This is a genomic window from Citrobacter amalonaticus (assembly GCF_001559075.2).
Taxonomy (GTDB): Bacteria; Pseudomonadota; Gammaproteobacteria; order Enterobacterales; family Enterobacteriaceae; genus Citrobacter_A; species Citrobacter_A amalonaticus_F.
Genome location: NZ_CP014015.2, coordinates 3,911,506 through 3,969,176, shown reverse-complemented (window position 1 = coordinate 3,969,176; position 57,671 = coordinate 3,911,506). Strand labels below are relative to the sequence as shown.

The 57,671-nt window shown below is 53.0% G+C and carries 60 protein-coding genes and 1 pseudogene (1 of these 61 running past the window's edge); 27 read left to right on the top strand and 34 right to left on the bottom strand.

Annotated elements, in window-relative coordinates; translation table 11 throughout:
* Positions 1–375: 375 nt before the first annotated feature.
* Genes AL479_RS19155 through AL479_RS19145 form a run of 3 tightly spaced genes read right to left on the bottom strand, consistent with a single transcriptional unit; the run spans position 376 to position 1,667 of the window.
* Complete coding sequence (locus tag AL479_RS19155; protein ID WP_061077219.1) at positions 376–879, bottom strand: HNH endonuclease; 504 nt, start codon at positions 877–879, stop codon at positions 376–378.
* 9 nt (positions 880–888) lie between these two features.
* Entirely contained in the window at positions 889–1,431 is a 543-nt protein-coding gene (locus tag AL479_RS19150) for a toxin YdaT domain-containing protein (protein ID WP_061077218.1), read from the bottom strand.
* Positions 1,432–1,433: 2 nt separating this feature from the next.
* Positions 1,434–1,667, bottom strand: a complete 234-nt coding sequence (locus AL479_RS19145) for a transcriptional regulator (protein WP_042999729.1) — start codon at positions 1,665–1,667, stop codon at positions 1,434–1,436.
* 103 nt (positions 1,668–1,770) lie between these two features.
* Between AL479_RS19145 and AL479_RS19140 the strand changes: the two genes are divergently transcribed.
* The 3 genes from AL479_RS19140 (at position 1,771) to AL479_RS19130 (ending at position 3,807) form a co-directional block, all read left to right on the top strand.
* On the top strand, positions 1,771–2,157 hold the full coding sequence (locus tag AL479_RS19140) for a helix-turn-helix domain-containing protein (RefSeq protein ID WP_061077217.1): 387 nt from the start codon (positions 1,771–1,773) through the stop codon (positions 2,155–2,157).
* Between the two features lie 120 nt (positions 2,158–2,277).
* Entirely contained in the window at positions 2,278–2,685 is a 408-nt protein-coding gene (locus AL479_RS19135) for a hypothetical protein (protein WP_061077216.1), read from the top strand.
* A 159-nt stretch (positions 2,686–2,844) separates the two neighbouring features.
* The gene (locus AL479_RS19130) at positions 2,845–3,807 is read left to right on the top strand and encodes a P63C domain-containing protein (protein ID WP_061077215.1); all 963 of its coding nucleotides are present in this window, start codon (positions 2,845–2,847) and stop codon (positions 3,805–3,807) included.
* 32 nt (positions 3,808–3,839) lie between these two features.
* Here AL479_RS19130 and AL479_RS23965 read toward each other — a convergent pair whose 3' ends face one another.
* Positions 3,840–4,001, bottom strand: coding sequence for a hypothetical protein (locus tag AL479_RS23965; protein ID WP_192575239.1), 162 nt, complete (start codon positions 3,999–4,001; stop codon positions 3,840–3,842).
* Between the two features lie 282 nt (positions 4,002–4,283).
* On the opposite strand from AL479_RS23965, the gene AL479_RS19125 reads away from it, so the two are divergent.
* The 13 genes and pseudogenes from AL479_RS19125 to roxA all read left to right on the top strand — a co-directional run bounded on the left by AL479_RS19125 (position 4,284) and on the right by roxA (position 14,565).
* Positions 4,284–4,508, top strand: a complete 225-nt coding sequence (locus AL479_RS19125; RefSeq protein WP_061077214.1) for a hypothetical protein — start codon at positions 4,284–4,286, stop codon at positions 4,506–4,508.
* A 2-nt stretch (positions 4,509–4,510) separates the two neighbouring features.
* Positions 4,511–4,636 carry a hypothetical protein gene (locus AL479_RS24120; RefSeq protein ID WP_257791121.1) on the top strand — a complete coding sequence of 42 codons (126 nt, stop codon included), beginning with the start codon at positions 4,511–4,513 and terminating at the stop codon, positions 4,634–4,636.
* A complete protein-coding gene (locus AL479_RS19120) occupies positions 4,633–4,827 on the top strand; it encodes a DUF1482 family protein (RefSeq protein WP_061077213.1) in 195 nt (64 codons plus the stop codon). The genes AL479_RS24120 and AL479_RS19120 overlap by 4 nt, the downstream gene beginning before the upstream one ends.
* Positions 4,827–4,985, top strand: coding sequence for a YdaE family protein (locus AL479_RS19115; protein WP_061077212.1), 159 nt, complete (start codon positions 4,827–4,829; stop codon positions 4,983–4,985). Before AL479_RS19120 ends, AL479_RS19115 begins: the two co-directional genes overlap by 1 nt.
* 21 nt (positions 4,986–5,006) lie before the next feature.
* Positions 5,007–5,358 (top strand): annotated as a pseudogene (locus tag AL479_RS19110) (DNA breaking-rejoining protein).
* Between the two features lie 127 nt (positions 5,359–5,485).
* On the top strand, positions 5,486–8,170 hold the full coding sequence (locus AL479_RS19105) for a RecE family exodeoxyribonuclease (RefSeq protein ID WP_061077210.1): 2,685 nt from the start codon (positions 5,486–5,488) through the stop codon (positions 8,168–8,170).
* 11 nt (positions 8,171–8,181) lie between these two features.
* Complete coding sequence (locus AL479_RS19100; protein WP_061077209.1) at positions 8,182–9,291, top strand: recombinase RecT; 1,110 nt, start codon at positions 8,182–8,184, stop codon at positions 9,289–9,291.
* A gap of 42 nt (positions 9,292–9,333) precedes the next feature.
* Positions 9,334–9,573 carry a DUF4060 family protein gene (locus AL479_RS19095; RefSeq protein WP_042997814.1) on the top strand — a complete coding sequence of 80 codons (240 nt, stop codon included), beginning with the start codon at positions 9,334–9,336 and terminating at the stop codon, positions 9,571–9,573.
* A 64-nt stretch (positions 9,574–9,637) separates the two neighbouring features.
* Positions 9,638–9,853, top strand: a complete 216-nt coding sequence (gene xisR / locus AL479_RS19090; protein ID WP_044266475.1) for an excisionase family protein — start codon at positions 9,638–9,640, stop codon at positions 9,851–9,853.
* Entirely contained in the window at positions 9,853–11,139 is a 1,287-nt protein-coding gene (locus AL479_RS19085) for a site-specific integrase (protein WP_061077208.1), read from the top strand. The genes xisR and AL479_RS19085 overlap by 1 nt, the downstream gene beginning before the upstream one ends.
* Before the next feature lie 73 nt (positions 11,140–11,212).
* Entirely contained in the window at positions 11,213–11,884 is a 672-nt protein-coding gene (gene phoP, locus AL479_RS19080) for a two-component system response regulator PhoP (RefSeq protein ID WP_061077207.1), read from the top strand.
* Positions 11,884–13,347, top strand: a complete 1,464-nt coding sequence (gene phoQ, locus AL479_RS19075; RefSeq protein WP_061077206.1) for a two-component system sensor histidine kinase PhoQ — start codon at positions 11,884–11,886, stop codon at positions 13,345–13,347. The genes phoP and phoQ overlap by 1 nt, the downstream gene beginning before the upstream one ends.
* Before the next feature lie 96 nt (positions 13,348–13,443).
* Positions 13,444–14,565, top strand: a complete 1,122-nt coding sequence (gene roxA / locus AL479_RS19070) for a [50S ribosomal protein L16]-arginine 3-hydroxylase (RefSeq protein WP_061077205.1) — start codon at positions 13,444–13,446, stop codon at positions 14,563–14,565.
* Between the two features lie 103 nt (positions 14,566–14,668).
* On the opposite strand, the gene pepT is transcribed toward roxA, so the two are convergent.
* Entirely contained in the window at positions 14,669–15,895 is a 1,227-nt protein-coding gene (gene pepT / locus AL479_RS19065) for a peptidase T (protein WP_061077204.1), read from the bottom strand.
* A 372-nt stretch (positions 15,896–16,267) separates the two neighbouring features.
* Here pepT and potA point away from each other — a divergent pair, with 372 nt between their 5' ends.
* The 4 genes from potA to potD are packed head-to-tail and all read left to right on the top strand — an operon-like array spanning position 16,268 to position 20,093.
* Positions 16,268–17,404, top strand: coding sequence for a spermidine/putrescine ABC transporter ATP-binding protein PotA (gene potA, locus AL479_RS19060; RefSeq protein WP_061077203.1), 1,137 nt, complete (start codon positions 16,268–16,270; stop codon positions 17,402–17,404).
* Positions 17,388–18,245 carry a spermidine/putrescine ABC transporter permease PotB gene (potB, locus tag AL479_RS19055; protein WP_061077202.1) on the top strand — a complete coding sequence of 286 codons (858 nt, stop codon included), beginning with the start codon at positions 17,388–17,390 and terminating at the stop codon, positions 18,243–18,245. The genes potA and potB overlap by 17 nt, the downstream gene beginning before the upstream one ends.
* Complete coding sequence (gene potC / locus AL479_RS19050; RefSeq protein WP_061077201.1) at positions 18,242–19,021, top strand: spermidine/putrescine ABC transporter permease PotC; 780 nt, start codon at positions 18,242–18,244, stop codon at positions 19,019–19,021. Before potB ends, potC begins: the two co-directional genes overlap by 4 nt.
* A gap of 25 nt (positions 19,022–19,046) precedes the next feature.
* On the top strand, positions 19,047–20,093 hold the full coding sequence (potD, locus tag AL479_RS19045) for a spermidine/putrescine ABC transporter substrate-binding protein PotD (protein WP_061077200.1): 1,047 nt from the start codon (positions 19,047–19,049) through the stop codon (positions 20,091–20,093).
* 36 nt (positions 20,094–20,129) lie between these two features.
* On the opposite strand, the gene cobB is transcribed toward potD, so the two are convergent.
* The 5 genes from cobB to lolC form a co-directional block, all read right to left on the bottom strand.
* Positions 20,130–20,951 carry a Sir2 family NAD+-dependent deacetylase gene (gene cobB / locus AL479_RS19040; RefSeq protein ID WP_043000959.1) on the bottom strand — a complete coding sequence of 274 codons (822 nt, stop codon included), beginning with the start codon at positions 20,949–20,951 and terminating at the stop codon, positions 20,130–20,132.
* A 15-nt stretch (positions 20,952–20,966) separates the two neighbouring features.
* Positions 20,967–21,878, bottom strand: coding sequence for an N-acetylglucosamine kinase (gene nagK, locus AL479_RS19035; RefSeq protein WP_061077199.1), 912 nt, complete (start codon positions 21,876–21,878; stop codon positions 20,967–20,969).
* 89 nt (positions 21,879–21,967) lie between these two features.
* Positions 21,968–23,212: a lipoprotein-releasing ABC transporter permease subunit LolE gene (lolE, locus tag AL479_RS19030; protein ID WP_061077198.1), complete on the bottom strand. Its 1,245-nt coding sequence runs from the start codon at positions 23,210–23,212 to the stop codon at positions 21,968–21,970.
* Positions 23,212–23,913: a lipoprotein-releasing ABC transporter ATP-binding protein LolD gene (lolD, locus tag AL479_RS19025; protein WP_003832278.1), complete on the bottom strand. Its 702-nt coding sequence runs from the start codon at positions 23,911–23,913 to the stop codon at positions 23,212–23,214. The genes lolE and lolD overlap by 1 nt, the downstream gene beginning before the upstream one ends.
* Positions 23,906–25,105, bottom strand: a complete 1,200-nt coding sequence (gene lolC, locus AL479_RS19020; protein ID WP_061077197.1) for a lipoprotein-releasing ABC transporter permease subunit LolC — start codon at positions 25,103–25,105, stop codon at positions 23,906–23,908. Before lolC ends, lolD begins: the two co-directional genes overlap by 8 nt.
* A 251-nt stretch (positions 25,106–25,356) precedes the next feature.
* Between lolC and AL479_RS19015 the strand changes: the two genes are divergently transcribed.
* The 3 genes from AL479_RS19015 to ldtC all read left to right on the top strand — a co-directional run bounded on the left by AL479_RS19015 (position 25,357) and on the right by ldtC (position 31,151).
* Complete coding sequence (locus AL479_RS19015) at positions 25,357–26,430, top strand: acyltransferase family protein (protein WP_061077196.1); 1,074 nt, start codon at positions 25,357–25,359, stop codon at positions 26,428–26,430.
* Positions 26,431–26,539: 109 nt separating this feature from the next.
* Positions 26,540–29,986, top strand: coding sequence for a transcription-repair coupling factor (gene mfd, locus AL479_RS19010; protein WP_061077195.1), 3,447 nt, complete (start codon positions 26,540–26,542; stop codon positions 29,984–29,986).
* Between the two features lie 199 nt (positions 29,987–30,185).
* The gene (gene ldtC / locus AL479_RS19000; protein ID WP_061078016.1) at positions 30,186–31,151 is read left to right on the top strand and encodes a L,D-transpeptidase LdtC; all 966 of its coding nucleotides are present in this window, start codon (positions 30,186–30,188) and stop codon (positions 31,149–31,151) included.
* Between the two features lie 99 nt (positions 31,152–31,250).
* Here the strand turns inward: ldtC and bhsA are convergent, their stop codons facing one another.
* On the bottom strand, positions 31,251–31,508 hold the full coding sequence (gene bhsA, locus AL479_RS18995) for a multiple stress resistance protein BhsA (protein WP_043001950.1): 258 nt from the start codon (positions 31,506–31,508) through the stop codon (positions 31,251–31,253).
* Between the two features lie 243 nt (positions 31,509–31,751).
* Here bhsA and comR point away from each other — a divergent pair, with 243 nt between their 5' ends.
* Together comR and AL479_RS18985 are read left to right on the top strand one after the other, a co-directional pair.
* Positions 31,752–32,387 (top strand): TetR family copper-responsive transcriptional repressor ComR, encoded by a 636-nt coding sequence (gene comR, locus AL479_RS18990; protein ID WP_061077194.1) that lies wholly within the window; start codon positions 31,752–31,754, stop codon positions 32,385–32,387.
* Positions 32,388–32,618: 231 nt separating this feature from the next.
* Positions 32,619–34,805 (top strand): TonB-dependent siderophore receptor, encoded by a 2,187-nt coding sequence (locus tag AL479_RS18985; RefSeq protein ID WP_061077193.1) that lies wholly within the window; start codon positions 32,619–32,621, stop codon positions 34,803–34,805.
* A 58-nt stretch (positions 34,806–34,863) separates the two neighbouring features.
* On the opposite strand, the gene AL479_RS18980 is transcribed toward AL479_RS18985, so the two are convergent.
* From AL479_RS18980 to hinT, 8 genes are all read right to left on the bottom strand, one after another.
* Positions 34,864–35,403, bottom strand: a complete 540-nt coding sequence (locus AL479_RS18980) for a glycine zipper 2TM domain-containing protein (protein ID WP_061077192.1) — start codon at positions 35,401–35,403, stop codon at positions 34,864–34,866.
* Positions 35,404–35,588: 185 nt separating this feature from the next.
* Positions 35,589–36,893: an NADH-quinone dehydrogenase gene (ndh, locus tag AL479_RS18975; protein ID WP_061077191.1), complete on the bottom strand. Its 1,305-nt coding sequence runs from the start codon at positions 36,891–36,893 to the stop codon at positions 35,589–35,591.
* Between the two features lie 246 nt (positions 36,894–37,139).
* Positions 37,140–37,682, bottom strand: coding sequence for an alpha/beta hydrolase YcfP (gene ycfP / locus AL479_RS18965; RefSeq protein ID WP_042319601.1), 543 nt, complete (start codon positions 37,680–37,682; stop codon positions 37,140–37,142).
* A 21-nt stretch (positions 37,683–37,703) separates the two neighbouring features.
* Positions 37,704–38,729, bottom strand: a complete 1,026-nt coding sequence (nagZ, locus tag AL479_RS18960; RefSeq protein WP_061077190.1) for a beta-N-acetylhexosaminidase — start codon at positions 38,727–38,729, stop codon at positions 37,704–37,706.
* A 10-nt stretch (positions 38,730–38,739) separates the two neighbouring features.
* Positions 38,740–39,564, bottom strand: coding sequence for a thiamine kinase (gene thiK / locus AL479_RS18955; protein ID WP_102602014.1), 825 nt, complete (start codon positions 39,562–39,564; stop codon positions 38,740–38,742).
* Entirely contained in the window at positions 39,545–40,177 is a 633-nt protein-coding gene (gene lpoB / locus AL479_RS18950; protein WP_061077189.1) for a penicillin-binding protein activator LpoB, read from the bottom strand. The genes thiK and lpoB overlap by 20 nt, the downstream gene beginning before the upstream one ends.
* Positions 40,178–40,199: 22 nt before the next feature.
* On the bottom strand, positions 40,200–40,574 hold the full coding sequence (locus AL479_RS18945) for a YcfL family protein (RefSeq protein ID WP_046479573.1): 375 nt from the start codon (positions 40,572–40,574) through the stop codon (positions 40,200–40,202).
* Entirely contained in the window at positions 40,574–40,936 is a 363-nt protein-coding gene (gene hinT, locus AL479_RS18940; protein WP_043000975.1) for a purine nucleoside phosphoramidase, read from the bottom strand. The genes AL479_RS18945 and hinT overlap by 1 nt, the downstream gene beginning before the upstream one ends.
* A 351-nt stretch (positions 40,937–41,287) precedes the next feature.
* Between hinT and fhuE the strand changes: the two genes are divergently transcribed.
* A complete protein-coding gene (gene fhuE, locus AL479_RS18935; protein ID WP_061077188.1) occupies positions 41,288–43,483 on the top strand; it encodes a ferric-rhodotorulic acid/ferric-coprogen receptor FhuE in 2,196 nt (731 codons plus the stop codon).
* Between the two features lie 60 nt (positions 43,484–43,543).
* Here the strand turns inward: fhuE and ptsG are convergent, their stop codons facing one another.
* From ptsG to yceD, 14 genes are all read right to left on the bottom strand, one after another.
* Positions 43,544–44,977: a PTS glucose transporter subunit IIBC gene (gene ptsG / locus AL479_RS18930; RefSeq protein ID WP_061077187.1), complete on the bottom strand. Its 1,434-nt coding sequence runs from the start codon at positions 44,975–44,977 to the stop codon at positions 43,544–43,546.
* A 292-nt stretch (positions 44,978–45,269) separates the two neighbouring features.
* Positions 45,270–46,067, bottom strand: a complete 798-nt coding sequence (locus AL479_RS18925) for a metal-dependent hydrolase (RefSeq protein WP_061077186.1) — start codon at positions 46,065–46,067, stop codon at positions 45,270–45,272.
* A 10-nt stretch (positions 46,068–46,077) separates the two neighbouring features.
* Positions 46,078–47,082 (bottom strand): DNA polymerase III subunit delta', encoded by a 1,005-nt coding sequence (gene holB, locus AL479_RS18920; protein WP_061077185.1) that lies wholly within the window; start codon positions 47,080–47,082, stop codon positions 46,078–46,080.
* On the bottom strand, positions 47,079–47,720 hold the full coding sequence (tmk, locus tag AL479_RS18915; protein ID WP_061077184.1) for a dTMP kinase: 642 nt from the start codon (positions 47,718–47,720) through the stop codon (positions 47,079–47,081). The genes holB and tmk overlap by 4 nt, the downstream gene beginning before the upstream one ends.
* Entirely contained in the window at positions 47,710–48,732 is a 1,023-nt protein-coding gene (gene yceG / locus AL479_RS18910) for a cell division protein YceG (protein ID WP_061077183.1), read from the bottom strand. Before yceG ends, tmk begins: the two co-directional genes overlap by 11 nt.
* A gap of 2 nt (positions 48,733–48,734) precedes the next feature.
* Positions 48,735–49,544 carry an aminodeoxychorismate lyase gene (gene pabC / locus AL479_RS18905; protein ID WP_061077182.1) on the bottom strand — a complete coding sequence of 270 codons (810 nt, stop codon included), beginning with the start codon at positions 49,542–49,544 and terminating at the stop codon, positions 48,735–48,737.
* Positions 49,545–49,663: 119 nt separating this feature from the next.
* Positions 49,664–50,905: a beta-ketoacyl-ACP synthase II gene (fabF, locus tag AL479_RS18900; RefSeq protein WP_061077181.1), complete on the bottom strand. Its 1,242-nt coding sequence runs from the start codon at positions 50,903–50,905 to the stop codon at positions 49,664–49,666.
* An 86-nt stretch (positions 50,906–50,991) separates the two neighbouring features.
* Entirely contained in the window at positions 50,992–51,228 is a 237-nt protein-coding gene (gene acpP / locus AL479_RS18895; RefSeq protein ID WP_000103754.1) for an acyl carrier protein, read from the bottom strand.
* A 278-nt stretch (positions 51,229–51,506) separates the two neighbouring features.
* Positions 51,507–52,241 (bottom strand): 3-oxoacyl-ACP reductase FabG, encoded by a 735-nt coding sequence (gene fabG / locus AL479_RS18890; protein WP_061077180.1) that lies wholly within the window; start codon positions 52,239–52,241, stop codon positions 51,507–51,509.
* Positions 52,242–52,253: 12 nt separating this feature from the next.
* Positions 52,254–53,183, bottom strand: coding sequence for an ACP S-malonyltransferase (gene fabD, locus AL479_RS18885; RefSeq protein WP_061077179.1), 930 nt, complete (start codon positions 53,181–53,183; stop codon positions 52,254–52,256).
* Positions 53,184–53,198: 15 nt separating this feature from the next.
* Positions 53,199–54,152: a beta-ketoacyl-ACP synthase III gene (gene fabH / locus AL479_RS18880; protein WP_061077178.1), complete on the bottom strand. Its 954-nt coding sequence runs from the start codon at positions 54,150–54,152 to the stop codon at positions 53,199–53,201.
* A gap of 77 nt (positions 54,153–54,229) precedes the next feature.
* Positions 54,230–55,306, bottom strand: a complete 1,077-nt coding sequence (gene plsX / locus AL479_RS18875) for a phosphate acyltransferase PlsX (RefSeq protein ID WP_071887718.1) — start codon at positions 55,304–55,306, stop codon at positions 54,230–54,232.
* Between the two features lie 146 nt (positions 55,307–55,452).
* Positions 55,453–55,626 carry a 50S ribosomal protein L32 gene (gene rpmF, locus AL479_RS18870; protein ID WP_000290727.1) on the bottom strand — a complete coding sequence of 58 codons (174 nt, stop codon included), beginning with the start codon at positions 55,624–55,626 and terminating at the stop codon, positions 55,453–55,455.
* 16 nt (positions 55,627–55,642) lie between these two features.
* Entirely contained in the window at positions 55,643–56,164 is a 522-nt protein-coding gene (gene yceD / locus AL479_RS18865; protein ID WP_043000987.1) for a 23S rRNA accumulation protein YceD, read from the bottom strand.
* Between the two features lie 197 nt (positions 56,165–56,361).
* On the opposite strand from yceD, the gene AL479_RS18860 reads away from it, so the two are divergent.
* Positions 56,362–56,946, top strand: a complete 585-nt coding sequence (locus AL479_RS18860; protein ID WP_061077176.1) for a Maf family protein — start codon at positions 56,362–56,364, stop codon at positions 56,944–56,946.
* A gap of 115 nt (positions 56,947–57,061) precedes the next feature.
* Here the strand turns inward: AL479_RS18860 and rluC are convergent, their stop codons facing one another.
* A protein-coding gene (gene rluC, locus AL479_RS18855) for a 23S rRNA pseudouridine(955/2504/2580) synthase RluC (protein WP_061077175.1) crosses the window boundary here: on the bottom strand, positions 57,062–57,671 show its 3' portion. Its footprint extends 344 nt past the window's final position; 610 of the gene's 954 nt are visible here — the last part of the coding sequence; its start codon lies beyond the right edge, outside the window — the gene reads right to left on this strand; it ends in the stop codon at positions 57,062–57,064.

The window sequence follows — 57,671 nt, the reverse complement described above, 5'->3', positions numbered from 1 at the left end:
AATCGCTAAAGTGGTGGCCCATCTATCTTTCTGACGACTGATTTTTCTGTCATAATTTCCTCGTAATTTCTGCCTGGAATTACACCGAAGGCCGTCTGTGTTGGCGCACAGCGGTCTTCCCCCTTTCAGCACAAGCCCTGTTGCCTGCCCCGTTTAGCCCGTTTTGAATCAAACCGATCCGCTGGCAAAGTTTGTTTCTCAGCCCATAATTTCGCGTGGCGTAGAACATCATCAAAAATCCTCCCTTTCCTGCTCGCCTGGCTCATGCGCTTGTACATGTCGACAGCCTGAAATGCCCCCCCTGCGCTACTGCCGCAGTGAAGCCCTGCCGGATTAGCTCTTCCCGGACGTGCTTTTCAATAAAACTTTCCCAGCTCATAACGCCTCCAGATTGGGGCAAAATGCGCCGTACTCTTTCCGCCGAAATTCAACAGCAACTTTCGCTGCATCAGATTTTTTATCGAAGTAACCAAGGCTGATAAGTCGGCCATCTTTAAAGCCGCTTGCCTGCCATTTGCCATATGGCTCATTCCAATAAACACCTCTAACCCCACTTTTATTTTTCTGGTTTCGCCTGTTTCTTGAATTTTCCAAATTAGATGCCAAGCGGAGGTTGGCGATTCTGTTATCGGTTTTAACTCCGTAAATGTGGTCAATAAGCAAATCACCTATATCGCCGTTGACAACAATCCACGCCAGGCGATGAGCGGCGTATGACTTCCCCTCAATACGGATTTTTATGTAACCGGATAACTCAAGACATCCAGCGATCTGACCGACTTTAATTCTTCCGTTAGTGCTTACCTTCCAGCGAAATTCTCCCGTTTCAGGGTCGTACCGGAGATACTCAAGAACCTTTTCACGGCTAATTTGATTCATCTGGTAGCCTCACATGACACCCGGCGCTATGGCCGCGATACCACTCAGAACCTGAACGACAGCATCACCCGGCAACATATTCAGCAGATGCTCAATCCCTTCCCTGACCTCTTTCACCAGTTGATGCTTTGGGGCATTCAGCATTACGGCCTGTTTCGCTTCGCTGATTTCCTTCTCCATCGCTGCAAAACGCGTCATGAAGCAATCCTGCCCGATAAGGCGCCCACGAAATTCCAACGGCAAAACAGCCAGGATTGCCGGAGTCAGTTGGCGGATGTTTTCGCACGCATATCCGGTGTCGCTGTCCAGCCAGCGGAAAAGTTTCTGCCGCTTGCGGCTCAGGTCGTTAGGAAAATCCAGCCCGGCGCCGCCCTGTCGCTCCCATTCTTCAACGATGATCCCGGCGACTACGTCCTGGTTGTCCAGCGATGCCGACCACGCACGAACGGCAGCCCGAATCAGGTCATGCGTATCCGCCGGATCAGGCTGATTGCGATTTATCATCGTGGCCGGAGGAAACCCGGTATTTTGTTGAAATGAAATTGAATGCACGGTTACGCCCTCGCTTCCTGCGCCGGTAATCCATCCGTTGGGTTCGGATACAGATCAGGGCGCAATTCGTGGGGGGTAACACCAGTTGCGTTGAAAATTGGTAAAACACGATCGGCTGGCACGACGCCCTTGTATCGTGTTTTCCAGCGACTAACCGACATCGGTTTAATGCCTAGCTTTGCGGCTAAGTTGCTGGCAGTGCCAGCTTTCTGAATGGCCTTTTCTAATCCGTTCATGAGTATCTCCACTAGATTCACAAATAAATTAAGCCTCAGACTTAACAAAAGATCAAGTCCTGAGCGAATTTTAATTTATAAGCAAAAGGCTTATTCTTCTGATATGGCTGAGAAAAAAATACTTAACCCGATTCTCATCGAGCGTTTGACAGAGCTGACGCAACGAGGGATGACAAAATCTGATATGGCAAGGGTTGCGGGGATTACTCCGCAATCCGTAAACGGCTGGTTCAAAAAAGGGGTTATTAGCAAAGAATCTGCATTAGCTGTAGCTGATGCTGCTGGCGTATCCGTCCCTTGGCTGCTAGGTGAAGATGTCGGAGAAAAGAACGGGCTTAAGCCAGACGAGCAGCGCCTGCTGGAACTCTATCGCCAGTTACCGGAAGAAGAGCAGCAGAACATGTTGCGGATCGTATCTCTGCGACTGAAGGAACTCGACGAGTTGTACGCCAAGTACATGGGGCGGCGGATTAAGGGTGATAGCGAATAATCATCACAACGAATTTATCACGTAAGCGCCATCTCCCATAAATATTACGGATAAGTTTGTAACTGAAATAATCAAAGCAACTGTAGCCAAGGTATCAGAGCCAGACATAGGGATTACTCCATGAGCTATAGCGACATCGTTGCAACTATTGCAATGATAGTATCAATTATTGCCGTTCCTGCAAGTGGATACTTTAGTTATAAGTATGCCATTAATGGAGAAAAACGTAAGGAATTCAATGCAATTTCAGATGTCCTGAGAATTAAATTGTACAATCAAATTAGGTTAATCGAGAAAGGAATATTTCCAGATCGTGGAAGCGATAGTATCTCTGTGAACGAGTTTGATTCTCTAATGGGTGTGACAAAGAGAAAGAAAATTCCTTCTTTGGATAAAGCAATTATTCAGTACCGACGTTCATTGATGGGATTTGAGCGACTAAACGATTATGGTGATCTTCGGATTACTGACCCCGATGGGATGATAAAAGCAATTAAAATTCTACTGCCTTATGTGGACAGGCAGTAGGTAGCCAATGACCTGATGAGGTGTTTCGGTGATGAGAGGTCGCATATATGCGGCCTTTTTTTACGTCATAACAATGCAAGCATAAAAAAAATTTCTTGCTTGCTTGTTTATTTATACAGTGATTTAATGCAAGCACATTTCACAGCAAGGTGCTTGCATATGTCAGACGATAAGAAAGAACCAAAAGGTAAGGCAAAAGGTGGTGTTGCTAGAGCACGATCATTAACAAAAGAGCAGCGATCAGATATTGCAAAAAAGGCAGCAGCAGCCAGATGGAAAGATAAGCCATTGAAGGCAACTCATAAGGGTAACTTCATGGAAGAATTTGGCATAGATACAGAATGTTATGTCTTAGATAATGAATCCAAAACTGCCGTTGTGACTAAGACGGGCCTTGCAAAACTTATTGGTCTTGGTGAGCGAGTAAAGGATATAGACCGAGTACTAAATGCTCAGTATATGCAGAATTACGTTGACGCAGTTTTGCTAGATAAAATGGAAAATCCTTATATTTTTCAATGGGAGAACGATGGCGCACTCCTCGGCTCATTTACTGGCGGTCATGGCTATGATATTTCAGTTGTCATCGATATTTGTAAGGCTCTTACCGCGGCTAAAGACAATGGAGACCTCCCGGGCTCCAGATTAAACGCTGCCATGCAAGCCCAAGACTTAGTAAACTCAGCTGCAAAGGTTGGTATAACGAATGTTGCTTATGCCGTTGCTGGTTTTAGACCTGAAGTTCAACAAGTAATTGATCTCTTCAAAGCGTTTGTCCGGGAAGAAGCTAGACAGTACGAAAAAGAGTTCCCTAATGAGCTTTATGAGGCGTGGTATAAAATTTACCAACTGAATAAGCCCGGTCGTGGTCGTCCATTCTTATTCAAAAAATTAACAATTGAGCAAATCTATAAGCCTTTGGCGAGAAGTGAAGGTAAGATCCTTGATCTAGCTAAGAGCAGCAAGGACGAGTTTGGGAAGCCCGGTGATAAGATTCACCAATTTTTATCAGAAGTTGGAGTCAAGGCCTTGAAGCAACAAATAGGTAAGGTCTTGGCAGTAACAAGCCTGTTTGACGATAAAGACTCTTACGAAGCCGCACTGGTAAAAGTAAATAAGTAAGGTGTAGACCCCCGGCCACCGCGCCGGGTTTTTTATTGCCCTTTTCTCACCATTGCCGCTGAATCGCGCAGAAACCCCTTGTGGATCACATTCCTTGCCGCCTTTCGCTTTGCCTCCAGACTATCAACAACCACGCCGCCAATTTCACCCGCGATGAATGCGGCACGGTCTTCTTCCAGTTCGTCACTATCCATAGCCCACCCTCACTGATGTTTATCTGACCATAAGCATCCTCCACTCTCGTACATTCGCCATAGAAATAAGCCTAAAACTTAATTATGAATTTAGCCTAGAACTTGACATGAGTTAAGTCTAAGGCTTAATATAAATTCACAGCGACACGACCACCCAGGCAGGACGCCCACGAAGTAGCCGTCCGGGGCATACGAAGACCGGAATGAGGTGGATCAGTTAACGCGCAGCAGGTTTCAAACGTTCCGCCAGCCGGGCGATAACGGCAAGCAGAGGGATAAATCATGAGTGAGGTTATTTTTAGCTTTGAAAGCTCCAGCGATGCGGCACGCGCTGGAATGTTGATGAATAAGGCGGATCCGTCACTGCGTTATGTGCAGATGCGAGCAACTGTCTGCGTAACCTGGCATGCAAACATCATTTCGGCCACGCAGGCAGTTATGGATGCAAACATTCCATGCACTTTTCAATACTGGAATGACATTAAAAACAGTCATCGCAGGGGGTGAAAATGATTGATTTCGCACGTCAGCCAGCACGCATCCAGGCCGTTCGCGGGAATGCTTTTACTGCACCACTGCGTTTCCTGTGGCGAGTTCTGAAAAATGGTAATAGTGCAACGGTAGCTAACAAATGAACACGCTGTACGCATTGGTGCTGACGATTGCCATGGCAAACGGAGACTTCCAGGAAGGCATCATCGGCGTATATGGAAGCAGGGAACAGTGTGAATCCGCAGCCAGTGAGCAAAGTAGTATCACTGATTGTTATCCGCTCGAAGGTATCGTTCAAAACGGAGAGTTGCCAAAACACTTTAAGGACAGGTGATGAAAAAAGAATGTGGTTATTGCCACAAGCCTGTTGAAGAAGGCGCAGAAGTAAAGAGCACCTTGCTCTATCTCAACGGTTCGCAACTGGCACAGAAAGAAAAAGAATATTGCTCTAAACAATGCGCTGAATACAACCAGATGGCGCACGAAAGTTAATTAGTACCCCTGAAATATGAAATGAAAAATTCGCCATTAATTTGGCGCGGCTTCTTACACCCTTAATTTAACAACTGGAGATTTTATGGAAATCGTAAAAATCGAAATGAACCTGAAAGCAGTGAATAAAGAAGTGGCTGTATTCAACTGCGAGAAGAAAGTATCAGGCGTTATTCATTCAGCCGAAACGGGTGTGGTCACGGTCATTCTCGACGGTGGCTATGTATTCGGCAAGTTCGACTGTCCTCTCTGTGCTGTAGAGGCAATCTCAATACTGTCCGTGAAAGTGAGTGATGGCGATAACGCCGGGTTTGGTAACTACCGCAGATACAAACTCGATTACTCAGAAAAAGTTTTTAGCACCGTTCATTAAGCAAAAGCCCACACGAGGTGGGCTTGCCCTGTCCGGTCTCACCGACCAAAGCGAACCGGACATTCTACCTGGTAAAACCGAGGTGCCATTAAGGCGCCTCCATTCTACACGAAGTGAGGATAAAACAATGAGTGGAACTAATCCCGTATTTTTAGTCCGCAAAGCAAAAAAATCATCAGGCCAGAAAGATGCAGTTCTCTGGTGCTGTGATGATTTTGAATCGGCAAATGCCACACTGGATTATCTCCTGATTAAATCAGGCGCAAAGCTGAAAGATTATTTCAAAGCTGTCGCTACTAATTTCCCTGTCGTCAACGAGCTGCCGCCGGAAGGCGAATTGAGCTTAACCTTTTGCGAATTCTACCAGCTCGGCAGCGACAACATGACCTGGGCGCAAATTCCAGGCGTGACACTGCCATCATCTGAAGCCGTTGCCGCCGCCCGTCAGCGTATCGTTGATGGTGTTGATACCGAAACAGGCGAAGTGCTGGAAGACCATACAGAAACCTTTGGCAACGAAGATAACGCCGTAAAGCCTGGAGGTCTCCCTGCTTACGCTTACAACGTCAACGGCGAACTGATGGAGGAAGTGGAAAAGGAAATGAACCAGCCGGTCGCCAGAATGAGCGAACGCCACCGCATACTCTCTCAGTTCATTCTTGATGATGCATTCTCACATCACGTGACACCGGTACAGCTCGCCGAAGTAAGCCGCCTTGAACTGGACATGAGTAACAGTTATATCCAGGACATGTTGCTTGCCTGCCATAACGTACCAGCCATTCAAAAGCTGGATACCCCAAACCTGTGGAAATTTACTGACGCCTTTAAACGAATTTTCCCGCAGGACAAACGACACACCCTGCATTTGATGATGAATTTTGCACAGGCATTTGTTGATACAGAATATATCGATCGTGGCCTGTTCGTTAAAGAATGGGCTAAAGGAAATCGTGTGTCTGAAATTAATCGCACACCATCTGGCGCGAACGCTGGCGGCGGTAATAAGACCGATCGTCATCCGGATGTAAAGCATAATTTTGACGTTCTCGACATTGAAATAGCACTCGCAACCCTGCCTATGGATTTTAATATTTATGACATTCCAGGTAGCGTTTACCGTCGCGCAAAAGAAATCGTTCAGAAAAAGGAAAGTCCATTCAAAGAGTGGTCTTCAGCACTGCGTGAAACGCCCGGTATCCTAGATTATTCCCGTGCAGCTATTTTCGCGCTTATTCGAAGTGCCCACCCTGAATATTATCAATACCCAGGGAGACTTAGGGGATATATCAATGCCAATTTAACGGAAAGCAACCACGAGAAACCAACTGCTGAAATTCTTGCTGCCGCCCGACACACTCCGGAAAAAGACGCAGTAGAAGAAGCTAACCGTCAGCTTGCTGCCGAGCGCGGAGAATATATCGAAGGCATCAGTGATCCGAACGATCCGAAGTGGGTGAAAACTGAATCAAGCCCTCAGACCGAGCAACCTGAGCTGGTAAAAAAAGTTGCAGACGGCATTTTCGACGTGTCCGCCTTAATGCAGAACTCTTCGACTCATGGCACTAAAAAGGGTCCGGAGACCACCAGCAATGTGCAGGTTCAAAAAACTGACGGTGATGAAAAACAGGCTGGTGATGCGCTGTACGCAGGCGAAAGTAATCTGGGGACTGGTGAAGAAGCAGATGCCGGAGAGCAGGCCATTCTGAACCAGAGTCAGGCTGAAACGTACCAAAATGACGACTCAGTAAACCATTCAGAACCAGAAGCGCAACAAAATGCGCCTGAAACACAACAGGAGAAACCAGCACCGGAGTGGCCGTCATACTTCGAGCCTGGCCGTTATGAAGGTGTGCCGAACGACGTTTATCACGCCGCGAATGGTATCAGTTCAACGATGGTAAAAGACGCACGACTGAGCCTGATGTACTTCAATGCACGACATATAGAGAAAACGATAAGCCGTGAAAGTACCGAAGCGCTGAGTTTCGGCAGTCTGGTACATACCCTCGTTCTTGAGCCTGAAAAATTCGATGATGAATTTGCGATATTTCCCGGCATTCCGGCAGGCGCATTCACCAACACGGATACGCTCAAAGCGTTCATCCGGGAATACAACGCCGACAAACCTAAAGCCGAACAACTGAAACTGACTGGCAAGAAGGAAGAACTGCAGGAATCCATCCGCGCAGTTAACCCAGACGCAATCTTTGCTGATGAATACGAGCAGAAATGGCGCGAAAGCATGGCAGGGAAAACCATTCTTACCAGCGAACAGGTGATGTTAGCCAAAAACATCCAACAGGCAATATTCAACAACCGCGACGCCAGCGATCTTCTCAATAACCCTGGACGACAGTCTGAGGTCAGCTACTTCGGCATTGATGAAGAAACAGGTCTGAATATCCGGGTGCGTCCGGATATCGAACTCAGAACAGCGAGCGAAAATACCTGCGCGGACCTTAAAACTATCAGCATCGGTAATGTTCGTCAGGACCGCATAAAAGAGCGCCTGCACAGGGAAATCATTGACCGTGATTATCACCTCAGCGCTGCGATGTACTGTGATGTTGCCGGGCTAGATAGCTTCTCTTGGATATTCGTCAACAAGGAGCCGGGTTACCACTGGGTTGCCGTCGTCGAGGCGTCAGAATCGTTACTTGAACTTGGTCGCAAAGAGTACCGTCGTGTTCTGCGCCAGATTTACGATGCAATGGAAAACGATAACTGGCCAGCGCCAATCACTGAAACCTACACCGACGAACTCAACGATTATGACATTCGTCGTCTTGAAGCTCTGGACGCGGAATAAGGAGAAGCAACATGTCAAATATGCTTATTGATATCAAAGCGAGCCTTGATCGCGAACTGGTTCCGGTTCAGTCATTGCTACCGGCACACGTCTCCTTTGAGCGATTTACCAATGCGGCCGCTATCGCGATTGCCAACAGCGAAGACCTCAGAGTTGCCGATGGTCAGTCGATCATCAACTCTCTGGTTGCGTGTGCAAAAGATGGCCTTGTGCCGGATGGTCGTGAAGCTGCGCTGGTCATTTTTAAGAAGAAAACGGCTAACGGTGACTGGATCAAGGTCGCGCAATATATGCCAATGATTGACGGCGTTCTGAAACGCGCCCGCCAGTCAGGCGAAATCTCCGTGATAGCTACCCGCGCAGTTTACGAGAACGACACCTTCCGTGTCTGGCTTGATGATGAAGGTGAACACGTTCTCTATGAGCCAAGCCTGGGCAATCGCGGTGAGATCCGCGGTGCATTTGCTTACGCGAAGATGAAAACAGGTGAGCTTCAGTATGAATGGCTGAACATCGATGATATCGACAAGGTCCGCGCCGCCAGCAAAAGCAGCGACAAAGGCCCATGGGTTGACTGGTATGAGTCAATGGCGCGTAAGTCAGCCGCACACCGCCTGTGCCGCCGCCTGCCGAATAACTCCGAAATTATGGAGATGCTTGAGCGCGGAACAGAAATGGTCTGGCAGAAAGAGAAAGATATCACTCCTGTTACTTCTGGTTCCTCATTAATCGAGCCGCATGGTGGTCAGGGTGCCGATGAGTCAGGAAATTTTGATGCAGAAGTTATTGCCGAAGAATTCCGCCAGCAAATCGATTCTGTCGAAGTTGCAGAGGATGCCAAGTCTATCGGCTCCCGAATCGACGCAGTCAAAAATGAACTGGGCGCAAACCTCTACACGGAACTGAAAAACAAGGCGCTGGGTCGCTTCCACCAGATCAACGCCAATAACAAAATTAAGGACCTCATTAATGGATTACCCGAGACAGGAAGTAAAGAGGCCGAAACTGCTTTTGCTGATGTTGAGAAAAAACTCGAGTTTCTGAAACCTCGTCTAGGTGATGACTTGCATCAGGGCTATCGCACTACCCTGGACGACATGAAACCGGAATATATCGGCTAATTGCATCGGGAGGGGGAACGCCCTCCCGCCACAGGGGGTTTTATGCGCCTTATCAATCGCAGTAAACAATCACCATTGGGCCGCCGGGCATGTGATGCAGCACTGGCAAAGCATGTTGAACGATACGGTGACTATGGTCGCAGCGACAGAAAGGAAACATACACAGTGAACGTGGACGGCGTGAAGATCTGGGTAGAAGTTGTCAACCGCCATAAGAGCTATGTAGCTACCGCTATGACAGGCATGCGCCGGCTAAGAACTCTGCCCGGTCGGTTTAACTGATAACGAATTATCAATGTCAAAACACCGGCGCATCTATACTGGCGCCGGTTACCTGAGGTGAACCATGTCACAGGTAATTTTTAACGAAGAGTGGGTTGTTGAGTCCAGACTGACCGAAAAAACAGGTCTTACTGAAGGACAGATTAAAAATTATCGCCTTAAGCTATGGATTGAAGGTATTCACTTCAAGCGCCTTACTGCGCTTGGACAGACTGACAATTCCAAAGGTCTGCTTTGGTACAACTACCCGAAGATTAATCAGTTAGTTCAGGATGCTTAATGAAATACCCGACTGGCGTTGAACTGCATAATGGGAAAATCAGAATCACATTTACCTATCGCGGCATCCGCTGCCGCGAAGTTCTTCGTGGCTGGGTTGTTAACAGCAGCAATGTTAAGAAAGCAGGAAATCTGCGCGCGGCAATTGTAAGCGAAATACAACTCGGGAAGTTCGACTATCCAGCACGCTTTCCTGAATCAAAAGCACTTAATAAATTTTCCTCCACAAAACGGCTCACCACGTTCAAAGAACTGAGCGATTTTTTTACGGACACAAAGGCGCTGGAGGTGTCGGGCGCTACATTGCAATCCATCACATCTGTAGTTAACACCCTAAAACGCGTTGTGGGTGAGAACACGCGTCTGGTTGATATTCAGCATGCCGATATTCTGAATTACCGTAAAGAACTGCTAACAGGGGGAGTGATTAATCCTGCTATGCCAAATCTCATCAAACAAGGTAGATCCCCTTCAACAGTCAATAAACAAATGGCTGTTTTATCAGAAATGCTGAAGCTCGCGAACAGAAGTCAGTTTATATTACATGCACCCTATGAGGGGGTATCGAGGCTAAAGCTCTCTAAAGCAGACCCCGATCCACTTTTGCTTCATGAGTATCAGGCGCTGATTGCATCACTTCCACGCAAACTTGCCTTGATCATTATTGTTGCAGTGCATACGGGGATGAGGCCTGGAGAGATTTGTGCGCTGGCATGGGAGGATATTGACCTGAAAAAAGGTGAGATTCATGTATCCAGAAGCCTGACGAACAAACGGTTGTTTGTTCCGCCCAAAACAGATGCCGGGATAAGAACGATCACATTGCTGAAACCCGCTCTTGATGCTCTGCTGGAGCAGTACGAAATCACCGGAAGCGGACCTAAACAGGAAATTCAGTTTCATCATCGTGAGATCGGGAAAACCGAGCAACAAAAGCTTCGCTTTGTTTTTATCCCCGGAGAGAGCTCATATACAAAGGAAGGTTTTTTTTCTAAATATTCGATTTCCTATGGCTGGAAACGAGGTACTAAACTTTCTGGTATCCGGGAGAGAAATGCCTATCAGTCACGGCATACTTACGCTTGCTGGACACTGATGGCTGGAGCGAACCCTTCATTCATTGCCAGCCAGATGGGGCATGAAGATGCACGCATGGTCTACGAGGTTTATTCGAAGTGGATTGGTGACATGAACCAGGATCAGGTCAGTATTCTGAATAATCAGATGCCAACGGCATTGCCCCCAGGACGCCCCCAAGGGCGCGGCAGGATGAAAAAAATCATTTAATTTCATTGCGCTGGTTTCAACTTTCATAATCAGCGTTAAACTATTCATACCGTAAATACAGTGAGAAAAGATGATGCGTGTACTGGTTGTTGAGGATAATGCGTTATTACGTCATCACCTGAAAGTTCAGCTTCAGGATGCCGGACATCAGGTTGACGACGCCGAAGATGCCAAAGAGGCCGATTATTACCTTAACGAACACCTGCCTGACATCGCTATCGTCGATTTGGGGCTTCCGGATGAAGATGGACTTTCACTGATCCGCCGCTGGCGGAGCAATGACGTTTCGCTCCCGGTTCTCGTCCTGACCGCCCGTGAAAGCTGGCAGGACAAAGTGGAAGTGCTGAGCGCGGGTGCGGATGACTACGTCACCAAGCCGTTCCATATTGAGGAAGTCGCCGCACGGATGCAGGCGCTGATGCGCCGTAACAGCGGCCACGCTTCGCAAATTATCTCTATTCCGCCTTTTCAGGTTGATCTCTCGCGCCGCGAACTCTCGGTTAATGATGAAGTGATCAAACTGACCGCGTTTGAGTACACCATCATGGAAACGCTGATCCGCAATAATGGCAAAGTGGTCAGCAAAGACTCGTTGATGTTGCAGCTGTATCCGGACGCCGAGCTGCGTGAAAGCCACACCATCGACGTGCTGATGGGCCGTCTGCGTAAAAAAATACAGACGCAGTATCCGGATGAAGTCATCACCACCGTGCGGGGCCAGGGATATCTTTTTGAATTGCGCTGATGAATAAACTGTTGCGTCATCTTTTCCCGCTGTCACTGCGCCTGCGTTTTCTGCTGGCCACCGCTGGTGTGGTGCTGGTGCTCTCTCTGGCCTATGGCATGGTTGCGCTGGTCGGTTACAGCGTGAGTTTCGATAAGACCACGTTTCGTCTGCTGCGCGGCGAGAGTAACCTCTTCTATACGCTTGCAAAATGGGAAGACAATAAGATCCACGTCGAACTTCCCGAGCACCTCGACATGCAGAGCCCCACGATGTCGCTGATCTATGATGAGAACGGCAAACTGCTGTGGGCCCAGCGTAACGTCCCCTGGCTGGTCAGACTGATTCAGCCCGACTGGCTGAAAAGTAATGGTTTCCATGAAATAGAAGCCGACATCAGCGCCACCAGCACGCTGCTCAATGACGATCACTCAGTTCAGGAACAACTGAAAGAGGTTCGGGAAGATGACGACGACGCCGAAATGACCCACTCGGTAGCAGTGAACGTTTACCCGGCTACTGCGCGCATGCCGCAACTGACGATCGTGGTGGTGGACACCATTCCGATTGAGCTTAAACGCTCGTATATGGTCTGGAGCTGGTTTATTTATGTGCTGGCTGCCAATCTGTTGTTGGTCATTCCCCTGCTCTGGGTGGCGGCCTGGTGGAGTTTGCGCCCCATCGAGGCACTGGCTCGCGAGGTGCGCGAGCTGGAAGAACATCATCGCGAACAGCTTAACCCTGCAACGACGCGGGAGTTGACCAGTCTGGTGCGTAACCTGAACCGCCTGTTGAAAAGCGAGCGTGAGCGTTATGACAAATACCGCACCACGCTGACCGATCTCACCCACAGCCTGAAAACCCCGCTCGCCGTGCTGCAAAGTACGTTACGTTCGATGCGCAGCGATAAGATGAGCGTCAGCGAGGCAGAACCGGTGATGCTCGAACAGATCAGCCGGATTTCACAGCAAATCGGCTACTACCTGCATCGCGCCAGTATGCGCGGCGGCGGCGTCCTGCTGAGCCGCGAACTGCATCCGGTCGCACCGCTGCTGGATAATCTCACGTCGGCGCTGAACAAAGTGTATCAGCGTAAAGGGGTGAACATTAGCCTCGATATCTCACCGGAAATCAGCTTTGTCGGCGAGCAGAACGATTTTGTCGAGGTGATGGGCAACGTGCTGGATAACGCCTGCAAGTACTGTCTTGAGTTTGTCGAGATTTCTGCCCGCCAGACCGACGATCATCTGTACATCGTGGTGGAAGATGACGGTCCTGGGATCCCGCACAGCAAGCGCGATCTGGTGTTCGATCGCGGTCAACGTGTGGATACGCTGCGCCCTGGGCAAGGCGTAGGACTGGCAGTGGCGCGAGAAATTACCGAGCAATACGACGGCAAAATTGTTGCCAGTGACAGTCTGCTCGGCGGCGCGCATATGGAAGTTATTTTTGGTCATCAGCAGCCGGGGCCGAAAGACGACTAAACCCAAATGTAATAAATATGAGCCAACTGCACGCATCTGGTTAAGCATCCGTTATAATCGGTGACAGATACCCGCCCCAGCCTGTGGAAGCTCAATATGGAATACCAATTAACACTCAACTGGCCCGAATTTCTTGAACGTCACTGGCAAAAGCGCCCGGTGGTGTTAAAACGCGGCTTTAATAACTTTATCGATCCCCTCTCCCCTGACGAACTGGCAGGGCTGGCGATGGAAAGTGAGGTCGATAGCCGTCTGGTAAGCCATCAGGATGGCAAATGGCAGGTCAGCCATGGTCCGTTCGAAAGCTATGACCATCTCGGCGAGAATAACTGGTCGTTACTGGTGCAGGCGGTGAACCACTGGCATGAGCCAACCGCCGCGCTGATGCGACCCTTCCGCGCCCTGCCTGACTGGCGTATCGACGATCTGATGATCTCATTCTCGGTCCCTGGCGGCGGCGTAGGTCCCCATCTCGATCAGTATGATGTGTTTATCATTCAGGGAACCGGTCGCCGTCGCTGGCGCGTGGGTGAGAAGTTGCAGATGAAGCAGCACTGCCCGCATCCGGATCTGCTGCAGGTCGATCCTTTTGAAGCCATCATCGATGAAGAACTGGAGCCGGGCGATATTCTCTATATTCCGCCTGGATTCCCGCATGAAGGCTATGCGCTGGAAAACGCGATGAACTATTCCGTCGGTTTCCGTGCGCCGAATACCCGTGAGCTGATCAGCGGGTTTGCCGACTACGTCCTGCAACGTGAGCTGGGCAGTACTTATTACAGCGACCCTGACGTGCCGTCGCGTGAGCATCCTGCTGACGTCCTGCCGCAGGAGATGGATAAACTGCGTACCATGATGCTGGATTTGATTAATCAGCCGGAGCATTTTAAACAGTGGTTTGGCGAGTTTATCTCCCAGTCGCGTCATGAACTGGATATTGCGCCGCCGGAGCCGCCATATCAGCCTGATGAAATCTACGATGCCCTGAAACAAGGCGATGTGCTGGTGCGTCTGGGGGGATTACGGGTACTGCGTGTGGGTGATGACGTTTATGCCAACGGCGAGAGAATTGATTCCCCGCACCGTCCGGCGCTGGAAGCCCTTGCCAGCCATATTGTGCTGACTGCTGAGAACTTTGGTGACGCGCTGGAAGATCCATCGTTCCTCGCGATGCTGGCAGCTCTGGTCAACAGCGGGTACTGGTTCTTCGAAGGGTAAAACTGAAACGATGCCGGATGGCGGCGCTAACGCGTCTTATCCGGCCTACGGTTCACATGTCCTGTAGGCCAGATAAGCGTCGCGCCATCCGGCATCAACCACGCTACGACTGCTTCGCCGTTAACTCGGCAATCCGCACAATCACCTGCACCGCTTTTTCCATGCCTTCCAGCGTCACAAACTCATGCTTGCCATGATAGTTGTAGCCGCCGGTGAACAGATTCGGGCACGGTAGTCCCATGAAAGAGAGCTGCGCGCCATCGGTACCGCCGCGAATCGGCTTCATATCCGGTTGGATATCGCAGTCACGCATCGCCTGCTGTGCGATATCCAGCACATGCGGATGCTCAACCACTTTTTCGCGCATATTGTAATAACTGTCTTCAATCACCAGTTCAATATAACAGTCCGGATGCAGCCCCTTCCCGACCTTTCTGGCAATCTCCATCATCTTACGTTTGCGCGCTTCAAACTGTTTGCGGTCGAAGTCGCGAATGATGTAGTGCATATCGGCGCGGTCCACGGTGCCTTTCATGCTCGCCAGATGGTAGAAGCCCTCATAACCTTCAGTCATTTCCGGGCTTTCATCCGCCGGAACCTCGGCATGAATGCGCGCCGCCAGGGATAATGCGTTGACCATTACGCCTTTCGCCGTCCCCGGATGCACGTTATTGCCGACGATTTTGATATTCACCGAAGCGGCATTGAAGTTCTCAAACTCAAGTTCACCCACGCCGCCGCCGTCGACGGTATAGGCCCATTTGGCATCAAAGGCTGCAACATCAAAGTGTTTCGCTCCTTTGCCCACCTCCTCGTCCGGCGTAAAAGCGACGCGAATATCGCCATGCGGAATATTTTTATGCTTCAGCACCGCCAGCGCCGTCATGATTTCCGCTATACCCGCTTTGTCATCCGCCCCCAACAGCGTTTTGCCGTCGGTGGTGATCAGCGTTTGTCCAAGCAACTGATGCAGCACCGGGAACATCACCGGCGACAGCACTTCATCGCCAATGCCCAGCGCGATATCACCGCCGCGATAGTTCTCCACGATCTGCGGATTCACGTGCTTACCGCTGAAATCCGGTGAGGTATCCACATGGGAAATGAAGCCAATAGCAGGGATGTCGCCTGGGACATTCGCCGGCAACGTTGCCATCAGCGTCCCTTTGTCACTTAATGTCACATTGACCAGCTCCATCTCTTCGAGCTGCTGTTTGAGCAAATTTAATAACTTCCACTGTCCCTCAGTACTGGGAACCTGTCTCACACCCGCTTTCGATTGGGTATCCAATGAAACGTAGTGTAGAAAACGCTCAAGTAGTTTATCCATGCAGTCACCCTCACTATTTGTGACAACATTATCAGTAAGCCACAAAAGACAAATATTGCGTCAGGTCACTTTTATCCCCGCAAACGAGAATATTTCGCTTCCGGACCCCTTTATTCAGGAAATGTATACACAAAATTATTCAGGATGCATCGCGGCGGCAAGCGAATGAATCCCCCAGGCGCGTACAAACAGTACGTGACTGGGGTACGTGACTGCAGCCAACAAAGAGGCAGTCTGAAGGATGAAGTGTAGAGTAATTGGCAACAAACATTGGCGATGACAACGGTTTGCCGTAGAATTACGGCCCTCATTAAGAGTCACCAAGGTGGTCAACCACAAACCCCGCATCGGTCAGCCATCCGTTGCGTCTACATGGGACAGAGTAAAAAATTGAATAAACAACCGCGTTCGCTTTCACCGCTGGTTCTTTTGTCAGGTATCAGCAAAAGCTTCGATGGAAAAGAGGTCATTTCCGAACTGGATTTGACAATCAATAATGGCGAGTTCCTCACGCTGCTTGGCCCTTCTGGCTGCGGTAAAACAACCGTTTTGCGCCTGATTGCCGGTCTGGAAACCGTAGATTCCGGGCACATCATGCTCGATAACGAGGATATCACCCACGTACCGGCAGAAAACCGTTATGTGAATACCGTCTTTCAAAGCTATGCGTTATTCCCCCACATGACTGTTTTTGAAAATGTGGCCTTCGGTTTGCGCATGCAGAGAACCCCCACTGCCGACATTACTCCGCGCGTACTTGAAGCACTGCGGATGGTGCAACTGGAAGAGTTTGCCCAACGTAAGCCGCATCAACTCTCCGGCGGCCAACAGCAGCGCGTGGCGATTGCCCGTGCGGTGGTCAATAAACCACGCCTGCTGCTGTTAGATGAATCCCTCTCCGCGCTGGACTATAAGCTACGAAAGCAGATGCAGAACGAACTGAAAGCCTTGCAGCGTAAGCTCGGCATCACGTTCGTATTCGTAACGCACGATCAGGAAGAAGCCCTGACCATGTCCGATCGCATCGTCGTTATGCGCGATGGGCGCATCGAACAGGACGGCACGCCGCGTGAAATTTACGAAGAGCCGAAAAACCTGTTCGTCGCCGGATTCATTGGCGAAATCAATATGTTTAACGCCACGGTGATCGAGCGTCTGGACGAACAGCGCGTTCGTGCTAACGTTGAAGGCCGTGAATGCAATATCTACGTTAACTTCGCCGTTGAGCCAGGGCAGAAACTGCACGTTCTGCTACGCCCGGAAGATCTGCGCGTGGATGAAATCAACGACGACAACCACATTGACGGCCTGATCGGCTACGTCCGTGAACGTAACTATAAAGGCATGACGCTGGAGTCGGTGGTTGAACTGGAAAATGGCAAGATGGTGATGGTCAGCGAATTCTTCAACGAAGATGACCCGGACTTTGACCACTCTCTCGACCAGAAAATGGCCATTAACTGGGTAGAAAGCTGGGAGGTCGTACTGGCTGATGAAGAACACAAGTAAATTCCAGAATGTGGTGATTGTCACTATCGTCGGTTGGCTTGTGTTGTTTGTCTTTCTGCCCAACCTGATGATTATTGGCACCAGCTTTTTGACCCGCGACGATGCCAGCTTCGTCAAAATGGTCTTTACGCTGGACAACTACGCGCGTCTGCTCGATCCGCTCTATTTTGAAGTGCTGCTGCACTCGCTGAATATGGCGCTGATCGCCACCTTCGCCTGCCTCGTGCTCGGCTATCCTTTTGCCTGGTTTCTGGCGCGACTGCCAGAGAGAGTCCGCCCACTGCTGCTGTTTTTGCTGATTGTCCCGTTCTGGACCAACTCGCTGATCCGCATCTATGGGCTGAAAATTTTCCTCAGCACCAAGGGTTACCTGAACGAGTTTTTGCTGTGGCTCGGGGTGATTGATACGCCGATGCGCATTATGTTTACCCCGAGCGCGGTCATTATCGGTCTTGTCTATATCCTGCTGCCGTTTATGGTGATGCCACTGTATTCCAGCATTGAGAAACTCGACAGACCGTTGCTGGAAGCGGCAAAAGATCTGGGTGCCAGCAAGTTGCAGACCTTTATTCGGATCATCATTCCGCTGACCATGCCAGGGATTATTGCTGGTTGCCTGCTGGTAATGCTGCCCGCGATGGGACTGTTCTACGTCTCCGATCTGATGGGCGGCGCGAAAAACCTGCTGATCGGTAACGTGATTAAAGTTCAGTTCCTCAATATCCGCGACTGGCCGTTTGGCGCCGCAACCAGCATTACCCTGACGATTGTGATGGGCCTGATGCTGCTGATTTACTGGCGCGCCTCCCGACTGCTGAACAAAAAGGGAGAACTCGAATGATCGGTCGCCTGCTTCGCGGCGGTTTTATGACCGCTATCTATGCGTACCTGTATATTCCAATCATTATTTTGATTGTGAACTCCTTTAACAGCTCGCGTTTTGGCATCAACTGGCAGGGCTTTACCACCAAATGGTATGGCCTGCTGATGAATAACGACAGTCTGCTGCAGGCAGCACAACATTCGCTGACGATGGCTATCTTTTCCGCGACGTTTGCCACCGCTATCGGGTCGCTAACGGCCGTGGCGCTGTATCGCTACCGTTTTCGCGGCAAGCCGTTCGTCAGCGGGATGCTGTTTGTGGTGATGATGTCGCCGGATATCGTGATGGCGATTTCACTGCTGGTGCTGTTTATGCTGCTGGGCATTCAGTTGGGCTTCTGGTCGCTGCTGTTCTCGCATATCACCTTCTGCCTGCCTTTCGTGGTTGTGACGGTCTATTCGCGGCTGAAGGGGTTTGATGTGCGAATGCTGGAAGCGGCCAAAGATCTGGGCGCCAGCGAAATCACCATCCTGCGTAAAATCATTCTGCCATTAGCTATGCCAGCAGTCGCCGCAGGCTGGCTGTTGAGCTTTACCCTGTCGATGGACGATGTGGTGGTTTCGTCGTTCGTCACCGGGCCGGGCTATGAAATTCTACCGTTAAAGATCTATTCGATGGTCAAGGTCGGCGTATCTCCGGAAGTTAACGCGTTGGCGACCATTTTATTAGTGCTGTCGCTGGTGATGGTCATCGCCAGCCAGTTGATTGCTCGTGATAAAACCAGGAGCCGTTAAGGTTCGATACTCAGGGGACGCTAAAATGAAAAAATGGTCACGCCACCTGCTCGCGGCAGGCGCTCTCGCGATGGGAATGGGCGCTGCGCACGCGGACGACAGTAAAACACTCTATTTCTATAACTGGACCGAGTACGTTCCACCAGGACTGCTGGAACAGTTCACCAAAGAGACCGGCATTAAGGTTATCTATTCGACCTACGAGTCGAATGAAACCATGTATGCCAAGCTCAAAACTTACAAAGACGGCGCATATGACCTGGTGGTGCCTTCCACCTATTACGTCGACAAAATGCGTAAAGAGGGCATGATTCAGAAGATCGATAAATCAAAGTTAACCAACTTTGACAACCTCGATCCTGAGATGCTGAATAAACCCTTCGATCCTGGCAATGACTACTCCATCCCGTACATCTGGGGTGCGACGGCTATTGGCGTAAACAGCGACAGCATTGACCCGAAAACCGTCACCAGTTGGGCTGACCTGTGGAAGCCGGAATACAAAGGCAGCCTGCTGTTGACCGACGACGCGCGCGAAGTGTTCCAGATGGCGCTGCGTAAACTTGGCTATTCCGGCAACACCACCGATCCTAAAGAGATTGAAGCGGCCTATAACGAGCTGAAAAAGCTGATGCCTAACGTCGCTGCGTTTAACTCCGACAACCCGGCGAATCCGTATATGGAAGGCGAAGTGAATCTGGGGATGGTGTGGAACGGCTCCGCCTTCGTTGCACGCCAGGCCGGTACGCCGCTGGAAGTGGTCTGGCCGAAAGAAGGCGGGATCTTCTGGATGGACAGCCTGTCAATTCCGGCAAACGCCAAAAACAAAGAAGGCGCGCTGAAGTTGATCAACTTCCTGCTGCGCCCGGACGTGGCGAAAGAAGTGGCGGAAACCATCGGCTATCCGACGCCAAACCTGGCGGCGCGTAAGCTGTTAAGTCCGGAAGTCGCCAACGATAAATCGCTCTACCCGGATGCAGAAACCATCAGCAAAGGTGAATGGCAGAACGATGTGGGTTCCGCCAGCGCGATTTACGAAGAGTATTATCAGAAGCTGAAAGCAGGACGCTAATTCAGCAAAAAGGCCCGGAAAATCCGGGCCTTTTTATTACAACCCTTTCAATAACTTCTCCACAAACTCAGGCACCACCTGGCTTGCCGGACCGTAATATTTCTCTTCAAACTCACTGCCGACCTGGCTTGGTTCCAGATTCAGCTCAACCGTATGCGCGCCGTGCAGCTTCGCTTCGTGGACAAAGCCAGCCGCCGGATAGACGTGTCCGGAGGTGCCGATAGCGATAAAAACATCCGCCATGGCCAGCGCCATATAGATTTCATCCATCCCAAGCGGCATCTCGCCAAACCACACTACGTGCGGACGCAGCGGCGCAGGAAACTGGCAGCAGTGACATTTGTCTTCCGGCGTCACATCGCCCGTCCACTCCAGGATTTGCCCGCTCTGCGAGCAGTGCACCTTCAACAGCTCGCCATGCATATGGATAATATTCTGGTTGCCCGCCCGCTCATGCAGGTTATCGATATTCTGTGTCACCAGCAAAAAGCGGTCGCCCAGCGCCTCTTCCAGCTTTGCCAGCGCGATGTGCGCCGGATTAGGCTGGATTTCAGGCTGCTGCAATTGCCGACGGCGGGCATTATAGAAAGACTGCACCAGCGCGGGATTACGGGCGAAGCCTTCCGGCGTCGCCACATCTTCAACCCGGTGCTCTTCCCACAGTCCATCAGCGGCGCGGAAGGTACGAATACCGGACTCCGCGGAGATCCCTGCCCCTGTAAGCACCAAAACTCTTGGTTTTTCCATCACTTCCGGTACCACTCTGTCTCTGAAAAAGATCCGTTGACGAAGGCGTTCGCGCAGATGGCGTTTGTTTTTCCGAAATCGACTTAACCGATGACCCCGACGCGACAGCATAGCAACCTCTTTTGATTAATCGGTAAGATGTAAAAAGGCGGCGCCGCGCATCCCACCCGCATCACCATGTCGCGCTCGCTCAATGCGGGGAACACGTGCCACGGGAAGCAGATGACGCGGCAATCTGTCCGCCAGATCGGTGGTAATAGCCGTAAAATTCGACAATCCACCCCCGATAACCACCAGATCCGGATCGACGATGGTCAGGATATTCCCCAGACACACCGCCAGCAAATCCAGATAACGCTCAACATGCGCCCGCGCCTGTTCATCGCCCTGCTCCCACAGTGAAATGATTTCAGGCGCCTGTAACGGTTGATGATAGTAATGCTGATACAACCAGGCAAATCCTCGCCCGGACAGATAATTTTCAATACAGCCAAGTTGACCGCAGCCACAGCGGCGCAATGGGAAATCGAACCCCATCAGGGTGAGCGCATCGACCGGCAGACGCATATGACCAAACTCGCCGGTAATGTAACTGCGCCCGGTGATCGGTTTTCCGTTGAGGATTAAACCGCCCCCCACCCCGGTGCCCAGAATCAGGCCCATCACCAGCGGATAGCGGGTGAATTCGTCATCCCAGGCTTCAGACAGGGCAAAACAGTTGGCATCGTTGTCAAGGCGAACGTCGCGATCAAGTCGCGCGCTAAGATCGGCACGCAGGGGTTTGCCACTGGCAGCAGGGACATTCGCGGCATACAGCGTGCCATCTTCGGTTTCCGGCATCCCGGGGAGGCCAATGCCCACCGAACCTTTCACGCCAAATCGCTGGTCGGCTTCCGCCACCAGCCCGCAAACGGCCTCTAAAAAAGCGTCATAGCTGTCGCGCGGCGTGGGAACACGCTTTTCCCACTGTAATTTCCGCTCGTTATCAAAGACGCCTAACGCAATTTTTGTCCCACCAATATCAAACCCGTAATACATTGCCGCTCCTTGTTTTGTACACTGTATCCTTCAGGCGGCCGCGGTTCAGGTCACATGAATGATGTTGTGTATCTCTCACGCAATTATGGTTACTGGCCGCTGAGCACCCTTGCAGGATCGATGTTACTGGCGCGTCGCGCCGGATACCAACTCGCCAACAAACTCAGCAACAGTGCGGTGACCAGCACGTAAATCACATCCAGCCAGTGCAATTCGGATGGCAGGAAGTCGATAAAATAGATATCCCCGGAGAGGAACTGATGGCCGATCAGCGTTTCGATACCGTTAATGATTGGCGTCAGCTGTAGCGAAACCACCACACCAATGACCACGCCGATCAGGCTGCCGAACAGTCCAGCCAGCAAACCGTACCAGACAAAAATGGCGCGGATCAGGCCATCTTTCGCTCCCAGCGTTCTTAATACCGCAATATCGCCGCTCTTGTCTTTTACCGCCATCACTAATGTTGAGACAATGTTAAAACAGGCAACGCCGATCACCAGCACCATCGCCAGATACATAATGGCGCGGATCATCTGGATATCGCGGTACATATAGCCATAGGTGCCAATCCAGCTCTTGATGTAGACATAGCTGTTGGTCACTTCACCTGCATCACGCACCAGTTTGTTAGCGTTAAAGACGTCGTTGACCTTCAGCGCGATGCCGGAAACCGTGTTGTTCATCTCCAGATACTGCTGGGCATCGGCCATCGGGATCATCGCGAAGCTGTGATCCAGTTGACCGCTTAACTGCAAAATGCCGGCAACGTGCAGGCGCACGCGTTTCGGCTGCATCAGCTTATGATCGGCATTTGAATTGGGGATCATAATGGAGACCCAGTCCCCCTGCTTCACCTTCAGCGCGTCTGCAACGCCCTTGCCGATAATGATTTGTTGCTCACCGGCTTTGAAATTATCCCAGGCGTGGTTTTGCACGAAGGATGGCAGCGCGCTTAAACGCCGCTCCTGTTTTGGGTCAACGCCCTTTACCTGCACCGCGCGTAGGTTCGCCCCACTCTCCACCAGCCCGGTAAAGTTGATATAAGGTGCCGCAGCGACAATGCCTGGTACCTTCTGTACCTTGTCGAGTGCTTCCTGCCAGTTGTTCCACGGCTGATTTACGGCTTCAATCTCTCCGTGTGGAACGACGGCCAGAATACGGTTGTTCAGCTCACGCTCAAATCCGTTCATGGCGCTTAAACCGACGATCAACACCGCCACACCCAACGCGATACCCACAGTAGATATCACCGAAATTAACGAAACCATACCGCCGCGCCGCCGACCACGGCTAAAGCGCAGACCAATCAATAACGATAAAGGCGAAGCCATTACTCAGCTCCCATCAGGCTCAATTCAGCCGTCAGGCGACCATCGCGCATTTCAAGCTGGCGGCTCATTCGCTTCGCCAGTTGAAGATCGTGCGTCACCACCAGAAATGCCGTGCCCTGAGAGCGGTTCAACTCGCCCAGAAGCTCGAAAATGCTGTCCGCGTTACGCGCATCAAGGTTACCCGTTGGCTCATCTGCCAGTACCAGGCGCGGGTTATTCACCAACGCACGAGCGATAGCCACGCGCTGGCGTTCACCGCCAGACAGTTCAGACGGGCGATGGCTGGCACGATGGTCCAGCCCTACCGCTTTCAACATATCCCGTGCACGCTCGGTGATTTCAGCCGGTTTTTTCTTGCCGATCAGCAGCGGCATCGCCACGTTTTCCAGCGCGGTAAAGTCCGGTAGCAAATGGTGGAACTGGTAAATAAAGCCCAGCTTCTGATTACGCAGTTCTGCTTTTGCCGCCGACGAGAGCTTGCTCATTGGCTGACCGCTAAAAATGACGTCGCCGGAAGTTGGCGTATCCAGCCCGCCTAACAGATGCAGCAGCGTACTCTTACCGGAGCCGGAACTGCCGACAATCGCCATCATCTCACCTTCGCCAACGCAAAAACTGACATCGTGCAGTACATCGGTCTGCACAGTGCCTTCCTGATAGCGTTTGCACAGGTTGTCGCATTGCAACAGGATCTTATTCATAACGTAAAGCCTCAGCGGGTTGAGTGGCGGCAGCGCGCCAGGAAGGATAAAGCGTAGACAGCAGCGCGATGGCCATCGCCACCAGCGCAATGACGATAACCTGCAGCGGCTCGATGGCGACCGGCAGCGCAGCGCCATCCAGAAGCACGCCGATAATAGGCATCAGATTATTCAGTTGGCTGGCAAGCAATGCGCCCAGCACCGCGCCCAACAGCGCGCCAATAATCCCGGCACTGGCCCCCTGAACCATAAACACCATCATTATCTGCCGTGGCGTCAGCCCCTGCGTTTGTAGAATCGCCACTTCCCCTTGCTTCTCCATTACCATCAAACCCAGCGAGGTAATAATATTAAAAGCCGCCACCGCCACGATCAGGCTAAGCAGCAGCCCCATCATGTTCTTTTCCATGCGCACGGCCTGGAACAATTCTCCTTTGCGCTCGCGCCAATCCTGCCATTTGGTGCCTTGCGGCAGCGTTTGCTGGCTCAGCGTGTCAACCTTTAACGGCTCATTCAGCCACAGACGCCAGCCGGTGATATTACCCAGCGGGTAGCGCATCAGGCGTGAAGCATCCTGAATGTTGGTTAGCATCTGGTAACCATCGACTTCACTGTTGGCGGCGAAGGTGCCAATCACCGTAAACAGACGCTGGCTCGGCAGACGCCCCATTGGCGTAAACTGGCTGGCCGAGGGCACCATCACGCGAATTTGATCGCCACGATTAACGCCCAACTGCCCGGCAAGCTGCTCTCCGAGGATGACATTATACTTACCCGGCTGCAGATCTGTTTGCTTCACATTGACCAGATACGGCGTTAACGGATCTTTTTGCGCCGGATCGATACCCAGCATCACCCCGACCGCCACGCTGCGCGCGCTTTGCAGCACGACATCGCCGGTTGTCAGCGGCGCAATACGATTGACACCGTTCAGTTTTACGGCGCTTTCCGGCAGTTGTTGAGGATTCAGAGAGCCCTGCTCCGCAGAAAGGATGGCCTGAGGCATCAACCCCAGGATGTTATTTTGCAGTTCACGTTCAAAACCGTTCATCACTGACAAAACCGTGACCAGCGCCATCACCCCAAGGGTAATGCCGATGGTGGAAAGCCAGGAGACAAAGCGACCGAAGCGATCTGCTGCACGCCCGCGCATGTAACGCAGGCCGATGAATAGAGCGACAGGTTGGTACATGAAATCCGTCTGGTTGCTGTTAGCAAAGTCACGAGTATATAAGCGAAAGCCGCATGGGTAAACGCCTGAACCGTAAGTGTTCGTCAGTACACAGAGGAAAGGGATCCACAGCGCGACAGGCGCAGGATATCGCCCCCGCCGACCCTGATCCTTTTCTTAAAAAATCAAAAAACAGAATGTTACGCATTACAGCGCCAGGGCCACCCCGCAGGATCACAAGCTATGTTGAATAACGCGAGCGCGCTGTCCTGATGAAAAAGAAAGAACTATGGATTAACCAAATCAAAGGGTTATGTATCTGTCTGGTCGTCATCTATCACTCAGTCATCACCTTTTACCCTCATCTGACCCACTTCCAGTTGCCCCTTTCGGCACTGCTATCGAAATGCTGGGTTTACTTTAATCTCTATCTCGCCCCGTTTCGCATGCCGGTATTTTTCTTTATCTCTGGCTTTTTGATTCGCCGCTATATCGACAGCGTGAGCTGGAAAGAGAGCGTTAACAAGCGGATCTGGAGTATTTTCTGGGTGCTGGCGCTATGGGGGGTAGCCCAGTGGCTGGCGCTCAGCGCCCTGAACAACTGGCTGGCGCCGGCACGCGATCTGCATAATGCGTCCAACGCCGCTTACGCCGGTTCCGTTAGCCAGTTCCTTCACGGCATGCTGACTGCCAGCACCAGCCTGTGGTATCTGTATGCGCTCATTGTCTATTTCGTAATCTGTAAAGTGTTCAGCCGCTGGGCCGCGCCACTGTTCGCCCTGTTTGTGGTACTGAGCGTGACGGTCAACTTTATTGCCACCCCGTGGTGGGGAATGAACAGCGTGATCCGCAACCTGCCGTATTACAGCCTCGGCGCCTGGTTTGGCGTCCCGCTAATGGCGTGGATCAAAGAGGTGCCGTTGCGCCGTTATGCGCTGCCCTGCGCGGCCGCCTTCGTGCTGGCTATCGCGGCATGGCTGTTTAACGTCTCATTGCTGCTGTCGTTGGTCTCTATCGTGCTGATCATGAAGCTATTTTATCAGTACGAGCAGCGCTTCGGCATGCGTGAATCCAGTCTGCTTAACGTGATCGGTTCGAATACTATCGCGATTTATACCACGCATCGCATTCTGGTCGAGGCGTTCAGCCTGCTGCTGATCCCGCAAATCAATGCCACCGTCTGGTCCCCCGAACTGGAACTAACCCTGTTGCTGGTCTATCCGTTTGCCAGTCTGTTGGTGTGCACGCTGTTGGGCCTTGCCGTACGTAAAGTGTCGCAGGGCCTGTTCGGCGATATCCTCTTCTCTCCCCCTTCTCGCCCGCAAGCCGTTGGTTATTCCCGCTAAACTTTTCGCCCTCCGATGAGGGCGATTCAATTTGCTAATGAGGAGCGATCACGGATAATAAAGGGCATTGCTTATCAGACGACTACCTAAAAGAGATTCTGACAACCGAATGCCTGAACAACAACGTTACACGCTGCCCGTGAAAGCGGGCGACCAGCGCCTGTTGGGTGAACTGACCGGGGCTGCCTGCGCTACGCTGGTGGCGGAAATTGCCGAACGTCATGCCGGTCCTGTAGTGCTCGTGGCGCCCGATATGCAAAACGCGCTGCGCCTGCATGATGAAATCCGTCAGTTTACCGATCAGATGGTCATGAGCCTCGCGGACTGGGAAACCCTGCCCTACGACAGTTTCTCCCCGCATCAGGAAATTATCTCCTCACGTCTCTCCACGCTGTATCAGTTGCCGTCGATGCAGCGCGGCGTGCTGATACTGCCGGTCAATACCCTGATGCAGCGCGTCTGCCCGCACAGCTATCTGCACGGTCATGCGCTGGTGATGAAAAAAGGCCAGCGTTTATCGCGCGACGCCCTGCGTTTACAGCTCGACAGCGCCGGTTACCGGCACGTTGATCAGGTTATGGAACATGGCGAATACGCCACCCGCGGTGCGCTGCTGGATCTGTATCCTATGGGCAGCGAACAGCCCTATCGCCTGGATTTCTTCGACGATGAAATTGACAGTCTGCGCCTGTTTGACGCGGACACTCAGCGCACGCTGGAAGAAGTCGACGCCATCAATCTGTTGCCCGCCCACGAATTCCCAACCGACAAAGCGGCGATCGAACTGTTTCGCAGCCAGTGGCGCGATACTTTCGAGGTGAAGCGCGACGCGGAGCATATCTATCAACAGGTCAGCAAAGGCACCTTGCCGGCGGGGATCGAATACTGGCAGCCGCTGTTTTTCAGCGAGCCGCTGCCGCCGCTGTTTAGTTATTTCCCGGCAAATACGTTGGTGGTCAACACGGGCGATTTAGAAAACAGCGCCGGGCGTTTCCAGGCCGATACGCTGGCGCGTTTCGAAAACCGTGGCGTGGATCCGATGCGTCCGCTGCTGCCGCCGGAATCACTCTGGTTGCGCGTCGATGAGCTCTTCTCTGAACTCAAACGCTGGCCGCGCGTACAGCTCAAAACCGATCACCTTCCCGCCAAAGCGGCAAATACCAACTTAGGTTTCCAGTCGCTGCCGGACCTCGCGGTTCAGGCGCAGCAAAAATCCCCGCTGGATGCGCTGCGCAAATTCCTCGAGTCCTTCAACGGGCCGGTGATTTTTTCGGTTGAGAGTGAAGGCCGCCGCGAATCCCTTGGTGAACTGCTCGCCCGTATCAAAGTCGCGCCGAAGCGCATTATGCGTCTGGATGAAGCGACGGAGGCAGGACGCTACCTGATGATTGGCGCCGCCGAGCACGGGTTTATCGATACGACGCGCAATCTGGCACTCATTTGTGAAAGCGATCTGCTGGGCGAGCGCGTGGCGCGCCGTCGTCAGGATTCGCGCCGCACAATTAACCCGGATACGCTGATCCGCAACCTGGCGGAGTTGCATCCGGGGCAGCCCGTGGTGCATCTGGAGCACGGCGTTGGACGCTATGCCGGAATGACCACGCTGGAGGCGGGCGGGATCAAGGGTGAATACCTGATGCTCACCTACGCCAATGACGCCAAACTGTACGTCCCGGTCTCCTCTTTGCATCTGATCAGCCGTTACGCCGGAGGCGCGGAAGAGAACGCGCCGCTGCATAAACTCGGCGGCGATGCCTGGTCACGCGCCCGACAGAAAGCGGCAGAGAAAGTGCGCGACGTGGCGGCTGAACTGCTGGACATCTACGCCCAGCGCGCAGCAAAAGAGGGGTTCGCCTTCAAACACGATCGCGAGCAGTATCAACTGTTCTGCGACGGCTTCCCCTTTGAAACGACTCCCGACCAGGCGCAGGCGATTAACGCCGTGCTTAGCGACATGTGTCAGCCGCTGGCGATGGACCGGCTGGTGTGTGGTGACGTTGGATTTGGTAAAACCGAAGTGGCGATGCGCGCCGCGTTTCTCGCGGTCGAAAACCACAAGCAGGTGGCGGTGCTGGTGCCGACAACCCTGCTCGCTCAGCAACACTTTGACAATTTCCGCGATCGTTTTGCCAACTGGCCGGTGCGCATCGAAATGCTTTCCCGCTTCCGTAGCGCCAAAGAACAGGCGCAGATCCTGGAACAGGTTGCCGAAGGGAAGATTGATATTCTGATCGGCACGCACAAGCTGCTGCAAAGCGATGTGAAACTGAAAGATCTGGGGCTGCTGATCGTTGATGAAGAGCACCGTTTCGGCGTGCGTCATAAGGAGCGCATCAAAGCGATGCGCGCCGATGTGGACATTCTGACGCTGACCGCCACGCCAATTCCGCGTACGCTGAACATGGCCATGAGCGGCATGCGCGATCTGTCGATTATCGCCACGCCGCCAGCGCGCCGTCTGGCGGTGAAAACGTTTGTTCGCGAGTACGACGCACTGGTGGTCCGCGAGGCGATTCTGCGTGAAGTGCTGCGCGGCGGGCAGGTCTACTACCTTTATAATGATGTCGAGAACATCCAGAAAGCCGCCGACAGGCTGGCGGAACTGGTGCCGGAAGCGCGAATTGCCATTGGTCACGGGCAGATGCGCGAACGCGAACTGGAACGCGTGATGAACGACTTCCACCATCAGCGTTTTAACGTACTGGTCTGTACCACCATTATCGAAACCGGGATCGATATCCCGACCGCCAACACAATTATTATCGAGCGTGCGGATCACTTCGGTCTGGCGCAGTTACACCAGTTGCGCGGCCGCGTGGGACGCTCACACCATCAGGCGTATGCCTGGCTGCTGACACCGCATCCCAAAGCAATGACCACCGACGCGCAAAAACGCCTGGAAGCGATTGCCTCGCTGGAAGACCTGGGTGCAGGCTTTGCGCTGGCGACTCACGATCTGGAGATCCGCGGCGCGGGTGAACTGCTCGGGGAAGAACAGAGCGGTTCGATGGAAACCATCGGCTTCTCGCTGTATATGGAGCTGCTGGAAAATGCCGTCGATGCCCTGAAGGCCGGACGCGAGCCGTCGCTGGAAGATCTCACCAGTCAGCAAACCGAAGTCGAACTGCGTATGCCGTCGCTGCTGCCGGACGATTTCATCCCGGACGTGAATACCCGCCTGTCATTCTACAAGCGTATCGCCAGCGCGAAGAGCGAGAATGAACTTGAAGAGATTAAAGTGGAGCTGATCGACCGCTTCGGTCTGCTGCCCGATCCGGCGCGTACCCTGCTGGATATCGCCCGCTTGCGTCAACAGGCGCAGAAGCTGGGTATCCGCAAACTGGAAGGCAACGAGAAAGGCGGCACTATCGAATTTGCCGAGAAGAACCATGTCAACCCAGGCTGGCTGATTGGCCTGTTGCAAAAACAGCCGCAGCACTTCCGTCTTGACGGACCGACCCGGCTGAAGTTCATCCAGGATCTGACCGAACGGAAAACACGGATGGACTGGGTGCGTCAGTTTATGCAACAACTGGAAGAAAACGCTGTAGCATGATTGCGTGGTGCCGGATGGCGGCTTCGCCTTATCCGGCCTACAAATCGATGCCTGGCCGTAGGCCTGATGAGCGCAGCGCCATCAGGCAAGGCTCCGCGATCTTTACAACTCTTTGCACTTCCCTTGCATTTAAAGACATACCACCCCGCCATAATTATCATTGGACTCCTCTGGCATAATAACCCTTTGATTTGTGATGATAATGAACACTATGCGACTCTCCCGCTGGCTGGCCTTTTTTGCGCTCGCCGCCAGCATTACGCTTGCGCTTCCCGCGCAGGCGAATACCTGGCCTCTTCCTCCGGCTGGCAGCAAACTGATCGGAGAAAATAAGTACCACGTTGTCGAAAATAACGGGGGTTCACTGGAAGCCATCGCGAAAAAATATAATGTCGGTTTTCTCGCGCTGTTGCAGGCGAATCCCGGCGTGGATCCCTACGTTCCCCGCGCGGGCAGCGTGTTAACCATCCCGTTGCAGACGCTGCTACCGGATGCTCCGCGTGAAGGCATTGTCATCAACCTGGCTGAACTGCGTCTCTACTACTACCATCCGGGGAAAAATGCGGTCACCGTCTACCCTATCGGCATTGGCCAACTGGGCGGTGATACCCTGACCCCGACGATGGTCACGACCGTCTCCGACAAGCGCGCTAACCCGACCTGGACGCCTACGGCGAATATCCGTGCCCGTTATAAAGCACAAGGAATCGACCTTCCTGCGGTGGTTCCTGCCGGACCGGATAACCCGATGGGACACCATGCCATTCGCTTAGCGGCGTATGGTGGCGTCTATCTGCTGCACGGCACCAACGCCGATTTCGGTATCGGCATGCGCGTCAGTTCCGGTTGTATCCGCCTGCGTGATGGCGATATTGAGACGCTGTTCAGACAGGTTACGCCGGGCACCAAAGTGAATATTATCAATACCCCGATCAAAGCCTCGGTTGAACCGGACGGGACGCGTCTGGTCGAAGTCCACCAGCCGCTGTCGAAGAATATTGATGATGACCCGCAGATTCTGCCTATCGTGCTGAACAGCACTCTGCAATCGTTTAAAGATTCCGCGCAGACAGACGCAGCGGTAATGCAGCATGTGATGGACGTTCGCTCCGGAATGCCGGTCGATGTCAGACGCCATCACGAGGTGGATCAGCAGTCGATGTAACGATTCCGGACATGAAAAAGCCCCGCTGAAATACATTCAGCGGGGCTTTTTTTATGTCGCGTTATTTTGCAGCAGCAGGCATCAATGAGGGGTTAATGCTTATTTATAAATGACCGCGGTACCGTGCAGGTTGTTCGGACCCGTCACTGAAGTAATGCGGAACGATTTCGCACCCATAGCATCCGCTTTCTGCGCCAGTTCGTCCTGCAGTGAACTCAGGTTAGTCCCTGCGTTCGCAGAGATGGTGCCGACTTTTTGCTGACCTGCAGGCGTGGACTGAACTTCTACAGCTGCGAAGCTTGCGAATGACAGTGAACTCAGAACAGCAGCAGCGATGAGGGTTTTTACGTTTTTCATAATAGTGACCTTTTGCAGATGATTGGGCGTCGTAAGCATTTACTTAACGATCGATAGGTAAATGATAGATGTGATCCAGGTCACACGTCAACCCATTTTTTATAACGATCGTTATATAAAATCAAAAGCGCTTATCTTTCATACAACTAAGCTGAAAATTTTTTTCTCGCGAATGCGCTGGAGCCTGTGCGGGTTTATTTTTATAATGGTTGTTCACTAAACCCATTAAGGTACGACGGCACCATGACAACTGAATCGACAAGTTGTGTTAAAAAAAGCCGTGGCCGACCAAAAGTGTTCGACAGGGAAGCCGCGCTTGATAAGGCCATGACACTCTTCTGGCAGCACGGTTATGAGGCAACATCGCTTTCTGACCTTGTTGAAGCGACGGGTGCGAAAGCGCCAACGCTGTATGCGGAATTCACCAATAAAGAGGGACTGTTCCGCGCGGTGCTGGACAGATACATCGCCCGCTTCGCGGCAAAACATGAAGCGCAGTTGTTCTGTGAGGAGAAAAGCGTTGAGGCGGCGCTGGAGGACTACTTCACCGCGGTGGCAACCTGTTTCACCAGCAAGGACACCCCCGCTGGCTGCTTTATGATCAACACTTCCGCGACGCTTGCCGCCGCATCACGCGACATTGCACATACCGTGAAATCGCGTCATGCGATGCAGGAACAGACCCTGACGCAATTTCTGCGTCAGCGGCAGGAGCGCGGCGAGATCCCCGCGCACTGCAATGTGCAAAACCTTGCCGAGTATCTGAGCTGTATTTTGCAGGGCATGTCTATCAGCGCTCGTGAAGGGGCCAGTTTCGACAAGCTGATGCAAATCACTCACACCACTCTGCGTCTGTGGCCTGAATTGCTTAAGGCCTGATCGTTTTCTCTGACCGGGAACCTTGTTTCCCGGTTCTTCTGCACCACAATTCCCGCACAATTATTAATGTTATCATTTAGTTAGATTCATTTTTTTGCAAAAATCTATTGATAATAGCAATTATTATCAGCAATATTCGCATTTGATTTTACATCTATTTCACAATGTAACAGCCGGCTACGACCGGTTAAATCCCTTCACCTGCACAGATATTTTCAGAAAGGAATGCGAATGAATAAGCGTCTTTGGGTCCTCAACCCGATCCTGTTAGCCCTGACTCTGCCCGCTGCGGCGGCGCAGACAGAAGAAGAAAACCTCATCGTCAGCGCCAACCGTAGCCAGAAAACCGTCGCCGAGATGGCACAGACCACTTGGGTGATTGAAGGCCAGGAGATTGAGCAACAGGTTCAGGGCGGCAAAGAGTTCAAAGACGTGCTGGCGCAACTGATTCCGGGCATCGACGTTAGCAGCCAGGGGCGTACCAACTACGGAATGAACATGCGTGGTCGCGCAATTGTCGTGCTGATCGACGGCGTACGCCTTAACTCATCGCGTACCGACAGCCGCCAACTGGATGCGATCGACCCGTTTAACATCGCACATATTGAGGTCATTTCAGGCGCCACGTCGCTGTATGGCGGCGGCAGTACCGGCGGCTTAATTAACATTGTCACCAAAAAGGGTCAGTCCGATCGCCAGGTAGAGCTCGAACTGGGCAGTAAATCCGGCTTTAACAACAGTAACGATCACGACGAGCGCGTTGCTGCGGCAGTTAGCGGTGGAACGGATCGCGCTTCTGGCCGACTGTCCGTCGCTTATCAGCGCTTTGGCGGCTGGTATGACGGTAACGGTGACGCCCTGATGCTCGACAACACGCAAACCGGTCTGCAGCACTCCGATCGGCTGGACGTGATGGGAACCGGCACCCTCGATATCGATGACAACCGCCAGATACAGTTGGTCACCCAATACTATAAGAGTCAGGGCGATGAAGATTACGGGCTATACCTGGGCGAAAACATGTCCGCCGTTACCGGTAGCGGCACCGCCAGCACCCGCAGCGGGCTTAGTTCAGACCGTATTCCAGGGACGGAACGTCATCTGATCAGCCTGCAATACTCCGACGCGGACTTCTTCGGCCAGAATCTGGTCAGCCAGATCTATTACCGCGATGAGTCGCTGAAGTTCTACCCCTTCCCGACGCTCAGCAAAGGTCAGGTGACCAGCTTCTCGGCTTCGCAGCAGGATACCGACCAGTTCGGCGCCAAAATCACCCTCAACAGCCAGCTGATGGATAACTGGGAGCTGACGTGGGGCGTCGATGCGGATCATGAAACCTTCGACTCCAATCAGAAGTTCTTCGATCTGGCCTGGTCTGTGCCGTCAGGCGGGATGGACAATCGCACGGCCTATACGACCGGACGTTATCCCGGCTACAGCATTACCAACTTCGCCCCGTTCCTGCAAAGCAGTTATGACATTAACGACATCTTCACCCTGAGCGGTGGCGTGCGCTATCAGTGGACGGAAAACCGGGTTGATGATTTCGTGGGTTACGCGCAGCAACAGGGTATTGCCAACGGTTTAGCGAGTTCTGCCGATGTCATTCCTGGCGGCAAAACCGATTACGACAACTTCTTGTTCAATGCCGGGCTCCTGGCGCATCTCACCGAACGCCAACAGGCATGGTTTAACTTCTCTCAGGGCGTTGAACTGCCGGATCCCGGAAAATACTACGGCAACGGCACTTACCAGTTGGTGGGCGATCATTACCAGCTCCAGCGCAGCGTAAACGTGGCGGATTCGCGTCTGGAAGGAATCAAGGTCAATTCGTATGAGCTGGGCTGGCGCTATACCGGCGATAATCTGCGTACCCAACTGGCGGCGTACTATTCGACGTCCGATAAGTCGATTGTGATTAACCGCAGCGATATGACGATCCGCGTGGAACCTGACGATCGCCGGATTTATGGCGTGGAAGGCGCGGCGGATTACTTCATTCCTGACAGCGACTGGAGTCTGGGTGCGAACTTTAACGTCCTGAAATCCGAAGTAAAACAGAACGGGAAATGGGAAAAATGGGACGTGACGCTGGCATCGCCGTCCAAAGCCACCGCCTGGGTCGGCTGGGCGCCCGAGCCGTGGTCGCTACGGGTTCAGACCCAACAATCGTTTGATCTCACCGATGCCAGCGGCAACAAGCTGGATGGCTATAACACCGTGGACTTTATCGGCAGCTATCAACTCCCGCTGGGCAAACTGACCTTTAGCATTGAAAACCTGCTGGATGAAGATTACACCACCCTGTGGGGACAGCGCGCACCATTGCTGTACAGCCCAACCTATGGCAGCCCATCGCTGTACGAATATAAGGGCCGGGGTCGTACCTTTGGTCTGAACTACGCCTTAACCTTCTGATAAAAAAAGCCCCTCAGCCTGAGCGAATGAGGGGCTAACTTGCAGAGTACCGCTTTTTTTACGCTTTGTTATTCAGAATCAACTGGCCGTTGTTATCCAGCGGGATCTGCGTGCCAGGATCTTTATCCATGCGAATCTTGCCCTGCTGGTCGCCAATCTTATAGGTGACGTCGTAACCGAGCATTTTTTCCGATTTGTCATAGACGGTTTTGCAGCGCTGCTGCGTGGAGGTATAGGTGTCGTTTTCCTGCATTGAGCCCTGGATCTGGTTACCGGCGTAACCGCCACCCAACGCCCCGACCACCGTTGCCACATCCTTACCTCGTCCGCCGCCGAACTGATGACCAATCACGCCACCGGCAACCGCGCCCAGCACCGAACCGGTAATGCGGTTCTCATCCTGGACGGGCTTGCGATGCGTCACTGTCACGTTGCGACACTCCTGTCGCGGCGTCTTAATCGTCTCTTTGATAGGTGTTGCAGACACCACCTGAGCATACTGTGGGCCACGATCAAACACGTTCAGACTGGCAACCGCCGCCACACCCAGCGCAGCAGCTACGCCAATCCCTATACCCGCCAACATCGATTTATTCACGGGAGATCCTCCTTCTTTGCTATTGGTTACAATTTTGCAACCAATGCAATAAGAAGCCCATCAGACTGCGGATGAAAATATCGTTGGCCGCCATTAAAACAGGATGATTCAGAGAACTCTGAAGGAAGAGGCCGAGCGGAGAAGGCGCTCAGCACCGCCAACGGGCGATGCTGAGTCAGGCGGGATTAATGCAGTTTCAGACGCGGGCGGATCACGCGGTTAATGCTGCCCACCAGCATCATCAGACCGGTTTTAAAATAGCCGTGCAGTGCGATCTGGTGCATACGGTACAGTGAGATGTAGACGAAACGAGCAATACGCCCTTCCACCATCATCGACCCTTTGGTCAGATTGCCCATCAGGCTGCCGACGGTCGAGAAGTTGGAGAGCGACACCAGCGAGCCGTGGTCTTTGTACTGATACGCTTTCAGCGGCTTACCGTTCATCTGCGCCAGAATATTGTTCATCGCACAGGTCGCCATCTGATGCGCAGCCTGAGCACGCGGCGGCACAAAGCCTCCTTCCGGACGCGCACAGGAGGCACAGTCGCCAATCGCGTACACATCAGGATCGCGGGTGGTTTGCAGCGTCGGTTCGACCACCAGTTGATTAATCCGGTTGGTCTCCAGGCCGCCAATCTCTTTCATAAAGTCCGGCGCTTTGATCCCCGCCGCCCAGACCATCAGATCGGCTTCAATATATTCACCGTCTTTGGTATGCAGGCCGCCCGCATCCGCGCTGGTCACCATCGTCTGGGTCAGTACGCGAACGCCGAGTTTCGTTAATTCGTTATGCGCCGCGGAAGAAATACGCGGCGGCAGTGCAGGCAGAATACGTTCACCGGCTTCCACCAGCGTCACGTTCAGCGCGTCGTTGGTCAGCCCTTTGTAGCCGTAGCTGTGCAGCTGTTTCACTGCGTTATGCAGTTCCGCCGACAGTTCTACGCCCGTCGCGCCGCCACCGACAATCGCAATATTCACCTTACCGTTCGCGCCCAGATTGGCGGAATACTTCAGGAACAGGTTCAGCATTTCCTGATGGAAACGACGCGCCTGATGCGGGTTATCAAGGAAGATACAGTGATCTTTCACACCCGGCGTGTTGAAGTCATTGGAGGTACTCCCCAGCGCCATCACCAGCGTGTCATAGGCAATTTTACGCTCAGGCACCAGCAGCTCGCCCTTCTCATCGCGCAGTTCCGCGATGGTGATGGTTTTCGCTTCGCGATCGATGTTCATCACCGAGCCCAACTGGAACTGGAAGCCGTGGTTACGGGCATGCGCCAGATAGCTCAGAGCGTCCACGCCTTCATCCAGCGAACCGGTCGCAACTTCGTGCAGCAAGGGTTTCCACAGGTGGCTGTGGTTTCTGTCAACCAGCGTAATTTTCGCTTTTTTCTTGCGACCCAGCTTGTGCCCCAACTGCGTCGCCATTTCCAGCCCGCCAGCTCCCCCGCCGACAATCACGATCTTTTTCAATGGTGTAGTCAACGTGACCCCCTTAAAATGATTAACCAATTGTTAATTAAACGTTATAAACATAGCCTTTAATTAACAACAAGTTACGACAATGAAAATGTCCTTCGAGAGTGAGAATAACACATGCGGTGCATTGGTCATACCAAAATTGATGTGTATCAAGTTTTGCTGCTGAAAAGATAGACAACGCCGGGAAAACAGGCAAAAAAAACCAGCCCGAAGGCTGGTTTGATTCGACAATTCTGTCAGACAAGGGGGTCACCCCAGGGTCTTAAACGCCTTGATGCGCTGCAAATGCGGCGAAATGTTCTTAAATTTATGTGTCTGCTCTTCGTCCCACACGATCTCATAGAAATGGTGGAGCTCTTCTGACGCTCGCTGACTGTTCAGGGCTTCGTCATGACGCGAGAGAATAACCAGACAACGATCGCGATTCTTCTCGCGGAAGTTGGTCACGCACTTGGTGGCGATATCGGCATACTCTTCCGGACGATCGATCTTGCCTTCCATGTTCTCATACGGGAACAGGTTCGGATTAAACACCACCTGGCGAACATCGCAGAGAAAACCAATGCGTTCTGCCCAGTAGCCGCCGAGGCCAACGCCGCAAATCAACGGTCGCTCATCAACATTAAGCTGCAACATTTTGTCCACTTCTTTCAGCAGATGCTGCATGTCATGTTTCGGATGACGCGTGCTGTAGCTTATCAGTCTGACGTCCGGGTCGATAAACTGCAGCTGCAAGACTTTTTCGTGGTTTCCCGGACTGTTAGAGTCGAAACCGTGTAAATAGATAATCATCGCATCCTCACCAAACGTGCGTTAATGACCTGCTTTCTCTTCCTGCCAGCGTTCATGTAACTGGTTGAGCTGCGCGCTGACGGTTTTCCAGCGTGCCGAGTCCATCAGTTCCTGACGCGAAAATGAACCTTTATGATACAAACGTGTAACACGCTCTGCATTGATCGGCGACAGATTATCTAACACACTGACCGCCCCTTTACGATTATTGCAGACCAGAATCATATCACAACCCGCATCCAGCGATGCCTGCCCACGCTCAGCATAGCTGCCCATGATCGCCGCCCCTTCCATCGACAGGTCATCAGAGAAAATGACGCCGTCAAAACCTAACTCCTGACGTAGAACCGTTTTCAGCCAGTGCGGAGAACCGCTCGCCGGGCGTGGATCGACAGCGCTGTAAATGACGTGCGCCGGCATGATAGCGTCCAGCTTATTTTCGCTAATCAGCGTGCGGAACACGGACATATCTTTCGCGCGAATTTCCGCTTCAGGACGCGGATCGGTCGGCGTCTCCTTATGCGAATCGGCGGTCACCGCACCGTGTCCCGGGAAATGTTTGCCGGTGGTTTTCATTCCTGCCGCGTGCATACCGTCAATAAAACGGGTCGCCATCGCCAGCGCGTTGAGCGGGTCGGCATGATAGGAACGTTCACCAATCGCCGCGCTGATATGCCCGACATCCAGCACCGGCGCAAAGCTGATATCAATGTCCATCGCAATCATTTCGCTGGCCATCAACCATCCGGCCTCTTCCGCCAGTTTACCGCCGGCTTCCAGCCCGAGCAGCGCGGCAAAAGACTGCGCGGCGGGCAGTCGGGTAAATCCTTCACGGAAGCGCTGTACGCGCCCGCCTTCCTGATCGACGGCCACCACCAGATGGTTGCGCGATGCCGCGCGGATCTGGCGCACCAGTTCACGTAACTGTTCCGGGTCGTGGTAATTGCGTGTAAACAGAATCAAACCGCCCACCAGCGGATGGGCCAGAATGTCCCGCTCTTCTGCATCCAGTTCAAACCCTTCGACATCCAACATTACTGGACCCACACTGCTCTCCTTAATCCTTCGTTGCCAGCTGCCGCCAGGTTGCATCGGCCAGACTGATAAATTGTCGTTCGCCGGTCTGTTGCCAGCGGTATTCAAACCAACCGGCCTTCAGCATCAGTATCCACGGATACCAGCGTCTGACCTGTTGCCATAATTTTTGCCCGTCCATGCGCGCGCTAACCGCATACGCTTCGACCAGTCGTCGGTGTTGCTCCACATCGTCCACCCACACCGCCGCCAGTTCAAGGGCGATATCGCCGTCTCCGGCATATTCCCAGTCAATCAGCCGTAGTCCTGTCGGACCATGAACGATGTTGGCGGCGTGGACGTCCATATGCAGCGGCGCGAGGCGTAGCGGACGAGGTTCCCCGCGCTTGCGCAGGCGTTTCAACCCTCTCAACCAGTGCGGTGTTCGCCGCGCCGGATCGCTCCCCTGCCAGTATTGTTCCAGCAGCGGTAGCAAATAAATACGCCAGCCAAAACAGGGCTGCTGATGAAGATAATACAGTAAGCCCGCCAGTTCGTCGGCCCCCGGCAGTCCGGATTTTATCTCGCCCGGAACATAGTCCACCGCCATCCAGCCGGCCAGGTAAAAACGCGGCTTCGGCGCAAGGCGTTCAGGCAGCCGCGATAAAGCATGATACTGGCGTAAAAAATGCGCTTGCGGCGCATCGGGATCGTGATGGCGGCGAAGAACCAGCCGCTGGGTTGGACTTTCAATAATCACGCTCCCGCCGCTCAGGCCACTCTGACCTTCGGCGACGGGACGATAGTGCGGAAAGTAGCGCGACAACACCGCGTCGCGCTCTGGGATATTATTGCTGCTGAACGGCACCTTTACCTGACCAGATTATCTCGCCAGTTTGTACCAGCATTAATTGCATTTGCAGTGATGGCGCGTTGACGTTACCCGAGGCACTGGAATACAGCACATAGTGCGCGCCGACGTTACGGGCAATACCAATCGCTTTGCTACGCGTTCCCAGACTGTCCTGTGGCGACAGCCCTAACTGCTGTTTTGCCATCGACAACTGTTGCGCAGAGACCAGGGTAAATTTGCCATTGTTCGCCAGCGCATTGCGCAGCGTTTCCGTGGCTTCACCTGCGTTCAGCGAACCGTTAGTGCGGTTGTTGACGCTATCGACCAGCAGTACGCTCCCCTCTGTAACGCCGTCGGCCTGCAACATTTTGCCCACCATCGGCTGCATCGCGCTATTCCAGTCGTAATGACGTACGCGCGGCGCCGGCGCCGCAGTCTGATCTTCATGTTCAATAGGCCCCGGCTGTCCCGGGATCGCAGGCACCGAAGGAACCCCTGGTGCAGGTTCTTGCGGCTGCGCGGGCTGTTCCGGCGTGGGTTTCACCTCATCAACCGGTGCAGGTTCACGTTGCACCACACAACCGGACAGGAACATCGCCAGCGCGGCTATCAATGCGTAGCGACTCATTTTTGTCTTCAAGATTCACCCCTTACAAATAAAGATAAAGTCTGACTTTGTGCGCCCCCAGATAATTGGCGCTGCCATACAGCGTGACCGACGAATGCGCCGGGATCGTCACGCTACGCGGCGCTTCCAGGGGATGCATTTCTAGTCCCCTGGCGTCATACCAGTAAAAGCGATAATGAACGGTAACGGGTTCTTGCCTTTCGTTATACAGCGTTGAGGATGCAGAGGGCTGAATATCAGACGTGGTCAACGTCGGCTCTTGCGCGGTGATCCCCGCTGCCAGCAGCGTCGACTCCATCACCAGCGACTGTTCATCGCTTACCGGGATCTCAGGATGAGAACGGCATCCGGCAAGTAAGAGCAGACCCAGCGAAAGCGCAATGCATCCTCTGGTCATCATGACAGCCCTTTGTGCGCGAGCATAGGACCGAGCGCGCGACCGCCCAGCAGATGCATATGGATGTGATACACCTCCTGGCCGCCATGACGATTGGTATTCATGATCAGGCGGTAGCCATCTTCGGCAATGCCTTCCTGCTCGGCAATTTTTGCCGCAACGGTAATCATCCGTCCCAGCGCCTGTTCATGCTCTGCGCTGACGTCATTGACCGTCGGGATCAGAACGTTGGGAATGATCAGGATGTGTGTAGGCGCCTGGGGTGAAATATCCCGGAATGCCGTCACCAGGTCATCCTGATAAACGATATCGGAAGGGATTTCACGACGAATAATCTTGCTGAATATAGTCTCTTCTGCCACGACGTTTTCCTTTTCTAAAAATTGCCATGCGTGATGTCATGCTACGCTGAGCCACATTGCGAGTATAGAGTATGATCGACTTAAACCTGCTCTTTCAACCTTAACCCACGATTTCTTAAGCAAAAAACCATCACGGTGGCGCACTTATAACCATTTATCCCCTCTCCTGTGCCAAAAAGTAATGAAACAAGATTTCAGAAAGCAAGTTACATCTGTTTACAGAGTGAATATGAATGCGTATATTTCGCATTTGCATTTTCATGCGCATTAAATGGTTAGAAAAATAAAAAGGGGCTCATCGCCACCTTACACGGCCTGAGCCAGGATTCGTTCACTATTAAGGGCTTTCTGATGTCTTTCACAACACACAACAGGGATGAACAACGCCAGGCTGGCGCCACACCATCGTTGCTGGCGGCCTGCATCGCGATGGCATTGATGCCATCCATGAGTTTCGCGGCGACCACACCGGAAGAGACCGTCATTGTTGACGGTTCTGCGCCAGCAACCTCAGCGGACAGCGACGAACAGGATTACAGCGTCAAATCCACCACCGCCGGAACCAAAATGATGATGACCCAGCGCGATATTCCGCAGTCGGTCAGCATCGTCAGCGAACAACGCATGGAAGATCAGCAGTTGCAAACGCTGGGCGACGTGATGGACAGCACGCTGGGGATCAGCAAAAGCCAGGCGGATTCTGACCGCGTCAGCTACTTCTCCCGTGGTTTCCAGATTGATAACTATATGGTTGATGGTATTCCGACCTATTTTGAATCCCGCTGGAATCTGGGGGATGCCCTCACCGATATGGCGCTCTATGAGCGCGTGGAAGTGGTGCGCGGCGCAAACGGCCTGATGACCGGCACCGGCAACCCGTCGGCCTCCATCAATATGATCCGCAAGCACGCTACCAGTCGTGAGTTCAAAGGCAACGTGTCGGCGGAATATGGCAGCTGGAATAAACAGCGCTACGTGATGGATCTGCAAAGCCCGCTCACCGATGACGGTAACGTACGCGGCCGCATAGTGGCGGGTTATCAGGACAACGACTCCTGGCTCGATCGCTATCACAACGAGAAAAACTTCTTCTCAGGCATCATTGATGCTGACCTGGGAGAAACCACCAGCCTTGCCGCCGGGTATGAGTACCAGAAAATCAGAGTGGACAGCCCAACCTGGGGTGGTCTGCCGCGCTGGAATACCGACGGCAGCAAAAACAGTTATGATCGTGCCCGCAGTACTGCGCCTGACTGGGCGTATAACGATAAAGAGATCAACAAAGTCTTTGTCACACTCAAGCAGCGTTTTGCCGACACCTGGCAGGCGACGATGAATGCGACCCACTCGGAGATCAAATTCGACAGTAAAACGATGTATGTCGATGCGTATGTGAATAAGGCTGATGGCATGTTGGTCGGCCCTTACAGCAGCTATGGACCGGGTTATGACTACGTTGGCGGTACCGGCTGGAACAGCGGTAAGCGTAAAATGGATGCGCTGGATCTCTTTGCCGACGGCGGTTACGATCTGTTCGGTCGCCAACACAACCTGATGTTTGGCGGCAGTTACAGCAAACAGAACAACCGCTATTTTAGCTCTTGGGCAAACGTCTTCCCGGATGAGATCGGCAGTTTCAACAACTTCAATGGCAACTTCCCGCAAACCGACTGGGCACCGCAGTCGCTGGCCCAGGACGACACCACGCACATGAAGTCGTTGTACGCCGCAACGCGCGTTTCACTGGCTGACCCGCTGCACCTGATCCTCGGCGCGCGCTACACCAACTGGCGTGTCGATACTCTGAGCTACAGCATGGAGAAAAACCACACTACGCCCTATGCCGGCCTGGTTTTTGACATCAATGACAACTGGTCAACTTACGCCAGCTACACGTCCATCTTCCAGCCGCAGAACAAGCGCGATATGAGTGGGAAATACCTCACGCCGGTTACCGGGAATAACTATGAGGTGGGCCTGAAATCTGACTGGATGAACAGCCGACTGACCACCACCCTCGCCGTGTTCCGCATTGAACAGGATAACGTTGCCCAGTCGACAGGTGCGCCAATTCCGGGTACCAATGGCGATATCGCGTATAAAACGGCGAACGGTACCGTCAGTAAAGGGGTTGAATTCGAAGTTAACGGCGCAATTACCGATAACTGGCAGATGACCTTTGGCGCAACGCGTTACGTTGCAGAAGACAATGAAGGCAACGCCGTCAATCCGAATCTGCCGCGTACCAGCGTCAAGCTATTCACTAGCTACCGTCTGCCAGTGATACCTGATTTGACCGTGGGTGGTGGCGTGAACTGGCAGAACCGCGTGTACACCGATACCGCAACGCCGTACGGCACCTTCCGTGCAGAGCAAGGCAGTTACGCGCTGGTGGATCTGTTCACCCGCTACCAGGTGACCAAGAACTTCTCCGTGCAGGGTAACGTCAATAACCTGTTCGATAAAACCTATGACACCAACGTTGAAGGGTCGATTGTTTATGGCGAGCCACGCAATGTGAGCATCACCGCAAACTATCAGTTCTGATCGTAGCCCGTAAAAAAGGCAGCCATTCGGCTGCCTTAGTTCTCCCCAACGTCTTAGGTCTTAGCTGTTACGGATGTATTCATCCATCTCAGTTTTCAGGTTATCGGATTTCGTACCGAAGATAGCCTGAACACCGGAGCCTGCGACCACCACACCTGCGGCACCCAGTTTCTTCAGGCCAGCCTGATCCACTTTCGCCACGTCAGCCACGCTGACACGCAGACGGGTAATGCACGCATCCAGGTTAGTGATGTTTTCTTTACCGCCAAACGCCGCAATCAGCGCAGGAGCCATTTCACTGGTCGCGCCCGCTTTCGCGTCATCGGTATTATCTTCACGACCCGGGGTCTTCAGATCCAGCGCTTTAATCAGCACGCGGAAGATGGTGTAGTAAACAATCGCGTAGCCCGCACCAACAATCGGGAACAGCCACAGCTTGCTGCTGTTACCGGACAGCACGATAAAGTCGATCAGACCGTGTGAGAACGACGTACCGTCACGCATACCCAGCAGGATACAGATTGGGAACGCCAGACCCGCCAGAATCGCGTGGATAACGTACAGGATCGGCGCAACGAACATGAAGGAGAACTCGATCGGCTCGGTGATACCGGTCAGGAACGAGGTCAACGCCGCGGAGATCATGATGCCGCCCACTTTGGCGCGGTTTTCAGGTTTCGCTGAGTGCCAGATAGCAATCGCAGCTGCTGGCAGACCATACATTTTGAACAGGAAGCCGCCAGACAACATGCCCGCCGTCGGGTCACCTGCCATGTAGCGAGGGATATCGCCGTGGAAGACCTGACCTGCCGCGTTGGTGTATTCACCGATCTGCATCTGGAAAGGAACGTTCCAGATATGGTGCAGACCAAACGGTACCAGGCAGCGTTCAATGAAGCCGTAGATACCGAACGCCACGACCGGGTTCTGGTATGCAGCCCACTGAGAGAATGTCTGGATAGCCGTACCGATTGGCGGCCAAATAAAGGACAGAATCACACCGGTAAAGATCGCCGCCAGACCAGAGATGATCGGCACGAAACGCTTACCAGCAAAGAAGCCCAGATACTCAGGCAGCTTGATACGGTAGAAGCGGTTAAACATGTACGCTGCAATCGCACCGGAGATAATCCCCCCGAGTACACCCGTGTCCGCAAGGTGTTTTGCTGCGATTTCTTCAGCAGGTAAATGCAGAACCAGCGGCGCGACCACGGCCATGGTTTTCACCATGATGCCATAGGCAACTACCGCAGCCAGAGCCGAAACGCCATCGTTGTTGGTAAAGCCAAGCGCGACACCGATAGCAAAAATCAGCGGCATGTTTGCAAAAACAGAACCGCCGGCTTCTGCCATCACGTGCGATACAACGGCTGGCAGCCAGCTGAAGTTTGCGGAACCGACGCCCAGCAGGATACCTGCGATAGGCAATACGGATACCGGCAGCATCAGCGATTTACCGACCTTTTGCAGGTTAGCAAATGCATTCTTAAACATAATTGAGAGTGCTCCTGAGTATTTGTGCTTTCTACGTTCACACGCATTGGCGAGGGGGGAGAACCCCGCCGTGGACAGGGCATCTAAGTGCCCTTTATTTATTACACAGAGTAAAATAAATCGGCGAAATATAGTTTGACGGCTATCACGTTTCAACTCTGGACAGCGCGTTAAGTTGCACATTTTGACAAAAAAGGTATCAGAATGTGTCAGATCGCTCATTCACCGCCCACTTTGTGGCGGTGAACTTTACTCGCTTTACTTATTAATTACGAGCTTTAAAAAAACTCGATTACGAGGCTGACTGCAGGCGGGAAGCGTTGATATGGAACAGACGGGCAAAGTTATCGGTGGTGATCTGCGCCAGTTCTTCAACCGCCACACCTTTCAATACGGCCATGTATTCCGCCACGTCGCGGACCATCGCTGGCTGGTTCTCTTTACCCCGATGCGGTACCGGTGCGAGATACGGGGAATCCGTCTCCACCAGCAGTCGATCCAACGGCACATATCGCGCAGCGTCACGTAACTGTTCAGCATTACGGAAGGTCACAATGCCGGAAAAGGAGATATAAAAACCCAGATCCAGGAGTTTACCCGCCGTTTCTCTGTCTTCTGTAAAACAGTGTAGTACGCCGCCACAATCCGTCACGTTTTCATGACGAAGAATCGCCAGCGTATCGGCGCGGGCATCGCGCGTGTGGACGATCACCGGCTTGTTCAGTTCACGGCCGATCTGGATATGATGAATGAATGACTCTTGCTGGCGCACTTTTGTTTCGGGGGTATAAAAGTAGTCCAGCCCCGTCTCTCCCATCGCCACCACGTCGTCATCAGCCGCCAGATGACGCAGTTCTTCCACGTCATACGGTTCGTCCTGATTGAGTGGATGCACGCCGCAGGAGAAAACGACGTTATCGCGCTGGCCGACCAGTTCCCGCATACCGCGGTATCCCGGCAGCGTCGTCGCCACCGCCAGACAGAATTTCACATCGCGCGCGGCCGCCTTCGCCAGCACGTCATCCACATCCTTATGCAGAGATTGATAATCCAGGCCATCAAGATGGCAGTGCGAGTCGACTAAAAACATAATGTCTCTCTTACAGGTGGGGAACAGGCAACACGGTGCCTGGTTGGAGGTAATGCTCGATTTGCAGAAGAAGATCGGTTAACACCAGTTCACGGTTTATTCCGGTCACGTTAAGCAGTTGTTCGCGACAGTGGCAGATAGCATTGAGGATTGCCTGAATTCGCGTCTGAGACAACTGACCGGCAATCGTGGCGATCAGTTGCCCGGCATCCGCGTTGGTCATCACGGTGGCCCCGTGCTGACGTTTAAGCGCATCCATCATTAACGTCGCCAGCCAGTGTAGTCGGGCAGGCGCCTGTTCATGATTAAGCACCGTCAATAATGAGTACCAGTCGCCAGCAGGAAGGCTGCTCGCCAGCGCCTGACACAGCGCGTTACGCTGGGACCAGCTTTCGGAACCCAGCAGGGCCAGCGCCGCCCCCGGAGAACCTGCACTCAGGCGCAGCGCGGTCAACAATGCTTCTTGTGACACCGTCACTTCTCGCGCAAGCCACGATACCGCGTACGATTCAGCCGGCGGCGCGAGATGATGCAAACGACAGCGGCTGCGCAGTGTCGCCAGTAACCTCGCGGGTTCACGACTGGCGAGAAAGAACCAGGTTTGCGCGGGCGGTTCTTCCAGCGTTTTAAGCAGCGCATTGGCGGCGGCATCAGTCATCAGCGCCGCATCCGGGATCCAGACCACTTTGGCTCCGCCCAGTCGCGCACGCTCATACAGTTTTTCACTCACTTCACGCACGGCATCAATGCCCAGCGTGCTTTTCCCTTTTTCCGGGAACAGTGAATAGTAGTCCGGATGCGTTCCTGCCTGCATCAACTGGCAACCACGGCAGTGGCCGCAGCTTTTATGTCCATCCGGTTGCTGGCAAAGCAGGTAGCGGCTCAACGCATAGATCAATGCGTCGTCGCCCATTCCCGGTAAGGCCTGAATCAGTAGCGCATGGTGACCCCTTCCCGCCTGATAGCTCGCTACCAGCTTCTCGAAGTCAGGTCGTAACCATGGATACCATTTCATTCTCCCTGCTCCTTCACCCACTCGGTAATGGTGGTACGGATATCGCTCATCACCGTATCCAGCGGCTGCGTCGCATCAATCGTGCGGATACTGGCATCACGGGCTGCCAGCTCCAGATAGCGAGCGCGGGTGCGATTGAAGAAATCAAACGACTCCTGTTCGATGCGGTCCAGTTCGCCACGGGCGCGAGCGCGTTTCAGCCCCACTTCTGGCGTGACGTCCAGGTACAGGGTTAAATCCGGGCGAAAATCCCCCAGTACAGCATCACGCAGCGTCGCCAGCATCTGCTGATCGACTCCGCGACCACCGCCCTGATACGCCTGCGTGGACAGATCATGACGGTCGCCAATCACCCATTTACCTTCTGCGAGCGCGGGTTTAATGACCGTCTCAACCAGCTGCACTCGCGCGGCATAGAACATCAGCACTTCGGCTTTTACGGTAATGGTTTCGTCACCGACTGAACGGATGTCCAGCACCAGGCTACGCAGTTTTTCTGCCAGCTGTGTACCGCCCGGCTCGCGGGTAAAAACCATGTCGCGAATGCCGAGTTGTTCAAGCGTCTCAACCACAACATTCTTTGCGGTCGTTTTTCCGGCGCCTTCCAGCCCCTCGATGACGATATAATTACTGCGCATTTTTTTCCTTAAGCACTTTCAGATAGTCCTGCACTGACCGGTTATGGCTGGCAAGATTAGTATTAAAAGTATGACCGCCTTTACCATCGGCCACAAAATAGAGATACGGCGTTTTGGCCGGATGCGCCGCCGCATTCAGCGAAGCTTCACCCGGCATCGCAATCGGTCCTGGCGGGAGTCCGGTCATCGTGTAGGTATTATAGGCCGTTGGCGTTTCCAGGTCCGCGCGCGAGATCTTGCCATTATAACGCTCCCCCATCCCGTAAATCACCGTGGGATCGGTCTGTAGGCGCATCCCGATACGCAGGCGGTTGATAAAGACGGAGGCGACCTGATCGCGTTCGCTGGCAATGGCCGTCTCTTTTTCAATAATCGAGGCCATCGTCACCAGTTGGTTTTGATCCTTATACGGCAATCCTTCCGCACGCCCTTCCCAGACGCGCTCAACCGCCTTCACCATCTTCTGATGGGCGCGCTTGAGTAAGGCAACATCCGTGGTATTGGCGGTATACATCCAGGTATCGGGCCAGAACCAGCCCTCCAGTCCATCGGTACTCTCAAGGCCCAGCGCTTTTGCGACGGTTTCGTAGCGATCGTCGCTCAGGGTATGTTTGATATACGGCGCATCACGCAGCTGTTTGAGATAGTCGCTTAAGCGCATACCTTCCACCAGCCGCAGTGGGAACTGCGCCTCTTTGCCGCTTTCCAGCAGCTGCAGCATCTCGCGGACGCTCATACCCGGCGTTAAACGATAGGTTCCGGCCTTAAAGTGGGAGAGTTCTGGCTCGACGCGCAGCAACCATTGAAACACGCGGGGGCGGTTAATGACCCGATCCGCATACAGCTGATCGCCCAGAGCCAGGCGTCCGGTACCCGGCTTAAGGGTAAAAATGGTCTCTTCTTTAATCAGGATTTTACTGTCCGCCAGATGGCGAACCTTCCACATTCCCGCCCCTGCGGCAATGCCCAATACAACAACCAGTAAAAGGACAACACGAAACAATTTTTTCATGACTAATTCGGATGCTCACACAGTGGGGCCAGAAACTCAAATAATACACGTGAAGACAACGTGTTAGCGCCATAAGCCCGCACGGGCACGATCGGCATCAGCGCATTACAAACCACCATTTCATCGGCATGTTGCAGCGCTGCTTCGCGGGCATGGGTTTCGACAACCTGAAAAGACGATTGTGCCAGTTTCCGGATACAGAATTGTCGCATAATACCGTTCACTCCCGCCTGATCGAGGCGCGGCGTATAGACCACATTGTCTTTTCGCCAGAATAAATTAGCCGCACAGCATTCCGTAACCCAACCCTCACTGTCAAGAACCAACGCCTCATCGGCGTCCGTCTGCTCAAGATGGGAGCGAATCAGCACTTGTTCGAGCCGGTTCAGGTGTTTGATGCCCGCAAGCAAAGGGTTACGTCCCAGACGAACCGGACTTAAGGCAAGCGTAATCCCCTGTTCGCGCCAGCGGTCGTAATGCTGCGGATAGGCAGAAACAGAGAGAATGCGGGTGCTGTCACGGCACTGCGCGCCGCTGTATCCTCGCCCCCCACTTCCACGGCTGATAATCACCTTCAGTACCGCACGTGAATGGCCCGCGGCCAGCACGGTCATTTCTCGCTCAAGCACATCCCAGTCATCAAAGGCAATCAGCAATGTCGCGCAGGCCGCCTGCAAACGCCGCAAATGCGCCGCCAGCAGCGATACCGTGCCATCGAGAATGCGCGCAGTGGTAAAGCAGCCATCGCCAAACTGGATGGCGCGATCGCTTGCGGGAAGAGATTCCTGTTCACGGCCATTGATCAAGAACATGGTGGCTCCTTATGCGTGGCCCGTTAGTGTCGCAGGATGGTTAGCGCAGGACAAGGGAAGAAAACGCAATAAAAAAGGCCCGACAAGCGGACCTTTTAACCAGGGAGGAAAAACGGCGGTCAGACCTTTTTAAAGATCAATGAACCGTTGGTCCCACCGAAACCGAAGGAGTTACACAAGGTGTACTCCATTCCGCTGACCTGACGCGCTTCGTGAGGAACGAAGTCCAGATCGCAACCTTCATCCGGGTTATCCAGGTTGATGGTTGGCGGAACAGCCTGATCGCGCAGCGCCAGGATAGAGTAAATCGACTCTACCGCGCCCGCTGCACCCAACAGGTGACCGGTCATAGATTTGGTGGAACTCACCATCACACGGCTTGCCGCATCGCCAAAGACAGATTTAACCGCCTGCGCTTCAGCTTTATCGCCTGCCGGCGTGGACGTCCCGTGGGCGTTAACGTAGCCAATCTGGCCAGGTTCAATCGCCGCATCACGCAATGCATTGACCATCGCCAGGGCAGCGCCTGCACCGTTTTCCGGCGGCGACGTCATGTGATAAGCGTCACTGCTCATCCCGAAGCCAACGACTTCAGCATAAATTTTTGCGCCGCGCGCTTTTGCATGCTCGTACTCTTCCAGTACCACCATGCCTGCACCGTCACCCAGAACAAAGCCATCTCGCTCTTTGTCCCACGGGCGGCTTGCCGCTTGCGGGTTTTCATTACGGGTAGACAACGCACGTGCTGCGCCAAAGCCGCCTACGCCCAGTGGCGTACTGGCTTTTTCAGCACCGCCCGCGACCATCGCGTCCGCATCGCCGTATGCAATGATACGCGCGGCATGACCGATGTTATGTACGCCTGAGGTGCAGGCGGTCGCGATAGAGATGCTTGGCCCACGCAGGCCATACATGATGGTCAGGTGACCTGCCACCATGTTAACAATCGTCGACGGAACGAAGAACGGGCTGATTTTACGCGGTCCACCGTTCACCAGGGAACTGTGGTTTTCTTCAATCAGTCCGAGACCGCCGATACCAGAGCCGACAGCGGCGCCAATACGGGATGCGTTCTCTTCCGTTACTTCAAGGCCAGAATCCTGCATGGCCTGAACGCCAGCGACAATTCCATATTGAATGAAGGCATCCATCTTGCGCTGTTCTTTACGCGAGATAATGTCATCACAGTTAAAATCCTTTACTAAGCCAGCAAATTTCGTTGCATAGGCGCTAGTATCGAAATGGTCGATCAGGCTGATGCCACTCTGACCGGCAAGGAGAGCTTTCCAGGTAGACTCTACGGTATTGCCGACAGGAGACAACATGCCCAGTCCGGTCACAACTACACGACGCTTAGACACGGTTGTCCTCCAGGGAGGGATAATTGATTCAAGTGGGACAAAAAGATAAAACTCAGGCGGTCGAATGACCGCCTGGAGATGTTCACTTACGCCTGGTGGCCGTTGATGTAATCAATGGCAGCCTGAACGGTGGTGATTTTCTCAGCTTCTTCGTCCGGAATCTCAGTATCAAACTCTTCTTCCAGAGCCATTACCAGCTCAACGGTGTCAAGAGAATCTGCGCCCAGGTCTTCAACGAAAGAAGCATTGTTGGTAACTTCTTCCTGCTTAACGCCCAGCTGTTCGCCGATAATTTTCTTAACGCGTTCTTCGATAGTGCTCATACTCTTAAATTTCCTATCAAAACTCGCTTTCGCGATGGTTTTCGTAGTGTATAAAATGTTGAAAAATTTGCAACTAAATCCCGGCAGGTCTTACCACGATTTTACGTTATTTTGAGGCCAAGACCTATAATAACGCAAATATTTTTCTACGCTTCATCCTTCAAATTGTCTCTGTGTTGGCTGCATCTTCAAACCCTGGTCACATAGTCATCAATGCTCGCAGGCTTTTTCGGTCTTGCCGACTTGATACAATTTGGATGATTTTGCGTATCTCGTGGTTAAACCATATACATCCCGCCGTTGACGTGCAAAGTCTCACCCGTGATGTAACCTGCTTCGTCAGAGGCTAAAAATGCAACCGCACTGGCGATCTCTTTCGGATTGCCAAGACGACCTGCAGGAACTGCCGCCAACGTACCCGCACGCTGCTCATCAGTCAGCGCGCGCGTCATGTCCGTTTCAATAAAGCCCGGAGCAACAACGTTCACCGTAATACCGCGGGACGCAACTTCGCGCGCCAGCGATTTACTGAAGCCGATCAGACCCGCTTTCGCCGCAGCGTAGTTTGTCTGACCCGCATTTCCCATGGTACCAACCACAGAACCGACAGTGATAATACGTCCATGACGCTTTTTCATCATAGCGCGCATTACCGCTTTTGACAGGCGGAAAACAGATGAAAGATTGGTTTCGAGAATATCGTTCCACTCATCATCTTTCATTCGCATCAGCAGGTTATCACGTGTGATACCGGCATTATTGACCAGGATATCCACTTCACCAAATTCTGCGCGAATTTTTTCCAGAACAGATTCGATAGATGCTGGATCAGTCACATTCAACATCAGACCTTTACCTTTAGCACCTAAGTAATCGCTAATGGCCTGAGCGCCACTTTCGCTGGTCGCGGTACCGATAACGGTCGCGCCACGGGCAACGAGCGTCTCTGCAATTGCGCGGCCAATGCCACGACTTGCACCGGTAACCAGCGCGATTTTTCCTTCAAAACTCATGGTGTTCCTCTTTTATTGCGCAAGTGCCGCCGACATCGCCGCCGGTTCGTTCAGAGCCGAGGCAGTCAGGGTATCAACAATACGTTTCGTCAGGCCTGTAAGCACTTTACCTGGACCTACTTCATACAGGTGCTCAACACCCTGCGACGCCATTAGTTCGACGCTCTTCGTCCACTGTACCGGACTGTACAACTGGCGCACCAGCGCATCGCGAATGGCATTCGCGTCAGTTTCGCACTTGACATCCACATTGTTGATAACCGGTACAGACGGCGCGTTAAAGGTAATTTTCGCTAATTCTGCCGCCAGTTTTTCCGCCGCCGGCTTCATCAGCGCACAGTGAGACGGTACGCTCACCGGTAACGGCAGCGCGCGTTTTGCACCGGCGGCTTTACAGGCCGCACCGGCACGCTCAACGGCGTCTTTGTGTCCGGCGATAACGACCTGCCCCGGCGAGTTATAGTTCACCGGCGAGACCACCTGGCCTTCTGCGGCTTCTTCGCACGCTTTTGCAATGGACGCATCATCGAGACCGATGATAGCAGACATACCGCCTGTGCCTTCCGGAACGGCTTCCTGCATGAATTTACCACGCAGTTCAACCAGACGCACTGCGTCAGCAAAATTAATGACACCGGCGCAAACCAGCGCTGAGTATTCACCCAGACTATGACCCGCCATCAGCACCGGCGCTTTACCGCCCTGCTGTTGCCAGACGCGATACAGCGCAACGGACGCGGCTAACAGCGCAGGCTGCGTCTGCCAGGTCTTGTTCAGTTCTTCAGCCGGCCCCTGTTGAGTCAGCACCCACAGGTCATAGCCAAGCGCTGAAGAAGCTTCGGCAAACGTCTCTTCGACGATGGGGTAGCTTGCCGCCATATCGGCTAACATCCCAACGGTCTGGGAACCCTGTCCAGGGAACACAAATGCGAATTGCGTCATGTTTAAATCCTTATACTAGAAACGAACCAGCGCGGAGCCCCAGGTGAATCCACCGCCAAAGGCTTCAAGCAACACAAGCTGACCTTCTTTGATGCGTCCGTCACGCACGGCTTCATCCAGCGCGCAAGGAACGGAGGCCGCAGACGTGTTGCCGTGTCTGTCCAGTGTCACCACCACATTGTCCATCGACATGCCCAATTTTTTGGCCGTCGCACTGATGATACGCAGGTTAGCCTGGTGCGGAACCAACCAGTCAAGTTCTGAACGATCCAGGTTATTGGCCGCCAGCGTCTCGTCGACGATGTGCGCAAGTTCGGTAACGGCCACTTTGAACACTTCGTTGCCTGCCATCGTCAAATGAATCGAATTTTCCGGATTCACGCGATCGGCATTCGGCAGCGTCAGCAGTTCGCCATAGCGACCATCAGCATGCAGGTGGGTAGAGATGATGCCCGGCTTGTCGGAGGCGCTCAGCACCACGGCACCGGCACCATCGCCAAAAATTATGATTGTGCCGCGATCGGTCGGATCGCAGGTGCGGGCCAGAACATCGGAACCGACCACCAGCGCGTGTTTGACCGCGCCCGTTTTAACGTACATGTCGGCGACGCTTAATGCGTATGTAAAGCCGGCGCAGGCTGCGGCGACGTCAAACGCCGGGCAGCCTTTGATGCCCAGCATATTCTGAATCTGGCATGCTGCGCTGGGGAATGCATGTGTCGCTGAGGTGGTCGCTACCACAATCAAGCCAATCTGTTCTTTATCAATGCCCGCCATTTCCAGCGCGCGTTGAGCCGCCGCAAAACCCATCGTTGAGACGGTTTCATTCGGCGCTGCAATATGGCGTTCACGAATACCTGTACGGGTGACAATCCACTCGTCAGACGTATCGACCATTTTTTCCAGATCGGCGTTAGTCCGCACCTGTTCAGGCAGATAGCTGCCAGTACCAATAATCTTTGTATACATGTACGCTCAGTCACTTTTTGGTTATATACCGCGCATCACAACGGCTAAGAAGCTGGGGCTCTCACGCCACACCGTAATCAGTGTGGCTGTGATGTGTCGCCATTACCAGCGTCCAGCATTGTAAATCCAGCTGGGTATACCGATTCCAGGCGAGCGGCAATTCGCTGAGGAACTTGTCGCTGCACCGCCTGCACTGCCTGTTCAATCGCGACGGTAAACGCTCGCTGATTGGCCGCACCATGACTTTTTATCACCGTGCCGCGCAATCCTAACAGACAGGCGCCATTATACTGGTCGGGGTTGAGGTGACTGAATCGCCTCGCCAGGCTTTTTTGTAACCAACGTTTTAATATCAGCAGCCACCACGACCGTTTTTTACCCTCACCCTGAGATTTCAGCAGTGAAAGGAACATTCTGACAACACCTTCCATCGTCTTTAATGTGACATTGCCCGTAAAACCGTCACATACCAGAACATCCGTTTTCCCCGTCAATAACTCATTGGCTTCAAGATAGCCGATGTAATTGATGGAAGGGATCGTTTTTAGCACCACAGAGGCATCCCGAATGCTGTCGAGCCCCTTGGTTTCTTCTTCGCCGATGTTGAGCAAGGCCACGCGAGGGTTGTTAATACCCACCACTTCTTCCGCAAGCACCGAGCCCATAATGGCAAATTGCACCAGCATCTTGCTGTCGCAATCGACATTTGCCCCCAGATCGAGGACCACCGTCTTCCCTTTCTGCTGATGCGGCAAAACCGTCACCAACGCAGGGCGCTCAATACCGTCGAGCGGTTTGAGCAATAATTTTGCAAGTCCCATCAGCGCACCGGTATTTCCGGCGCTAACGCAGGCTTGTGCTCGCCCTTCCTTCACGAGTTCCAGCGCCACCCGCATTGAGCTCCCGCGACTGGCGCGGATTGCCTGCGAAGGTCGGGCATCACTGGCGATAACTGACTGTGCAGGGATAATCTGCAGACGCGAACGTTGTTCAAAGTCAGCTTTAGCAAGTAATGGCGTGATGGTATCGGGATCCCCGACTAAAAGAAGTGTGAGTTGTGAATTAGAATTCAGTGCCTGCAATGCTGCAGGCACTGTCACGGAAGGGCCAAAATCTCCCCCCATGACATCTAACGCCAGGGTTAGACGTGTCAAAGTCGTTTCGCCGCCTGGTTTGGTATTTCCCCGCAGCAACGGGGAATTTCCTCACTAAGCTTCATCACACGGATTCTCTTCGTCTCTTACGCGGAAGAGGCATTAACAGCCTGCCTGCTACGTAAAATTCGTTGAGTAACGCGTGATTACTTAGCGATTACCTTGCGGCCACGGTAGTAACCGTCGGCGGTGATGTGGTGACGCAGGTGTTTTTCACCAGAAGTTTTGTCTACAGACAGGCTGGTGACTGCGGTCAGAGCGTCATGAGAACGACGCATGCCACGTTTGGAACGGGTTGGTTTATTCTGTTGTACGGCCATGGACCTTACTCCTCAATTACTTACGCTTTAAGCTGGCTAATACGGCAAATGGGTTTGGTTTTTGCGCTTCATCAGGCAGTTCACCAAAGACCATGTCCGCCTCGGACACTTCACAGTGTTCAGAATCATGCACCGGAACTACCGGCAAGGAGAGGATAATTTCATCTTCCACCATTGCAAGCAGATCGATTTCACCGAATTCGTTAACCTCAATCGGCTCATACGCTTCCGGGAGTGCTTCAGCCTGTTCGTCGGAACGGACCGGACTGAAACAATACGTTGTGTGAACATGATGAGGAAACGGCTTCCCGCAACGCTGACATGCGAGCGTTACCGAAACCTTCGCATCACCGGTAATCACGGCAAGACGTTGGTTATCGATAGCAAACGACATGGCGCATTCCACATCACTGTCCACACTGACTACAGAATCGGCGACGCGCTCTACCAGATCAGAAGTATAGATACCTTCATAATCGAGGCGTTTTTGAGCCGTACGAACCGGATCAAGAGTCAGGGGTAATTTTACCTTTTGCATAGGGCGCGCATATTAACTTTGTAACGTCATATAGTCAAAGAAAAAGGCAGCCTGCGGTTGCCTTTTGCCAATAATTCGCACACATTGCGGTTTACAGACTTATTTTCGCTCAGGAGACGCCACAACGGCACGCCTGAAGGACGAAGAGCATAGTTTAAAATGGCTCTCATCAATACGCTATATCTGGTGGAAAAAATATGCCTAATCTCATTCTTGCCTCCACATCTCCCTGGCGCCGCGCCCTGCTGGAAAAACTGGCGATGCCCTTTGAATGCGCGGCCCCTGAGGTAGACGAAACGCCGATGCCCGGAGAGAGTCCTCGCCACTTAGTCAATCGACTGGCGCAAGAGAAAGCGCAATCGCTGGCTCACCGCTTTCCGTCACACCTTATTATTGGTTCCGATCAGGTGTGTGTACTGGATGGCGAAATCGCCGGTAAGCCTTTAACAGAAGAGAAAGCCTGCCAGCAGTTAGCCAAAGCCAGCGGCAATATCATTACGTTCTATACCGGTCTGGCGCTGTATAACTCCGCGACGGGACATTTACAGACCGAAGTGGAGCCCTTTGACGTTCACTTCCGCCATCTCAGTGAAACGGAAATTGAAGATTATGTGCGTAAAGAACGCCCGCTGCACTGCGCAGGGAGTTTTAAAAGCGAAGGTCTGGGAATTGCGCTCTTTGAGCGCTTAGAGGGGCGCGATCCGAACACGCTGATTGGTTTACCGCTGATCGCATTGTGCCAGATGCTACGCAGGGAAGAGATGAACCCGCTGAAAACCTGATTAAAGGCGCTATCCAGTAAGCCTGATAAGCGCAACATCATCAGGTATAAACCTGCCGGATGGCGACGTAAACGTCCTGTCCGGCAGGTTTAGCGCAATAAGAGAGCAACGCGCATCAGGCTGGCTTACGCAACACCTGTAAACAGCGCTTCAGTTGATCGTCCATCGGCGCTTCGATGCGCAGTACCTCACCCGTTCCCGGATGAGTAAACTTCAATGCGGCCGCATGCAGAAACAGACGCGACAATCCCGTTCCCGCCAGTTGCTTATCGAACTCGCGGTCGCCGTAGCGATCGTCAAAAGCAATAGGATGACCCGCGTACTGGGTGTGCACGCGAATCTGGTGTGTACGGCCCGTCACCGGGCTACAGCGGACCAGCGTGGCGAACGCGTAACGTTCTTCCACCTTAAAACGCGTTTCCGACGGTTTGCCTTCCTGATTCACCCGTACAATACGCTCGCCGCTTTGCAGGATGTTCTTCAATAACGGTGCCTGTACCGTTTTGACATGCGACTGCCATTGCCCGCGCACCAGGGCGAGATAATCTTTCTGCATCCCCTTTTCGCGCAGCTGCTCATGCAGCGAACGCAATGCTGAACGCTTCTTCGCGACCAACAGCACGCCAGACGTATCGCGGTCAAGACGGTGTACCAACTCAAGAAAACGCGCTTCAGGACGTAGCGCACGCAACCCTTCAATCACGCCAAAGCTTAACCCGCTGCCG

Bases quoted from the DNA above. Each gene is read 5' to 3' on its own strand.
- AL479_RS19145 (WP_042999729.1), bottom strand. From the start codon at position 1,667: ATGAACGGATTAGAAAAGGCCATTCAGAAAGCTGGCACTGCCAGCAAC.
- ptsG (WP_061077187.1), bottom strand. From the start codon at position 44,977: ATGTTTAAGAATGCATTTGCTAACCTGCAAAAGGTCGGTAAATCGCTG.
- nagK (WP_061077199.1), bottom strand. From the start codon at position 21,878: ATGTATTACGGGTTTGATATTGGTGGGACAAAAATTGCGTTAGGCGTC.
- pepT (WP_061077204.1), bottom strand. From the start codon at position 15,895: ATGGATAAACTACTTGAGCGTTTTCTACACTACGTTTCATTGGATACC.
- bhsA (WP_043001950.1), bottom strand. From the start codon at position 31,508: ATGAAAAACGTAAAAACCCTCATCGCTGCTGCTGTTCTGAGTTCACTG.
- acpP (WP_000103754.1), bottom strand. From the start codon at position 51,228: ATGAGCACTATCGAAGAACGCGTTAAGAAAATTATCGGCGAACAGCTG.
- AL479_RS19155 (WP_061077219.1), bottom strand. From the start codon at position 879: ATGAATCAAATTAGCCGTGAAAAGGTTCTTGAGTATCTCCGGTACGAC.
- rpmF (WP_000290727.1), bottom strand. From the start codon at position 55,626: ATGGCCGTACAACAGAATAAACCAACCCGTTCCAAACGTGGCATGCGT.
- comR (WP_061077194.1), top strand. From the start codon at position 31,752: ATGACAACTGAATCGACAAGTTGTGTTAAAAAAAGCCGTGGCCGACCA.
- AL479_RS19105 (WP_061077210.1), top strand. From the start codon at position 5,486: ATGAGTGGAACTAATCCCGTATTTTTAGTCCGCAAAGCAAAAAAATCA.
- lolC (WP_061077197.1), bottom strand. From the start codon at position 25,105: ATGTACCAACCTGTCGCTCTATTCATCGGCCTGCGTTACATGCGCGGG.
- AL479_RS23965 (WP_192575239.1), bottom strand. From the start codon at position 4,001: ATGGATAGTGACGAACTGGAAGAAGACCGTGCCGCATTCATCGCGGGT.
- fabG (WP_061077180.1), bottom strand. From the start codon at position 52,241: ATGAGTTTTGAAGGAAAAATCGCGCTGGTTACCGGTGCAAGTCGTGGC.
- AL479_RS18925 (WP_061077186.1), bottom strand. From the start codon at position 46,067: ATGTTTTTAGTCGACTCGCACTGCCATCTTGATGGCCTGGATTATCAA.
- mfd (WP_061077195.1), top strand. From the start codon at position 26,540: ATGCCTGAACAACAACGTTACACGCTGCCCGTGAAAGCGGGCGACCAG.
- AL479_RS19015 (WP_061077196.1), top strand. From the start codon at position 25,357: ATGAAAAAGAAAGAACTATGGATTAACCAAATCAAAGGGTTATGTATC.
- AL479_RS18985 (WP_061077193.1), top strand. From the start codon at position 32,619: ATGAATAAGCGTCTTTGGGTCCTCAACCCGATCCTGTTAGCCCTGACT.
- pabC (WP_061077182.1), bottom strand. From the start codon at position 49,544: ATGTTCTTGATCAATGGCCGTGAACAGGAATCTCTTCCCGCAAGCGAT.
- potC (WP_061077201.1), top strand. From the start codon at position 18,242: ATGATCGGTCGCCTGCTTCGCGGCGGTTTTATGACCGCTATCTATGCG.
- fabD (WP_061077179.1), bottom strand. From the start codon at position 53,183: ATGACGCAATTCGCATTTGTGTTCCCTGGACAGGGTTCCCAGACCGTT.
- fhuE (WP_061077188.1), top strand. From the start codon at position 41,288: ATGTCTTTCACAACACACAACAGGGATGAACAACGCCAGGCTGGCGCC.
- phoP (WP_061077207.1), top strand. From the start codon at position 11,213: ATGCGTGTACTGGTTGTTGAGGATAATGCGTTATTACGTCATCACCTG.
- AL479_RS19115 (WP_061077212.1), top strand. From the start codon at position 4,827: ATGAAAAAAGAATGTGGTTATTGCCACAAGCCTGTTGAAGAAGGCGCA.
- lolD (WP_003832278.1), bottom strand. From the start codon at position 23,913: ATGAATAAGATCCTGTTGCAATGCGACAACCTGTGCAAACGCTATCAG.
- potD (WP_061077200.1), top strand. From the start codon at position 19,047: ATGAAAAAATGGTCACGCCACCTGCTCGCGGCAGGCGCTCTCGCGATG.
- phoQ (WP_061077206.1), top strand. From the start codon at position 11,884: ATGAATAAACTGTTGCGTCATCTTTTCCCGCTGTCACTGCGCCTGCGT.
- fabH (WP_061077178.1), bottom strand. From the start codon at position 54,152: ATGTATACAAAGATTATTGGTACTGGCAGCTATCTGCCTGAACAGGTG.
- AL479_RS18945 (WP_046479573.1), bottom strand. From the start codon at position 40,574: ATGACCAGAGGATGCATTGCGCTTTCGCTGGGTCTGCTCTTACTTGCC.
- lolE (WP_061077198.1), bottom strand. From the start codon at position 23,212: ATGGCTTCGCCTTTATCGTTATTGATTGGTCTGCGCTTTAGCCGTGGT.
- xisR (WP_044266475.1), top strand. From the start codon at position 9,638: ATGTCACAGGTAATTTTTAACGAAGAGTGGGTTGTTGAGTCCAGACTG.
- potA (WP_061077203.1), top strand. From the start codon at position 16,268: ATGGGACAGAGTAAAAAATTGAATAAACAACCGCGTTCGCTTTCACCG.
- AL479_RS19125 (WP_061077214.1), top strand. From the start codon at position 4,284: ATGAGTGAGGTTATTTTTAGCTTTGAAAGCTCCAGCGATGCGGCACGC.
- lpoB (WP_061077189.1), bottom strand. From the start codon at position 40,177: ATGAGTCGCTACGCATTGATAGCCGCGCTGGCGATGTTCCTGTCCGGT.
- roxA (WP_061077205.1), top strand. From the start codon at position 13,444: ATGGAATACCAATTAACACTCAACTGGCCCGAATTTCTTGAACGTCAC.
- AL479_RS19120 (WP_061077213.1), top strand. From the start codon at position 4,633: ATGAACACGCTGTACGCATTGGTGCTGACGATTGCCATGGCAAACGGA.
- holB (WP_061077185.1), bottom strand. From the start codon at position 47,082: ATGAAATGGTATCCATGGTTACGACCTGACTTCGAGAAGCTGGTAGCG.
- ycfP (WP_042319601.1), bottom strand. From the start codon at position 37,682: ATGATTATCTATTTACACGGTTTCGACTCTAACAGTCCGGGAAACCAC.
- AL479_RS19095 (WP_042997814.1), top strand. From the start codon at position 9,334: ATGCGCCTTATCAATCGCAGTAAACAATCACCATTGGGCCGCCGGGCA.
- tmk (WP_061077184.1), bottom strand. From the start codon at position 47,720: ATGCGCAGTAATTATATCGTCATCGAGGGGCTGGAAGGCGCCGGAAAA.
- AL479_RS24120 (WP_257791121.1), top strand. From the start codon at position 4,511: ATGATTGATTTCGCACGTCAGCCAGCACGCATCCAGGCCGTTCGCGGG.
- AL479_RS19130 (WP_061077215.1), top strand. From the start codon at position 2,845: ATGTCAGACGATAAGAAAGAACCAAAAGGTAAGGCAAAAGGTGGTGTT.
- potB (WP_061077202.1), top strand. From the start codon at position 17,388: ATGAAGAACACAAGTAAATTCCAGAATGTGGTGATTGTCACTATCGTC.
- AL479_RS19135 (WP_061077216.1), top strand. From the start codon at position 2,278: ATGAGCTATAGCGACATCGTTGCAACTATTGCAATGATAGTATCAATT.
- AL479_RS19100 (WP_061077209.1), top strand. From the start codon at position 8,182: ATGTCAAATATGCTTATTGATATCAAAGCGAGCCTTGATCGCGAACTG.
- cobB (WP_043000959.1), bottom strand. From the start codon at position 20,951: ATGCTGTCGCGTCGGGGTCATCGGTTAAGTCGATTTCGGAAAAACAAA.
- yceG (WP_061077183.1), bottom strand. From the start codon at position 48,732: ATGAAAAAATTGTTTCGTGTTGTCCTTTTACTGGTTGTTGTATTGGGC.
- yceD (WP_043000987.1), bottom strand. From the start codon at position 56,164: ATGCAAAAGGTAAAATTACCCCTGACTCTTGATCCGGTTCGTACGGCT.
- AL479_RS19085 (WP_061077208.1), top strand. From the start codon at position 9,853: ATGAAATACCCGACTGGCGTTGAACTGCATAATGGGAAAATCAGAATC.
- AL479_RS18860 (WP_061077176.1), top strand. From the start codon at position 56,362: ATGCCTAATCTCATTCTTGCCTCCACATCTCCCTGGCGCCGCGCCCTG.
- AL479_RS19140 (WP_061077217.1), top strand. From the start codon at position 1,771: ATGGCTGAGAAAAAAATACTTAACCCGATTCTCATCGAGCGTTTGACA.